The sequence below is a fragment of the Desulfovulcanus sp. genome (assembly GCF_982781345.1).
The window spans coordinates 1-57671 of record NZ_CEYAEZ010000007.1; the positions used below are offsets into that span (position 1 = coordinate 1).

At 41.6% G+C, this 57671-nt stretch carries 53 protein-coding genes (1 of these 53 running past the window's edge); 23 read left to right on the forward strand and 30 right to left on the reverse strand.

The window, feature by feature from the left end; genetic code table 11:
- Positions 1 to 136 precede the first annotated feature (136 nt).
- Positions 137 to 787: an endonuclease III domain-containing protein gene (locus AC3WVG_RS01985; protein WP_488796504.1), complete on the forward strand. Its 651-nt coding sequence runs from the start codon at positions 137 to 139 to the stop codon at positions 785 to 787.
- A 589-nt stretch (positions 788 to 1376) separates the two neighbouring features.
- A complete protein-coding gene (locus tag AC3WVG_RS01990; protein WP_488796505.1) occupies positions 1377 to 3851 on the forward strand; it encodes a CHASE4 domain-containing protein in 2475 nt (824 codons plus the stop codon).
- 88 nt (positions 3852 to 3939) lie between these two features.
- Here AC3WVG_RS01990 and rimI read toward each other — a convergent pair whose 3' ends face one another.
- Positions 3940 to 4395 carry a ribosomal protein S18-alanine N-acetyltransferase gene (gene rimI / locus AC3WVG_RS01995; protein WP_488796506.1) on the reverse strand — a complete coding sequence of 152 codons (456 nt, stop codon included), beginning with the start codon at positions 4393 to 4395 and terminating at the stop codon, positions 3940 to 3942.
- 281 nt (positions 4396 to 4676) lie between these two features.
- Between rimI and AC3WVG_RS02000 the strand changes: the two genes are divergently transcribed.
- Complete coding sequence (locus tag AC3WVG_RS02000) at positions 4677 to 5219, forward strand: NUDIX hydrolase (protein WP_488796507.1); 543 nt, start codon at positions 4677 to 4679, stop codon at positions 5217 to 5219.
- 73 nt (positions 5220 to 5292) lie between these two features.
- Here AC3WVG_RS02000 and AC3WVG_RS02005 read toward each other — a convergent pair whose 3' ends face one another.
- From AC3WVG_RS02005 to AC3WVG_RS02015, 3 genes are all read right to left on the reverse strand, one after another.
- Positions 5293 to 6318 carry a rod shape-determining protein gene (locus AC3WVG_RS02005; RefSeq protein ID WP_488796508.1) on the reverse strand — a complete coding sequence of 342 codons (1026 nt, stop codon included), beginning with the start codon at positions 6316 to 6318 and terminating at the stop codon, positions 5293 to 5295.
- 75 nt (positions 6319 to 6393) lie between these two features.
- On the reverse strand, positions 6394 to 7347 hold the full coding sequence (locus AC3WVG_RS02010) for a GAF domain-containing protein (protein WP_488796509.1): 954 nt from the start codon (positions 7345 to 7347) through the stop codon (positions 6394 to 6396).
- A gap of 6 nt (positions 7348 to 7353) precedes the next feature.
- Entirely contained in the window at positions 7354 to 7563 is a 210-nt protein-coding gene (locus AC3WVG_RS02015) for a DUF6485 family protein (RefSeq protein WP_488796510.1), read from the reverse strand.
- 226 nt (positions 7564 to 7789) lie between these two features.
- Here AC3WVG_RS02015 and AC3WVG_RS02020 point away from each other — a divergent pair, with 226 nt between their 5' ends.
- The 3 genes from AC3WVG_RS02020 to AC3WVG_RS02030 all read left to right on the forward strand — a co-directional run bounded on the left by AC3WVG_RS02020 (position 7790) and on the right by AC3WVG_RS02030 (position 11431).
- Positions 7790 to 9502: a hypothetical protein gene (locus AC3WVG_RS02020; protein WP_488796511.1), complete on the forward strand. Its 1713-nt coding sequence runs from the start codon at positions 7790 to 7792 to the stop codon at positions 9500 to 9502.
- A 79-nt stretch (positions 9503 to 9581) separates the two neighbouring features.
- On the forward strand, positions 9582 to 10661 hold the full coding sequence (gcvT, locus tag AC3WVG_RS02025) for a glycine cleavage system aminomethyltransferase GcvT (RefSeq protein ID WP_488796512.1): 1080 nt from the start codon (positions 9582 to 9584) through the stop codon (positions 10659 to 10661).
- A 35-nt stretch (positions 10662 to 10696) separates the two neighbouring features.
- Positions 10697 to 11431, forward strand: coding sequence for a 16S rRNA (uracil(1498)-N(3))-methyltransferase (locus AC3WVG_RS02030; protein ID WP_488796513.1), 735 nt, complete (start codon positions 10697 to 10699; stop codon positions 11429 to 11431).
- Positions 11432 to 11749: 318 nt separating this feature from the next.
- Here the strand turns inward: AC3WVG_RS02030 and AC3WVG_RS02035 are convergent, their stop codons facing one another.
- The 13 genes from AC3WVG_RS02035 to pyrG all read right to left on the reverse strand — a co-directional run bounded on the left by AC3WVG_RS02035 (position 11750) and on the right by pyrG (position 22279).
- A complete protein-coding gene (locus AC3WVG_RS02035; protein ID WP_488796514.1) occupies positions 11750 to 12385 on the reverse strand; it encodes a hypothetical protein in 636 nt (211 codons plus the stop codon).
- Positions 12386 to 12449: 64 nt separating this feature from the next.
- Complete coding sequence (locus tag AC3WVG_RS02040; RefSeq protein WP_252380556.1) at positions 12450 to 12914, reverse strand: PTS sugar transporter subunit IIB; 465 nt, start codon at positions 12912 to 12914, stop codon at positions 12450 to 12452.
- Positions 12915 to 13044: 130 nt separating this feature from the next.
- A complete protein-coding gene (locus tag AC3WVG_RS02045; protein WP_488796515.1) occupies positions 13045 to 13461 on the reverse strand; it encodes a PTS sugar transporter subunit IIA in 417 nt (138 codons plus the stop codon).
- A gap of 223 nt (positions 13462 to 13684) precedes the next feature.
- Complete coding sequence (gene rapZ / locus AC3WVG_RS02050) at positions 13685 to 14578, reverse strand: RNase adapter RapZ (RefSeq protein ID WP_488796516.1); 894 nt, start codon at positions 14576 to 14578, stop codon at positions 13685 to 13687.
- A 56-nt stretch (positions 14579 to 14634) separates the two neighbouring features.
- Complete coding sequence (locus tag AC3WVG_RS02055; protein WP_488796517.1) at positions 14635 to 15084, reverse strand: PTS sugar transporter subunit IIA; 450 nt, start codon at positions 15082 to 15084, stop codon at positions 14635 to 14637.
- Positions 15085 to 15088: 4 nt separating this feature from the next.
- The gene (gene hpf, locus AC3WVG_RS02060) at positions 15089 to 15634 is read right to left on the reverse strand and encodes a ribosome hibernation-promoting factor, HPF/YfiA family (protein ID WP_488796518.1); all 546 of its coding nucleotides are present in this window, start codon (positions 15632 to 15634) and stop codon (positions 15089 to 15091) included.
- A gap of 154 nt (positions 15635 to 15788) precedes the next feature.
- On the reverse strand, positions 15789 to 17240 hold the full coding sequence (gene rpoN / locus AC3WVG_RS02065; RefSeq protein WP_488796519.1) for an RNA polymerase factor sigma-54: 1452 nt from the start codon (positions 17238 to 17240) through the stop codon (positions 15789 to 15791).
- A 164-nt stretch (positions 17241 to 17404) separates the two neighbouring features.
- Positions 17405 to 18130, reverse strand: coding sequence for an LPS export ABC transporter ATP-binding protein (gene lptB / locus AC3WVG_RS02070; RefSeq protein WP_488796520.1), 726 nt, complete (start codon positions 18128 to 18130; stop codon positions 17405 to 17407).
- Positions 18130 to 18672, reverse strand: coding sequence for an LptA/OstA family protein (locus AC3WVG_RS02075; protein ID WP_488796521.1), 543 nt, complete (start codon positions 18670 to 18672; stop codon positions 18130 to 18132). The genes lptB and AC3WVG_RS02075 overlap by 1 nt, the downstream gene beginning before the upstream one ends.
- A complete protein-coding gene (gene lptC / locus AC3WVG_RS02080) occupies positions 18669 to 19238 on the reverse strand; it encodes an LPS export ABC transporter periplasmic protein LptC (RefSeq protein WP_488796522.1) in 570 nt (189 codons plus the stop codon). Before lptC ends, AC3WVG_RS02075 begins: the two co-directional genes overlap by 4 nt.
- On the reverse strand, positions 19239 to 19760 hold the full coding sequence (locus AC3WVG_RS02085) for a KdsC family phosphatase (protein ID WP_488796523.1): 522 nt from the start codon (positions 19758 to 19760) through the stop codon (positions 19239 to 19241). It abuts the gene before it with no gap.
- Positions 19750 to 20568 carry a 3-deoxy-8-phosphooctulonate synthase gene (gene kdsA / locus AC3WVG_RS02090; protein ID WP_488796524.1) on the reverse strand — a complete coding sequence of 273 codons (819 nt, stop codon included), beginning with the start codon at positions 20566 to 20568 and terminating at the stop codon, positions 19750 to 19752. The genes AC3WVG_RS02085 and kdsA overlap by 11 nt, the downstream gene beginning before the upstream one ends.
- Before the next feature lie 73 nt (positions 20569 to 20641).
- Complete coding sequence (gene pyrG / locus AC3WVG_RS02095; protein WP_488796525.1) at positions 20642 to 22279, reverse strand: CTP synthase; 1638 nt, start codon at positions 22277 to 22279, stop codon at positions 20642 to 20644.
- A 321-nt stretch (positions 22280 to 22600) separates the two neighbouring features.
- Between pyrG and AC3WVG_RS02100 the strand changes: the two genes are divergently transcribed.
- Both AC3WVG_RS02100 and AC3WVG_RS02105 read left to right on the forward strand, forming a co-directional pair.
- A complete protein-coding gene (locus AC3WVG_RS02100) occupies positions 22601 to 23272 on the forward strand; it encodes an adenylate kinase (RefSeq protein ID WP_488796526.1) in 672 nt (223 codons plus the stop codon).
- A gap of 597 nt (positions 23273 to 23869) precedes the next feature.
- Positions 23870 to 24193, forward strand: coding sequence for an Hpt domain-containing protein (locus AC3WVG_RS02105; protein ID WP_488796527.1), 324 nt, complete (start codon positions 23870 to 23872; stop codon positions 24191 to 24193).
- 295 nt (positions 24194 to 24488) lie between these two features.
- Here the strand turns inward: AC3WVG_RS02105 and AC3WVG_RS02110 are convergent, their stop codons facing one another.
- Together AC3WVG_RS02110 and AC3WVG_RS02115 are read right to left on the reverse strand one after the other, a co-directional pair.
- The gene (locus AC3WVG_RS02110; protein WP_488796528.1) at positions 24489 to 27125 is read right to left on the reverse strand and encodes a M16 family metallopeptidase; all 2637 of its coding nucleotides are present in this window, start codon (positions 27123 to 27125) and stop codon (positions 24489 to 24491) included.
- Positions 27126 to 27655: 530 nt separating this feature from the next.
- Positions 27656 to 28024 (reverse strand): PilZ domain-containing protein, encoded by a 369-nt coding sequence (locus AC3WVG_RS02115; RefSeq protein WP_488796529.1) that lies wholly within the window; start codon positions 28022 to 28024, stop codon positions 27656 to 27658.
- A 302-nt stretch (positions 28025 to 28326) separates the two neighbouring features.
- Here AC3WVG_RS02115 and AC3WVG_RS02120 point away from each other — a divergent pair, with 302 nt between their 5' ends.
- Together AC3WVG_RS02120 and AC3WVG_RS02125 are read left to right on the forward strand one after the other, a co-directional pair.
- Entirely contained in the window at positions 28327 to 29286 is a 960-nt protein-coding gene (locus tag AC3WVG_RS02120) for a hypothetical protein (RefSeq protein WP_488796530.1), read from the forward strand.
- A 1-nt stretch (position 29287) separates the two neighbouring features.
- Complete coding sequence (locus AC3WVG_RS02125; protein ID WP_488796531.1) at positions 29288 to 31966, forward strand: cytochrome ubiquinol oxidase subunit I; 2679 nt, start codon at positions 29288 to 29290, stop codon at positions 31964 to 31966.
- 284 nt (positions 31967 to 32250) lie between these two features.
- Here the strand turns inward: AC3WVG_RS02125 and AC3WVG_RS02130 are convergent, their stop codons facing one another.
- The 6 genes from AC3WVG_RS02130 to AC3WVG_RS02155 all read right to left on the reverse strand — a co-directional run bounded on the left by AC3WVG_RS02130 (position 32251) and on the right by AC3WVG_RS02155 (position 40729).
- Positions 32251 to 34686 carry a sensor domain-containing protein gene (locus tag AC3WVG_RS02130; RefSeq protein WP_488796532.1) on the reverse strand — a complete coding sequence of 812 codons (2436 nt, stop codon included), beginning with the start codon at positions 34684 to 34686 and terminating at the stop codon, positions 32251 to 32253.
- Positions 34687 to 34873: 187 nt separating this feature from the next.
- Positions 34874 to 35938: a nicotinate-nucleotide--dimethylbenzimidazole phosphoribosyltransferase gene (gene cobT, locus AC3WVG_RS02135; RefSeq protein ID WP_488796533.1), complete on the reverse strand. Its 1065-nt coding sequence runs from the start codon at positions 35936 to 35938 to the stop codon at positions 34874 to 34876.
- Between the two features lie 112 nt (positions 35939 to 36050).
- Positions 36051 to 37901: a UbiD family decarboxylase gene (locus AC3WVG_RS02140; protein WP_488796534.1), complete on the reverse strand. Its 1851-nt coding sequence runs from the start codon at positions 37899 to 37901 to the stop codon at positions 36051 to 36053.
- A 21-nt stretch (positions 37902 to 37922) separates the two neighbouring features.
- A complete protein-coding gene (locus AC3WVG_RS02145; protein WP_488796535.1) occupies positions 37923 to 38321 on the reverse strand; it encodes an FxsA family protein in 399 nt (132 codons plus the stop codon).
- Between the two features lie 78 nt (positions 38322 to 38399).
- Entirely contained in the window at positions 38400 to 39758 is a 1359-nt protein-coding gene (locus AC3WVG_RS02150; protein WP_488796536.1) for an MATE family efflux transporter, read from the reverse strand.
- Between the two features lie 11 nt (positions 39759 to 39769).
- Positions 39770 to 40729: a rhomboid family intramembrane serine protease gene (locus AC3WVG_RS02155; RefSeq protein ID WP_488796537.1), complete on the reverse strand. Its 960-nt coding sequence runs from the start codon at positions 40727 to 40729 to the stop codon at positions 39770 to 39772.
- A 132-nt stretch (positions 40730 to 40861) separates the two neighbouring features.
- Here AC3WVG_RS02155 and AC3WVG_RS02160 point away from each other — a divergent pair, with 132 nt between their 5' ends.
- Positions 40862 to 42022, forward strand: coding sequence for a hypothetical protein (locus AC3WVG_RS02160; protein ID WP_488796538.1), 1161 nt, complete (start codon positions 40862 to 40864; stop codon positions 42020 to 42022).
- Positions 42023 to 42080: 58 nt separating this feature from the next.
- Here the strand turns inward: AC3WVG_RS02160 and hemC are convergent, their stop codons facing one another.
- The 3 genes from hemC to AC3WVG_RS02175 form a co-directional block, all read right to left on the reverse strand.
- Positions 42081 to 43001 carry a hydroxymethylbilane synthase gene (gene hemC / locus AC3WVG_RS02165; RefSeq protein WP_488796539.1) on the reverse strand — a complete coding sequence of 307 codons (921 nt, stop codon included), beginning with the start codon at positions 42999 to 43001 and terminating at the stop codon, positions 42081 to 42083.
- Between the two features lie 52 nt (positions 43002 to 43053).
- Complete coding sequence (locus AC3WVG_RS02170; RefSeq protein ID WP_488796540.1) at positions 43054 to 43299, reverse strand: FmdB family zinc ribbon protein; 246 nt, start codon at positions 43297 to 43299, stop codon at positions 43054 to 43056.
- Between the two features lie 251 nt (positions 43300 to 43550).
- Complete coding sequence (locus AC3WVG_RS02175) at positions 43551 to 44171, reverse strand: D-sedoheptulose 7-phosphate isomerase (RefSeq protein ID WP_488796541.1); 621 nt, start codon at positions 44169 to 44171, stop codon at positions 43551 to 43553.
- 370 nt (positions 44172 to 44541) lie between these two features.
- On the opposite strand from AC3WVG_RS02175, the gene AC3WVG_RS02180 reads away from it, so the two are divergent.
- From AC3WVG_RS02180 to AC3WVG_RS02215, 8 genes are all read left to right on the forward strand, one after another.
- The gene (locus AC3WVG_RS02180) at positions 44542 to 45705 is read left to right on the forward strand and encodes an ABC transporter substrate-binding protein (protein ID WP_488796542.1); all 1164 of its coding nucleotides are present in this window, start codon (positions 44542 to 44544) and stop codon (positions 45703 to 45705) included.
- Positions 45706 to 45880: 175 nt separating this feature from the next.
- Positions 45881 to 46810: a branched-chain amino acid ABC transporter permease gene (locus AC3WVG_RS02185; protein ID WP_252381321.1), complete on the forward strand. Its 930-nt coding sequence runs from the start codon at positions 45881 to 45883 to the stop codon at positions 46808 to 46810.
- Positions 46811 to 46988: 178 nt separating this feature from the next.
- A complete protein-coding gene (locus AC3WVG_RS02190; protein ID WP_488796543.1) occupies positions 46989 to 48002 on the forward strand; it encodes a branched-chain amino acid ABC transporter permease in 1014 nt (337 codons plus the stop codon).
- Between the two features lie 13 nt (positions 48003 to 48015).
- Positions 48016 to 48783, forward strand: a complete 768-nt coding sequence (locus AC3WVG_RS02195) for an ABC transporter ATP-binding protein (protein WP_488796544.1) — start codon at positions 48016 to 48018, stop codon at positions 48781 to 48783.
- A complete protein-coding gene (locus AC3WVG_RS02200; protein ID WP_488796545.1) occupies positions 48783 to 49508 on the forward strand; it encodes an ABC transporter ATP-binding protein in 726 nt (241 codons plus the stop codon). Before AC3WVG_RS02195 ends, AC3WVG_RS02200 begins: the two co-directional genes overlap by 1 nt.
- 10 nt (positions 49509 to 49518) lie before the next feature.
- Entirely contained in the window at positions 49519 to 50049 is a 531-nt protein-coding gene (gene thrB, locus AC3WVG_RS02205; RefSeq protein WP_488796546.1) for a homoserine kinase, read from the forward strand.
- Positions 50034 to 50645 (forward strand): hypothetical protein, encoded by a 612-nt coding sequence (locus tag AC3WVG_RS02210; protein WP_488796547.1) that lies wholly within the window; start codon positions 50034 to 50036, stop codon positions 50643 to 50645. Before thrB ends, AC3WVG_RS02210 begins: the two co-directional genes overlap by 16 nt.
- A gap of 6 nt (positions 50646 to 50651) precedes the next feature.
- Positions 50652 to 51158: a hypothetical protein gene (locus AC3WVG_RS02215; protein WP_488796548.1), complete on the forward strand. Its 507-nt coding sequence runs from the start codon at positions 50652 to 50654 to the stop codon at positions 51156 to 51158.
- Between the two features lie 333 nt (positions 51159 to 51491).
- Here AC3WVG_RS02215 and AC3WVG_RS02220 read toward each other — a convergent pair whose 3' ends face one another.
- Complete coding sequence (locus AC3WVG_RS02220; RefSeq protein WP_488796549.1) at positions 51492 to 51983, reverse strand: hypothetical protein; 492 nt, start codon at positions 51981 to 51983, stop codon at positions 51492 to 51494.
- Positions 51984 to 52444: 461 nt separating this feature from the next.
- Here AC3WVG_RS02220 and AC3WVG_RS02225 point away from each other — a divergent pair, with 461 nt between their 5' ends.
- The 3 genes from AC3WVG_RS02225 (at position 52445) to AC3WVG_RS02235 (ending at position 56196) form a co-directional block, all read left to right on the forward strand.
- On the forward strand, positions 52445 to 52834 hold the full coding sequence (locus tag AC3WVG_RS02225; RefSeq protein ID WP_488796550.1) for a Ros/MucR family transcriptional regulator: 390 nt from the start codon (positions 52445 to 52447) through the stop codon (positions 52832 to 52834).
- Between the two features lie 120 nt (positions 52835 to 52954).
- Positions 52955 to 55222, forward strand: a complete 2268-nt coding sequence (topA, locus tag AC3WVG_RS02230) for a type I DNA topoisomerase (RefSeq protein ID WP_488796551.1) — start codon at positions 52955 to 52957, stop codon at positions 55220 to 55222.
- 125 nt (positions 55223 to 55347) lie between these two features.
- The gene (locus AC3WVG_RS02235) at positions 55348 to 56196 is read left to right on the forward strand and encodes a transposase (protein ID WP_488796552.1); all 849 of its coding nucleotides are present in this window, start codon (positions 55348 to 55350) and stop codon (positions 56194 to 56196) included.
- Between the two features lie 64 nt (positions 56197 to 56260).
- Here the strand turns inward: AC3WVG_RS02235 and AC3WVG_RS02240 are convergent, their stop codons facing one another.
- Entirely contained in the window at positions 56261 to 57127 is an 867-nt protein-coding gene (locus AC3WVG_RS02240) for a DUF2156 domain-containing protein (protein ID WP_488796553.1), read from the reverse strand.
- A 251-nt stretch (positions 57128 to 57378) separates the two neighbouring features.
- Between AC3WVG_RS02240 and AC3WVG_RS02245 the strand changes: the two genes are divergently transcribed.
- Positions 57379 to 57671, forward strand: partial view of a YitT family protein gene (locus AC3WVG_RS02245; RefSeq protein ID WP_488796554.1) — the 5' end (the start) only. Its footprint extends 571 nt past the window's final position; 293 of the gene's 864 nt are visible here — the first part of the coding sequence; the start codon lies at positions 57379 to 57381; the stop codon falls past the right edge of the window.

Genomic DNA, 57671 nt, shown 5'->3' on the forward strand with positions numbered 1-57671 from the left:
TCTTCGCCAAGATGTGTTACCCAACCCGTTTGTAATGCATTTCAAAAAATGCACTATTCAATTGTGTAGTAATTTGAGGATGTTAGTCGTGTCAGAAAGTTGAGTTAATACCTTTAAAACGAGACAAGCAGGATAAATGGACCGACAGACTCTTCTTTTAAATATCTTCAGCGCCTTGTCTAGCTCGCTTGGGCCAAGCTACTGGTGGCCGGGAGAGACCCCTTTTGAAGTAGCTGTGGGCGCAATTTTAACCCAAAACACTAATTGGCAAAATGTAGAAAAGGCTATTTTTAATCTAAAACAGGAAAATTTACTTACCCCCCACAAACTCTACACTCTATCCGAGCAAAAACTGGCCCAGCTAATCCGTCCGGCTGGCTACTTCCGAATCAAGACTAAAAGACTAAAAAATTTTCTCAGCTTCTTATATTATGAGTGTGATTTAAACTTCGACATGCTCAAAAAACAGGACATGCAGGAGCTGAGGCCAAAATTATTGCAGGTAAGTGGAATTGGCCCGGAAACCGCAGACAGCATCCTCCTATATGCTCTGGAGAAACCCTCTTTTGTGGTTGACGCCTACACCAGAAGAATGTTCAACCGTCACGGCCTAGTGGTGGAGGATGTAACTTATGAAGAATTGCGTTCGTTTTTTATGGATGTCCTACCCCCGGACGTACAACTTTATAACGAATTTCATGCCCTGATAGTACGCACAGCCAAAAAGTGGTGCCTGAAGAAAAAATCTCATTGTTCTGACTGCCCCCTGGCCCAATTTTTGGACTAGACAGCCACCAACTTCAATCTGCCCCATCCCATAACCGCCTTCCTCCTTTAATCTTTTTATACTCATAGAGCCCAGTCCGGGACAGCATGCCCTGTCTCTGACAGTCTGGCTAATATCACCCATGCGATAAGTTAAAAGACCATCCACCTGCTGGTCTTCAAAGATCCAGTACGCACGCTTGAAGCTTAAGGCACACCTTGTTGTATCTACTTTTGGACAGGAAGGGTTCTCTGTTGCGTTCAGAGCATTTTTGAAACGAGCTGGCACCTCTTAAATGAAAGACACATTTGTTAAAAACAACAAATACAAGGTGTTAGATATTTTCGCCTATTAATTCGAGTTGTAAAAATACAAGATTCGATATAAAATTTGTTTGCTATTTCTAGCTGTTATCCTCACAAGTAGCCCGGCGCACTTTGTCTTAGACACATACAATTCCGGACTTGTAAGGGTAACTCATCGTCCTGACATCTGGCCATTGATTTGTCTTCATAGCCACATTTGGCCTTCATAAGAATAGCACTGAGGATAATAAAATTTGAAACACGGTATGAGTACAAATTATCTAGAAAAATAATGTAATTCGCCTATGCATACGGTAAAAAAATGTATCCTGTTTCTAGTATCTCTTATTATGGTTTACGGCCTGGGAAACTATGCCCTTCAACACATTGTTATACTGCCAAAATTTTCATCTCTGGAGCTAAATCAAGCCAAAAAGGATGTCTCGCGCGTTACAGACGCAATCCGACGGGAAATTCATCATGTTGCCCAGATGGCCTCAGATTGGGCACAATGGGATGATACTTATCACTTTGTGCAAGACCGCAATGAAGCTTACATAAAATCAAACCTGGAGGAACAAGGTCTTTATGAGAGTACAGGAATTAACCTCATATATATCTGCAAACTTAACGGCCAGGTTGTATGGGGCAAAATATATATGCCGGATCAAGGTCTTATAAAGCTAAGGGAGTTCCCCGAGACCTTTCTTGATAAAAATTATTTCAAATCTGACAAATCAAAAAACGATCTTGAAGGAATTGTCCTTACCTCCAAAGGACCAATGCTGATTGGCTCCAAGCCTATTGTTAAAAGTTCAGGAGAGGGACCAATCAAGGGATTCCTTATTATGGGAAAGTTTTTAAATAAAAGTTTACTTGACTCTCTGAGGAAACAAACCTTGATTAATTTTTCTATTAAAGACTGCACTAAAGAAAATCTCAGCCAAGAAGACCAAGCCATACTAGCACGTCTTGCTCAGGGGAATTTTGTATCTCAGGCCCCAAAAGAGAACCTTTTATTGGCTTATGGTATGTTACCTGATCTAAGAGGACACCCGGGCCTTCTGATTAAAGCAGAACTTCCCCGTGACATAATGGCACAAGGTCGGGCAGCAGCCGGGTTAGTATCGCTTTCAGTCTCCGCGGCCGTTACCCTTGTAGGGACTACTCTCTTCTTATGGTTCATAAACTATGTGCTTGAAAATCGTCGACGGACAACCAAAATCGAAAAACTCGTAAACAAACGCACTGCTGACTTGAAAAATGCACATGCTCTCATGAAAAAATTAATAAATTCAATCCCTGACCTTATTTTTGCAAAGTCTAGAGACCTCAAGTATGTCTTGTGTAATGATGCTTTTATCAAGTTTACTGGATGCGACGAAAGTAAAATTTTTGGTGCTTCTGATCCAGACCTATTTCCCAATAATAAAAAGATAATCAATCTATTTAAAGAAAAGGATCAACAAGTTTTAGATACTGGTGTACCAGTAAGTTTTGAGGAATGGCTTTCATATCCTGACGGTCGCAAGGCTCTTTTTCATATAATTGTGTCCCCCTATTGTGATGGAGAAGATAATTTTCTCGGGCTAATCTACGTTGCCCACGATATTACTGAACAAAATAAGATAAAAGAAGAAACAGAAAAAATTCGTAGATTAGAGTCCCTTGGTGTCTTGGCTGGCGGAATTGCCCACGACTTTAATAATATTTTAACGGCGATACTCAGCAATATCGAACTCTCAAGGATGCATATCAGTCCAAAAGATAAAGCATACAACCTATTATCTGCGGCTGAAAGTGGATGCGCCCAAGCAAGGGCTTTGACCCAACAACTGCTTACCTTTTCAAAGGGGGGTGAACCCATCAAAGAAAGTGCTTCTATTGCGGATTTAATACAGGATTCGGCCAAATTTATACTCTCCGGAAGTAATATAAGCTGCGAGTTTGAGATACCAGATAATCTTTGGCCTGCTGAGGTTGATAAGGGCCAGATAAGCCAGGTAATCCAAAACCTTGTGTTCAATGCCAATCAAGCCATGCCGGAAGGAGGCCTCATAACCATAAGATGTGAAAATTTTATAAAGGATGCCAAAGCTCCTCAGCCCTTACCTCAAGGAAAATATATCAAGATAATGGTTCAAGACAATGGAATTGGTATCTCCCCAAAATACCTGCCCAGAATCTTTGACCCCTATTTTACTACGAAGGAGAAAGGGAGTGGTCTTGGCCTTGCCATATCACGTTCAATCATACAGAAGCATGGTGGCCATATTGAAGTGGAATCGGAGCTGAATATTGGTACAACATTCACAATTTATCTTCCTGCGTCTGACGAAAAGAGCTCTCCTCAGGCCGGGCCAAAAATCGTAAGTCATAATAAAGGTAATCCCAGAGTGCTGATCATGGATGATGAGGATGCCATAAGGGCAGTTTCCATGGAGAGCCTAACATTTTTAGGATATGATGCTGAATCTGCATGTGATGGAAAGCAAATGCTTGAGCTGTATAAGGCGGCCAAGCATAAAGGTCGTCCTTTTGACGCAGTTATTATGGACCTGACCATACCTGGAGGAATGGGAGGAAAAGAAGCGGTTGAAAAGCTACTGGAATTCGATCCTGAAGCAAAAGCTATTGCTTCCAGTGGATATGCAAATGATCCGGTAATGGCAAATTTTAGGAAATACGGTTTTAAGGGATTATTAGTAAAACCCTACAAACTGGAAGAAATAAGCAAAACCTTAAATGAAATAATCTTTTCGTCTAGAAAAAAGATATAATATGAAAAGCGAAGGTTTGTACGGATAGTACCAGCTCACGATTTTAATCGTGCGCATTGACACACTATATTAAAGGATAAATTTACCTTTAAATGCCTCTATTTGTGATTTCCAGAACCATTACCAAGGCATCTTCTCCATTATCAGGATAGTAATTTTTTCTTAGACCTGCCTTTATAAACCCAGCACGTTTATAAAGATTTAAGGCGGCCACATTTGATGGTCTGACTTCAAGAAATACTTTTTTGCCATTTTTTCGACGAAAAAAATTTAAGGCCGTACAAAGCAGTTTTGTCCCTAGCCCCTGCCTTCTTTTTTTAGGATGAACAGCCAAATTTAAAATCTCCATCTCTTCACCAACTAAAAAAAATGAAATATAGGCCAACAAACGACCGCCGGATTTAAGGCCAAAAACATAGAAGTGGTCCTGAGACAAACAAAGCCTGAACTGTTTTTCCGTCCAAGGCGTAGCAAAACAAAGACGTTCAAGAGCCACCAATTCGGCAAGATCTTTTGCAGTCAATTTTAAAATTTTTTCTTCCATTCGATCAATCAACTTGTTTAATTCACAGGTTTATTAAAGTTGTTTCAGAGACTACTTCATCTTAATTCCTTAGCATCAAACTCCTTCCACTCGCCCCCCTGCAAATATTTTTGAATTATCTCATTACATAAGATTAACATATTGATAATCATGGAGTTATGCCAACTGTAAAAAGGTATGAGTTCTAACTGCCAAGTATACACCGTTACTTGAAATTTTAGTCATTCCGCATTAAGCAATTATTTACTTTATACTTGTAACGAACACAGGATGTAACTTTTATGTTTTCTGCTTCTCAAAATAAAAACGAATTTATCCCGGGACAGGAACGAATAGAAGTTGTGGACAAAAACAACAACCCCATAGCTGTTCTGTCCCGAAATGAAGTCCACCGCCAGGGACTTTTTCATCGCTCTGTGCTGGTTCTGGTCTATAATCAGGAAGGCAAAGTCTTTTTACAAAAAAGGCATCGCGACAAAAATCTCTATCCTGGCAGATGGGATCTTTCTGCCACCGGTCACGTAAAGGCAGGAGAAGCAGCTGAAGATGCAGCCCTTAGAGAGCTCAAGGAGGAAGTGGGAATAGTACCACGACAACTAAAACTTATATACACCCTAAAAGGGACAAAAGAGACACACAACGAGTTTGTCTACTTGTTTTCCGCGGGAAAAATTTTAGACACTCCCAGCCCAGACCCTAGCGAGGTTGAGTACGGCCAATTTGTTGACGCTGAGGAACTTTCAACAATGGTCAAAGAGTTCCCTGAACTTTTAACCCCGGGAGTTGTCTATTTTTGGCAAAAAGGATTGATATTCCCCAGATAAAACCTGACTCATCAAACTATCACAGGGATAAGGTAAAAAAATAGAAAAAATTAACTTTTTTCTCCTATAAGCCTTAGTTAATATAGACTTGAGCATATTTTTTCTCATTCACCAGGGCTATGCCTGTACCTCTGACAACTGTGGTCAGGGGGTCTTCATCAATTCTCACTTTTATCTGCATTTCTTTAGCAATCAGTATATCTAGCCCTTTTAACAAGGCCCCGCCTCCGGCTAAAAGCAAGCCATTAGTAGCCACATCTGACACCAATTCCGGTGGTGTTTTTTCAAGTGCCCTGCGCACAGCCAAAACAATAGTGTTCACTGGTTCCTGGATCGCCTCTCGGATATGTCCATCTGTAATTTCTATGGACTTGGGATTACCATTAACCAGATTCTTCCCGGAAACTCTATAAGTTAAAGACTCTTGCAGGGGATAGGCTGAGCCTATTTTAATCTTTACATCTTCAGCCATGTTTTCCCCAATCAGGAGCTGAAATTGATCTTGTATATAACGCTGGATGGCCTCATTCATTTCATCGCCCGCCACACGAACAGACTCTGCATAGGCCACAGCAGAAAGAGAAATAACCGCGACTTCAGTAGTTCCTCCGCCAATATCAACGACCATATTGCCAACAGGTTGGTCAATAGGAAGCCCAGCCCCAATAGCCGCAGCCATTGGCTCCTCCACTAGCTTTACTTCTCTGGCCCCTGACTGCAGGCCGGACTCTATCACTGCTCTTTTTTCAACCTGAGTTATCCCCGTTGGCACACAAATTACAGCCTTTGGCTTAACAAGATTCAGGCCACTGATGACCTTGCGCATAAAGTAGGTGATCATAGTTTTTGTCACCTCAAAATCAGCGATGACACCATCTTTTAAAGGTCGTATAGCAGTAATACGCTGCGGAGTCCTCCCTAAAAATTCTTTGGCCTCTTTACCAACAGCCAAAATTTTTTCATCACGGCTGTCAATAGCCACTACAGATGGTTCATTGAGAACAATTCCGTCCTTAGGAGTATATAGTAGAGTGTTGGCCGTTCCCAGATCCATGGCCAGGCTTTTACCAAAAAAACCAAAAAATCTTTTTAAAAACATAAAATTTATCACCTTGAGTTGCTATTGATATCAATCGCTCTACTTCCCCACTCAACTACTAAACCACTCTACCAGTTAAACCATCTGGCTTAACCTACTTTTCAAATACAAATTTTCCAAAAACAAGGCCAGGTATTCAGCAACCATTTGAACAAAAATCTTCAGCTCTTCATTAATGGCAACAAGGTGCAAGTCAGCCAAGACTAGCACCCCCCTAGTCTTTTTATGAACAATTAGAGGTAAACAGATAATTGCTTTAAACTGACTGGTATTTACATCTTTACCCAATAAAGAAAGACCTTTCGGAGCAGTTTGATCGCCAGAAAATATAGCCGAACCATTTTTAAAGACCCAGCCCAGAAGCCCTGTATCAATACTAAACTTTCGCTCAGTACTTAAATCCCCTATCTTTTTATTCCAACCCTCCAGGAAAAAGCCCTTCCCGAGTTCATCCCGCACAACCAAAAAAGCATATTCAAACCCACTAGCCTCGGACAAGACGTTAAGCAACTTTTCCAAAAAATGTCTCCAACGGGGATATTTTTCTCTGAGCTCATAAACTATACTTAAAAAATGATAATAATTTTGTTTTCTTACATTTAAGTCTAATCGACTGAAATCGACTATTATAGACTCTATCAACTTGGCAAATTGATGTAAAATCTTTTGATCCTTTTCACTAAAGGAGTAAGTCTTCTTACTGTCCAGGCATAGGGCGCCCAATCCTCTGGATAAAGGACAGCCCATAAAGGCCTTGATTTTTGATTCCCCTTTGGTATCGTAATAACCTAAACACCCTGCATTCCTGTCAAATTTATTAATCAAAAGCGGTTTATTATTACGAATTATCCACCCCACCAAGCCTGTGCCCGGTTTAATCTTCGTGTGCAGACTAATATTATCGCCTAGACTGAAATAAGATGCCACGGCATAACGAGAGCCTGAACTTTTCAAAAAAAGAACAGCCGAGTAGGCATCAAAAACACTGCATATAATGCCTAATATGCTGTCCAGGCAATGATTTTTCATATAAAGCTATTTAAAATGGCGTTGGAAATAAAACTCCAAGCTTCGATTATATGTTTTCTCCTCTTCCTCAGTAAAGAAACAGGCCGGAAGCTCCCCGCGCTGACGGTGATAATGCAGACATTCACAACACAAACCATGTTTGGAGCAACCGGGGTAAGTACAGGTGCAATATTTAGCATTGATCTTCGCCCGCGGACATTTATCAATTTTTTGCATAACACACTTCCCCTTCTTTTAACTTTTCATTTCGCCAATTAATTCTATTTCTTTCTAAAGAATAGAGCCCTCGCGTGTCAACACCTTCTCTCTATTCATAACTGTTGATATTTTTTAAAAATAGTGTTAGTTTTAATTGCTTATTTATTAAGGATTTGAATGTGTTTCTTTTTTTAAAATATATTTTTATCATTTTTTAATAAACTGACAAATTAAAGGGCTATAAATGAACCCAAAATGGGAAGATTTTTTCCTCAATGTGAATGATATTCACTGGTCTGATCCCACAACTCCTCTTCCCAGATTTAAAGTTGATAATATTTTAACTTTAAAAAAATATCTCGATATCGTCCATATTAAATCCTGCCTCTTAAAACCATATATAGAAACTAAAGACTATCCATTGGTTGACCCCAGAGATCTCTTACCCTCATTTGAAACTGACTTATATGAATTCGAACATCTACCTGGTTTTAGCCTCGTGGCCTTTTCCAGAGCAATAGATTACTTTAACGAAATCTTTCAATTCGATATCATACATACCCTCTATGAAAAAAATATTATTGATCAGAATGACGCTTGCCCTTTACCAGAAACCATCCATTACAATAATCTAAACGCTTTTCTAAATAAATTACCCAAAAATTTACATGAACAGTTTAAATTTGATTTTTCCCAAAAAGATATAGCCGATTTAAAAAATTACGGACTACTTTTTAAATATATTTTGCAAATGGACCGAGGCCATGTCATGGCTCTGGATGCCAATAATAACTTTTACCTTGCTGGCATCTATGCTTCTTTCCCTTCCGATTTAGATACAGAACTAAAAAGATTTGGGTTAAGAATTAAAAAATTCAAAGCGAATGACAACGTAAAATATGAGCTAAACAGAAATTTTGTTTATCAATTTTTGATGGAATTATATGGATTTCCTATAGTCTCGGAGAGAAGAACATCCGCTGCCCTATTTGCACGAAGATTATTTAAATTAGGAGAAACTTTTCTCATTCGTGTCCTAGGGCAATCCGATAGAACAATCACCACCCTGTATGCCGACCCTAAAAATAAATTTTATCCCCGAGTAGAAAAAATTGCCTTGGTTAAAGTTGAGACGACCAAAAAAGATACTCTGACCTTTCTTAAAGAGAAAGGTTATTTTGTTGATCCGGAAAATAAAGTTGTCTTGATTCGTGTTATTTACCGTCAACACAAATATGACCCCAATAATGTTCGTGAAGACAGGGCACTCTCTGTTCTTCGCCAAGAACTAATCAACCCATATACGACAGAAATCTGCAGTTCAGTTAATATAATCAAAGATACTTACTCAATGACTCTGAAGCTCAATGATATAGTTAAAGGTGAATTTATTGGCAGGATTAAATACAAGCGAGAAATTGTAGAGAATACAGAAACACATGAAAAAAGACTCAAATTTTTATACGCTTGGCTAAACAAACATCAACGACGAATTATTGGATATTCTGATGAGTTTTACGCTAATGTGGTCAAGGTTTTAGATAACTATCTCTTAAACTCTGATCTTTTTGATAAATTTAATGAACATCATTCACTTTATCAAGAGGTCTGGGAAAAATATAGTTATATCCAGCAAGCCAGAAAAGTAAAAATACTCGAGGATCTTAAAAAGAGGAGATATAATAATCAACGCATAAATTACCTCCAAATGCTAGAGATGGTAAATAACATTCTCAATGAATTAAAATTTGAAGTTGTTAATTACTTTGACGAACTAATCTTTAGAACTATATTTATAGCTGAGAGCATATTAAATGATTCATACTTGTTAAAGAGATATATTAAGAAAAAAGACGAAGAATTATCAGAGTATGGTCAAAAAATAAAAAAATTATACGGGCGCTTGGTTGCACTGGTGGATGAATTAAAATCCATCCGCAAAACCAAACAAACATAAAGCTGAGGGATGGTCATGCCTACCCCTTTTACTCTACCTATTTGTCAGTATTCTTAGACTTATATCTCTGGAGGAACAAATGAACGATTTATTAACTACCCCTTTAAATCAATGGCACAAAGATAATAAAGCCAAAATGGTACCATTTGCAGGCTGGGAAATGCCAGTCCAATACTCCGGGATAATGGCCGAACATAAACACACCCGAGTATCTGCATCCATATTTGACATTTCCCATATGGGAGAATTTATTATCAGCGGCGATCAAGCAGAGCAAGCCTTAAGCAATATTTTGACTCATGATTTAAAAACATTGACTCCAGGTAAGTGTCGTTACGGCTTTATGCTCAATGAAAATGGCGGAGTTTTGGATGATCTCATTGTCTATCGCTTGGAAGAGCACAAGTTTATGCTCGTGGTCAATGGAGCCTGTATTGACTCTGACTTTGAGTGGATAAAGTCCCATCTGCCCCAAAATGTGGATATAACCAATCTCTCCCTTGATCTGGCAAAAATTGACCTTCAAGGCCCTAAGTCCATTGATGTTTTGGAAGAAACTATCCCGGGACAATGGCGCTCCCTTGGCTACTTTAATTTCCGCCAGGTTAGCTTTAATGGATATAACCTTATAGTCAGTCGAACCGGTTATACTGGTGAACTAGGCTATGAATTTTATCTGCCCTGGGACAAGGCTGAAAGCCTCTGGACTACACTTTTAGAAAATAAGCTGGTTCAACCGGCTGGTTTAGGAGCCAGAGATACATTGCGCCTGGAAGCAGGCCTGCCCCTTTATGGCCAGGATCTGGATCAGTATCATACACCAGTAGAAGCCGGGTATGGTTTTATGCTCAAATCCGAGGCCAACTATATTGGGCGAGACAAGGTAAATGATGTCAGAGAAAAACTTATCCCTCTAAAAATCCCTGGCCGCAGGAGTGCAAGGCATGGCGATGAGGTCTTTTATGCGGGAGAAAAGGTCGGTCAGGTAACTAGCGGTTCCTTTGCACCGTCTTTAGGCTTTTGCATCGCCCTAGCCTATGTTCATAAAGACTTTGCTGATAAAAATGAGTATATTATCAAAGGGGTTAGGACAGAACTTAACGCAGAGAAGACAGAACTCCCTTTTTACAAACAGGGAACAGCCAGAATTAAATTGTAGGGACTCAAAATTTTGAGCCCCTCAGCAAGACGTTAATGCACACATTCTTCCTTGCCCCCCAATACTGGAAACCCCCATATCTTCTAGAAGGACAGGAGGCCGTTCATCTAATCAAAGTCTTGCGCGCAAAACCGGGGACAACTATTAAAGTACTGGACGGTCAGGGTCGGCTCGGCTTATTCGAACTTGAGCAGGTTAAAAAAAGAAAGGCTTATTTACAGCCAGTTAAAATATGGTCTAAAGACAAGCCCAACAAAAAACTCTACCTGGCTATAGGCTGGACCAGGTCAACCCGCAGATCATGGATTTTGGAAAAAGCTGTGGAGCTCAAGGCCTGGAAAATAATCTTTTGGCCAGGAGAGTTCAGCCAGGGCCGGCCCGGGCAGACACCAAAGGAAAACTGGAGGAACAGGCTTATTGCCGCAGCCAAACAGTGCCAAAATCCCTGGCTGCCTGAAATTTTGAACCTATCCGGTCTTTCGGAATTAATCCATTACGCCCAAAATTTTAAACAAAAAATCGTTTTATGGGAAAAATGTCCCCCAGAAAACCTTATAACCGGTCAGGATATATGCAAAGAAGAAAAAAATCTGGTTGTTATAGGCCCTGAAGGGGGATTAAGCGCAACTGAAGTAAAAGAATTGGCCCAAAATGGATTTAAGACTTTTTCCCTGGGTACATCTATCCTACGCTGGGAAACAGCCGCTATCGTCTGTCTCAGTCTACATTATCTCGAACTTGAAAACTCGAACCCTCTCTCTGGTGTTTAGCCAAAATCTTTAAGAGGCTATGGCCAAACTCCATTTTGACTACCAGAGATTAGAAATCCTGGTTTCTTGAATGCATTGCAAAGGGCTGAGTAAACCATCTTGGCAAAGCTTGCGGATAAGCAGAGCATCGGGATGACCAAGCTAGATATCAGGGAGTATTTCCCATAACTATCGACAATAAAAAGAATAATCATTTATCCCAAAAGCCCCATTATGCTCTGCCCGCAAGCAAGCTATAGTGGGTCCAGGCATTTGCACCAGCATGAAAGAAATCAAGACTAACAAAACCATGAAAATTAAGTTGATAAAAAGGTTTGGCTACAAGCTCTTAAATATCAAATAAGCTCCAGCCGTAAGAACCCCGGTAAAAAATACCGCGTAAGCTCTGCGAATGCGAAGACTAAGAATCCCCCCAATGCTGGCAAAAATCCATAAGTAAGGCCAGGACAAAAAAGAACTCCTTGGCAAAATGGGGGTAATCTTTTCATAAACAAAAATAAGGAAGTGGATAGAAAGATAAGCAAAAACAATATTTATGATTAAAATCTGAAGGATAGACCCTGAAATTAATTTTCCCGGGCAAAATTTATTCTCATTCTGGTATCCTCGTCTGCAACGCTTTAGTAACTGGTTATAACTTTTATTCTGCCACTCCCTTTGTCGTCCTTCTAGCCAAGATCCAAACAAGGCCAAAGGTATAGTCAGAATCATAGCCAGAAAAATCTCTTCTATTAAATTAAGATTCAAAATATGAATCAAGGTTATACTTGCAAAAGTAGAAAATAAGGACTGTGGAGGGATAAAAGTCCCGGCTGGAAATAAATCAAGCCAAAACAGCTCAAAAAATATAGCCAGATTAAGACTTACAGACCACTCACCAGTAATGTAAGACCAAAAAAGCGCAGCAAACAGAGGCCGATCAACAAAACCAAAATTCAGAGCAAACCTAAACAAGGAAAAGATGGCAAAAAAAAACTCCCCAAAAAAACAATGTTATGAGTAGATAATAAAGATAGTTCTACCATTCACTCACCTGCACAGGTTTATGCGGTACGCAGCGAAAATCAAGTTTAACTCCCTTTTTGGTAAAAAACTTCAAGCAAGAGATATCTTCCTGGCTCAAGGCAATATGCGCACAGACCTGTTTCTTACCTGGTCCATAGTGGAGATTACCAACGTTTAAAGAGTCAAAATCTAGGCCTTTTTCATAGGCCATGCGGGCGTCTTCACAGGTAGCAAATAAAATAAAAACCGATCCTTCCTGGCTCTCAAACCTATTTTTCACGTAAGCTAAAGAATCCTCAATAGACGAAAAAATAATCTCCACTTCCTGTGGGATAGCCAATTTCACTATTTCTTGTCGCAAAGGATCTGCTGCCAAATCATCATTTACCACTATCATAACCCTGGCCTTAGTATATGGAAGCCAAGTTTCAATAACCTGACCATGTACCAGACGATTATCTATACGCACCCAAAGCATTTTCGTATAACAAAAAAGTTAAAAGGTAAAATATCAAAGAAGTAAAAAGGCCAAGAGGTGAAAAGTTGTGTCCGTGAAAGGTCACAAGATGTCAATAAAAGTTATTTTTTCTCTCTTAGTCTATCTTCTCTCAACCTTTTTGGTTACTCACAGGCCTTTTCAATACTTCTCCGGCAACAACAATCCCCTGTCTACCAGCTGATTTAACCTCAGCAGCCAATTTCTCCAAGGGAAGCTCCCTACTACTCAAAGCCTTTAAGAGCATAGGCAAATTGACCCCGGTAATGACTTCTAACTTTTTTACCCCCAAAAGAGATAGGCTTAAATTGGTCGGAGTGCCACCAAACATATCAGTTAAAATCAATATTCCCTTACCAGCATCCAAAGCCTGGACAGTGTCTTTTAACTCTTCAAGGATAACATCCATAGGTTTGGAGACGTCAATGCCAATACTTTTGCAGGCTTTCACGTCTCCTAAAATCATCTGGGCTGCTTCAATCAACCCAACACCAAAATCGCCATGCGTTACTAGAACGATTCCAATCATTGCTTTCCCTTATTTAGCTCGTAGCTGATATTTCAAAATTTCTTCCAGCTTTGAGCTTTTTATCCAACAACCAGCAGCAAAAAATAGGAAATCTGGAGGATAAGCCTTCTCATTACATCACTTTCACTTTCAACCCATCTTATCTTCCATTTTTTCTTGGTCTCCCCACTTCTTCTTCCGAGAGCGCTGTCACAACTCACATATCTTGACGCCTTTTCTGCCTTTAACCCAGCTCCAGATGCCGATGTTCAATCGACACCATAAAGCCCTTGTCTTCTAAAAACTTATATATTTCTTCTGTGACCGCCACAGAACGGTGTCTACCCCCGGTACAACCCATGGCCAAAGTTAGCCTGTATCGACCTTCCTGGGCATATAAGGGAACAACAAAGCCCAAAAATGACTTGAACTGATCCATAAAGAAAGGAGCCGGATCCCGTCGCAAAACAAACTCTGCCACGACCTGATCCTGCCCGGACAATGGACGCAGTTCTGGTTGAAAATAAGGATTGGGTAAAAAGCGGAGATCAAATACCATGTCTGCTTCCAAAGGTACACCATATTTGAATCCGAATGAGATCAGATGCACTCTCATTCCTGAACATGACTGCTCCAGACACTCCCACTTTTCCTGGATAACCCGCCTTAAATCGTGAATGGAATAACTGGAAGTATCAATAACAAGGTCAGCATCCTGGCGCAATGGTTCTAAAATGCTCTTTTCTTTTTTCAAAGCATCTTCCAGGCCTAGATTTTGCCCCGCCAGCGGATGAGGCCGTCTGGTAGTGGCATAGCGACGAACAAGAACCGGAATAGAGGCTTCTAAAAAAATTAGCATATGCGACTGCCAGGCAGGACAATCTTTTTGCAAGCTATCCCTGACCGTTGCCCACTGCTGGATAAAATCCTGCTGACGCAAATCCATGCCTAAAGCCAGCCCTCGGTAATCCTTGGGATTTTCTTTAACAAAGAGGTCGATTAATGATCGAACCAGGCTGACAGGCAGACCGTCAATACTAAAAAATCCGAGGTCTTCGAAAACCTTTAAAACAGTACTCTTCCCTGCCCCGGATAAACCGGTAATAATTATAATTGGAAAATTTCTATTTTTAGACAATGTGTTAATCTGGGTTCTGAGTTTTGAATTTCTGAACCTTAATCTCTACAAATAGATTAAACAGAACTTAAAAAACTCCATAGCTCCTGCTTGTCCCTTGCTCCTAAAAAAGACTCCTTAAAAGTGACGTCTTGAAGAAGTCTGGACACAAAAGCCAGAACCTTAAGATGCTTGCCTGCGCTCTTTTCCGGAGCAAGTAACATAAAAAAGATATGTACTGGCTTATGGTCTAGGGCATCAAAGTCAACCCCCTCAAGACTTCGACCGGCAACCAAAAGTACATCTTCGAGATTTTCCAGTTTGCCGTGGGGAATAGCAACCCCGTCTCCAATCCCCGTGGTGCCCAATTTCTCTCGGTCAAGTAAGACTTCATGTACGTGAGCTTTATCAATAAAAGTAAATTTGGCTGCCAATGGAGATATAAGTTCAGCCAGGACCTCAGATTTAGTCCTGGCTGTAAGGTTTGGAATGATTAAGTCCTCATCTAAGTAATGAACTAACTTCATTTCATTAAATCCCTGGATCTATTAGGCCAAAATCACCATTTTTCCGTCTATAAATAACATTTACTCTTTCTGTGTCTGCATTAAGAAAAACTAAAAAATCATAGTTTAAAGTATCCAGTTGCATTGCTGCTTCTTCAACTGACATTGGTTTTGGCTCATATTGATCTGTCTGAACAATAACAGGTTCTTTTTGACCGGATTCGCTCTGGCTGAAACTAATGACATCCATACGGACAGACTTTCCTTTTTTCTTTTTATATCTGTCCTTTTCTTTGTCCCTAATTTTTTTGACTTGAGCTTCAATTTTATCTACAATTAAATCTATACTTGAGTACATATCTTCGCTTTCTTCATTAGCAGAAATATGTAAATTTTTTCCAGTCAAAATTACTTCCGCAATATGCCTGAACTTTTCCACTTCCAGATTGACTTGCAATTCAGCATTTTCACTATCAATTATATATTTAGATATCTTTTCCAATCTTGTCCGGGCATATTTTTTTAAATGTTCAGAAGGTTCAAAATTTTTGAAATTAAACTTAATCTTCATAAATAGCCCCCCTTTTGGTGTTTATTGGGTTTATTATCCCGCTATGGCGGGGTCCAATCAAGTTATAAAAATAACCTTTTTTTTGTAGACACATCAATAAAGACAACCAACTACAAACTCCATAAAGCCCGTGTTATAAACACTACATAACTTACTAAAAAATTTTCTTCCGCCTCGAAGAGGAAGGGATATTTAAAGCTGCCCTATATTTGGCCACTGTCCGACGGGCAATATTGACATCAATTTCCTCTTTTAATTTTTTGGCAATAGCTTCATCGCTCAAAGGCTTTTTCGGATCTTCGGACTCAATTATCTTCTTAATCGCTGCTTTTATACTCTCAGACCCTACCTGACTACCATCATCTGTGGATAATCCACTGTTAAAGAAAAATTTTAGCTCAAAAATACCATGCGGAGTAGCTACATACTTATTCGTAGTAATCCTGCTTACTGTAGATTCATGCATATTAATATCTTCAGCCACATCTCTTAAAATAAGGGGCTTTAATTTACTTACTCCGTGCTCAAAAAAATCACGCTGAAAGCGAACAATGCTCTCCATAACCTTATACAAGGTACTCTGTCTTTGATGCAAACTCTTCATCAACCACATGGCTGAACGCATCTTTTCCTGCATATATTCTTCATCAGCGCTTATATTGCTCTTTTTCCTACCGCGACTTAAATTTAAATCTCCAGTATAATAGGGGCTCAACTGTAGTTTAGGCAGGCCTTCATCATTTAAAACAATTACAAAATCATCTTCATACTTATATACAAATACATCCGGACTAATATAAACTACATCTTCTCCACCATAACTCGATCCAGGATATGGATCCAAACGTTGTAACAAGTCCAGATATTCCTTCATCAACTCTTTACTGATCTTAAATTTCTTCAGTAAAGGAGCGAACCTTCTCTTTTCAATGTCTTCCAGATGATCTTTAACCAAACTAACTAATATTGGATCTGTTTCACCATACGCTTCCAACTGCACCAGCAGACATTCCTGTGGACTTCTTGCTGCTACCCCAACAGGATCAAATCGTTGAATTCGCCTCAGCACCTCTTCTACCTGTTTTATCTGCACACCTAGTGTCTCGGCTATTTCTTCAACAGAAGCGGCCAGATATCCCCTGGAATCAAGATTGCCAATTATTTCTTCCCCGATTTCCATTTCCTCTTCGGTAAAGTCAGACAAGTGCAATTGCCAGAGTAAGTGACCTTCCAGAGATGGCTTGGTAGCATATCTTGCTTCAAGAGACTGGACCTCTTCTGGAACCTCTACTTCCCTTGCCAGAGCTTGTTTGGAAGCGCTGGAAAATTGACCAAGATAGTCTTCCCAATCAGCGCTTTTAACCAACTCCTTTTCTTCCACATTGAGTTCAGACAGCTGGTCATTCTTTTTTAAAAGTTCACTGTCATCTTCCAAGGCAACCTCAGGATCTGCCTCTTCCAACATGGGATTCTCCAATAGTTCCTTCTGAACTACCTCGACAAGCTCCACTCTGGACAATTGCAACAATTTAATTGCTTGCTGCAATTGCGGTGTCATGACTAGCTGCTGAGAGAGCTTTAGTTGCTGTCTTAACTCAAGTGCCATAATATCGTGCGTAACCGATGGATGTTATTTGTTTATTTAAGTGAATAGTAGTGCAATACTCGTTTTCAAGTTCATATTTTCATACGCAAACTACGAATTGTTTACGTTCTGTTAATCTACCCAAGATAATAGTTAGTGTAAATGACAAAAAATCAACTTAAAACCTAAAGGCAAAAAGATTCTCCCAGATAGACTCTTCGGGCCCTTGAATCAGCAATAATTTCCTCTGGGGTTCCATTCAAAATTACCTGCCCGTCATAGACTAAATAAGCCCGATCACAAATACGCAATGTCTCACGGACATTGTGGTCTGAAATAAGCACACCAATGTTCTTTTTTTTCAAACGCAAAATTATTTTCTGAATATCATCAACAGCAATGGGATCTATGCCCGCAAATGGTTCATCAAGAAGCATAAATTTAGGATCCTGGATCAGGGCCCGGGCAATCTCTAATCTTCTTCTCTCTCCGCCAGATAAAAAAGAAGCCTTTTGACTTGCCAATTTCTGAATGCCCAATTCTTGCATTAGTTGCTGGGCCTTTTGTCCCTGTTCCCTAGTGCTTAGTGGAGTATATTCCAAAATAAGTTTCAAATTTTCCAATACAGTTAATTTTTTAAATACGGAACTTTCCTGAGGCAAGTAGCTAAGACCAAGTTTTGCTCTTTTTGGTAAAGACAAATTGGTTATTTCCTTATTGTCTACATATACATGCCCCTTGCTTGGAGCGATTATACCTACCAACATATAAAAAGTTGTGGTCTTGCCGGCTCCATTAGGTCCCAAAAGTCCTACCACCTCACCTTGCTTCAGGCTCAAAGAAATGCCCCGCACAACTTCGCGCATTCCGTACTGCTTATGCAAATCCAGAGCTCTCAATTCAACAGACATTAATGGCTCCCAACTTTCTTAGGGGGAGTAAAAAATATAGCCTGAACTCTTTGTTTGGAGTTACCTATGACTTCAGAGGTGTTATCTTTAAGGTTCAAAATGATAACTTGACCACAAATCTCGTTCTTTCCTTCTATAAGTCTTGGATTTCCTTCCATTTTGATCTCTTCTGTTTTTGGGTCATAAGTAATTCTGGCACATTCCCCCTTTTTATCCTGGCGTATAAAATGCACTCGGCCTTCGGCCACAATCTTGTCAATATCACCAGAATCCGGCCCGAACAGTTCCTGAGTTGAGCCTTGCACCTTAGACCCTGTCTCTTTTTTTGCCTTGAAATACACAAAAAGCTTATCCGCCCAGAGTTCAAAATCTTGCCGCCAGACATAGACATCGCCTTCAAAGATCACCTTGTTTGTCTTGCTTTGATAAATCATCTTATCTGAGGTAATTTTTGTGGGCGTCTCTTTTTTTATTTCCTTCGCCCATAATACAGAACTTAGACAAAGAAATATATATACAAGGCAAATAATTTGTTTTTTCATCTTCTCATAATCTCCTCTGCTTTTGCCTTTTGCCTTAAAACGACTGTCTTCACCCTGCCGGTAGCCTCAATGGTTTCCTCATCCAGATCAATAACTGCATTCTCAGCTCTAATGCTCATATCTCTTTTAACTAACTCAACTTTTCCCAGTAAAAATATTTTCCTAGACCTCCCACGATACTCGGCCCTTTCAGCCTTCACCGTCAAATCCTGATAAAAAATTGTAATTTGCGGCCAGAGCTCAGCTTGATCCTTCTGCTGATTAACCTTGCCCAGCGGTGCCAAAATACTTAGCTTTTTCCTATACTGCCCTAAATAATAGATTATTCTTGGTTCGTCTAAAAAAATTTCTTTATTCTTTTCACTATAAGTTCCTTTTTTGGCCTTTAATTCCCAAATGACCTGTCCATCTCTTCCCTGTTTGAGGACAATACCTTGCAGCGAAAGGTCAACTGCCAGATCATTTTTATTTTTTAGTCTATCGGGCGTAAAGCTAAACGGCCAGCGCCAGATAAAGAGCACCAGGAACAAGCCTATAAAAAAAAAGGGAATTATTTTTTTCAGCATCTATAGAGTCCAATTCTTCCACAAATCTTCCTTCTTGCCCTGACAGGTGAGCAAAAAATCAATGGCCTCACGCACAGCCCCATGACCTCCTGTGACAGTACTTATCCATTTGGCCAAGGCCTTGATTTCCGGTCTGGCATTATCCACAGCCATTGGCAAGCCAACCAATTGCATGGGCTTAGCATCCACCCAGTCATCGCCAAGAAAGGCCATCTGGCTATACTCAATCCCCTTCTTAAACTTTAGTTCCTCCAATTTAGGCAACTTATCCTGAAAACCAGGATAGTAATCAAGGATGCCTAGTTCTTTGACCCTGTGTTCTACAATAGGTGAGTCCAGGCCTGATATAACGGCTATATCCAAACCCGCAGCCTGAGCCAACTTAATACCTAAGCCATCTTGGACATTAAACCGTTTCATCACCTGACCGTGCATGTCATAGTAGAGTCCGCCATCAGTTAATACGCCGTCCACATCCAAAATGAGTAGTTTTACCTCTCTGGCCAAAGCTTCAGCCAACATAACAGCTCCTCCAAAGACTGAGTAATTTTTTAAATAAAAATAAGGCATTATCTAATGGCCAAGAATTTGGACCATCACACAGGGCATGGTCTGGGTCGGGATGTACTTCCATAAACACTCCATTGCACCCGGCAGCAACAGCAGCCCGGGCCAGAGCAGGAACAAATTCCCGTTGCCCTCCGGAACAACTGCCTTTGCCCCCGGGAAGCTGAACCGAGTGGGTTGCATCAAAAATTACTGGAAAGCCAAATTGTTGCATTATGGGCAGAGACCGAAAATCAACTACAAGATTATTATACCCGAAACTGGAGCCCCTTTCTGTAAGCCAGATTTTATCATTACCACTCTGTTTTATTTTCTCGACTACCTGCTCCATATCCCATGGGGCGACAAACTGACCTTTTTTTACATTAACAATCCTGTCCGTACGGGCTGCGGCCACAAGAAGATCGGTCTGCCGGCATAAAAAAGCTGGTATTTGAATGACATCCACTACTTCTGCCACCGGTTCAGCCTGATCAGGAGTATGGATATCTGTAAGTATGGGCAGACCTGTTTCGCCTTTTATTTTCATAAGCCAGTCAAGACCTGTCTCTAGCCCCGGGCCTCTGAAACTCTTGATGGATGTCCGGTTCGCCTTATCAAAAGAACTTTTAAAGACCACAGTTACGCCCAACTTCTGCGCTATCCTAGCCAACCTCAGACCAACCTTAAGAGCCAAGTCTAGACTCTCAAGAACACAGGGACCGGCTATGAAAAACAGCGACTGCCGGCTATTTTCAAATAGATTCGAGTTTATTGAGTTCATTGGGTTTGTCTTATAAGGGCAGGTCCCGCCCATGGCGCGATGCCTGCCCTTGAGTTTATTGAGTTTATTGAGTCTACGCACTCCTTTTCAGCAATGCAGCGCGGATAAACTCCCGGAATAGAGGGTGGGCATGCATGGGATTGGATTTAAATTCCGGATGAAATTGACAGCCCACAAACCAAGGATGGTCAGGAATCTCCACGATCTCCACCAGGGTCTCATCTGGAGAGAGACCACTGATAATCATCCCTCCTTGCTCAAACTCCTGAGCAAACTCTTTATTGAATTCATAGCGGTGTCGATGCCTTTCCATAATTTCAGGTACTTGATAGGCTTCGAAGGCCTTGGTCCCTGACTTTAACACGCAAGGGTAGGCCCCAAGACGCATGGTTCCGCCTTTTTCACTGTCTGCCTGCCTTTTCTGAACTGTTTTATTCCGAAAATCATACCATTCCTTCATCAAATAGATGACCGGATAGGGGGTAGTTGCATCAAACTCTTCAGAATTGGCCCCTTCAAGACCTAATACATTGCGAGCAAACTCAATAACTGCGCATTGCATACCCAGACAAATGCCAAAAAAAGGAATTTTGTTCTCACGAGCGAATTTGATAGCCAAAATTTTTCCCTCTACCCCTCTTGAGCCAAAACCGCCGGGCACCAATATACCGTCTACATCGTTAAGCCTTTCGGCAACATTCTCAGGAGTAAGTTCTTCAGCATTTATATACTTAAGATCCACAGCCCGATCATTCGCCACACCACCGTGAACCAAGGCTTCATGTAAGCTTTTGTATGACTCTTTCAAGTCCACATACTTGCCAACTATTCCAATGCACACTCTGCCCTTGGGATGACGGATCTTATACACCAACTCTTTCCACTTCTGCAGGTTAGGATTCTTAGCGGGCAAACGTAGGAGAATAGCTACTTTCTGATCAATGCCCTCTTCATATAACGCCAAAGGAACCTCATAAATATTTTCAACATCTATGGCCGTAAACACTGCATCTTGGTCAACGTTGCAAAACAGTGCGATCTTGGCCTTAATTTCGTCAGTTAAATCCACTTCAGACCGGCAAAGAATAATGTCCGGCTGGATACCAATACTTCTAAGTTCCTTGACACTGTGCTGGGTAGGTTTAGTCTTAAGCTCGCCGGCTGCACGAATATAAGGCACCAAGGTCAAGTGGATATATAAAACATTTTCTTTTCCAAGATCATTTCTTAACTGCCTGATGGCTTCTAAAAATGGTTGGCCCTCAATATCACCAACTGTTCCGCCAATCTCAATTATGGCCACGTCCTCATCATTTTGGGCCACACTCAAAATGGCACTCTTAATCTCGTCTGTAATATGGGGAATTACCTGAACAGTTCCTCCAAGGTAATCTCCGCGCCTTTCTTTAGTAATGACAGAATAGTAGATACTCCCGGAAGTAAAATTATTTATCTGACTAAAAGGCTGATCAAGATAACGCTCATAATGACCGAGATCCAAATCAGTCTCTGCTCCGTCATCAGTAACATAGACTTCGCCATGCTGAAATGGATTCATGGTCCCGGGGTCAACATTGATATAAGGATCTAATTTCTGGATGGTTACTTTAAGACCTCTGGCTTTCAGCAAAGCGCCCAGAGACGCTGCAGCCAAGCCTTTACCTAAAGAAGACAAAACACCACCAGTGACAAAAATAAACTTTGTTTTCATAATTACCTGCCTGCTACCTAAATTTTATAATCAATCTAACCAATTAGACAAATTAAACAAAACTCAAAAACATCATATCTTCCTTTATTAACCGAACCTTTGAGCATTGCCAAGTCAAATATCCTGCACGGCAAAATTATGGCCATCTATAACATATTGATATTAAAGACATTGTTCTTTCATTTAATTCTAACACGCCCATTATTCACTGCTTACTTCAAAGCCAAGTTTGACATGTCCGTGAATATTCTGACTCAACCATTGACAGAAAACAAAGCCCGAGATATAGTTTGTGAAATTTTTCATAAGGAGGGCAGGCAATTGAATATTTTGATTTTTGGACCAAACGGTAGTGGTAAGGGCACACAAGGCTCTTTGGTTAAAAAGAAATACAATCTGGCCCATATTGAATCCGGCGCAATTTTCAGAGAGCACATTGGTCAGGGCACAGAACTAGGTAAAAAGGCCAAAGAGTATATTGATCGGGGAGACTTGGTTCCTGATGAAATCACTATCCCAATGGTTCTGGAAACGCTAAAGGAAAAAGGCCAAGATGGATGGCTGCTGGACGGATTTCCCCGCAATATTGTCCAAGCGCAAAAATTGTGGGAGGCCCTGCAAGAGGCTGGAATGAAACTGGACTATGTTATTGAAATTCTGTTGCCCAGAGAGGTAGCCAAAAACAGAATCATGGGCCGACGTTTATGTGTAAATGACCCCAACCATCCCAACAACATCTACATTGATGCCATTAAACCTGACGGAGATAAATGCCGTGTTTGTGGCGGCGAATTGAAAACTCGTTCTGATGACCAGGATGAGGCAGCAATCAACAAAAGACACGACATCTATTATGATACAGAAACAGGCACCCTGGCAGCAGCTTACTTTTACAAAGATTTAGCTCCAAAAGCCGGGTTCAAATATATTGAATTAAACGGTGAAGGCACTATTGAAGATATCAAAAATACATTGCTGGCTCAATTGGATTAGTTAAATTAATTAGAAAGGGGGCAATTTAAGCCCCCTTTCAAACTTTCTATTCAACACCACTTTATAAACAATTTACCCAATACCGTATCCCCCAAAAGCGCTCAATATCTTGATTCCAAAACTTTCTAAATAAAAATCATTAAATCTTACTCCTGACTTTGTTTAACCTATTTCAATATTATCTTCTTCATTTTCAACTTACCTATTGTCTCCTTGTCCATCGCTCAACAACCTTAGCCAGTTCATCATTTTTCACCGACTTGGTAACGCAATCGTGAGTTTAAAATTCTTCTAGACAAAAGGCCGTGTGGACAACTTTTATTTTGTTTATTAAAAACAGGTAAATAGCGCAAATTCCCTGGTCCCATAACAACAGCACTTCCCCCTATTCCCCGCTCATTTTACTAACTGCGGAGGTTTTACCGTTTTTTACTATTATATTGATTTTTTTGAGGAATTTATGTATTTTTTATTAATAATAAAACGTTAACCAAAATGCTAACTTTATACACTCCGCCCTAAAACAACAAATCTTGAAGTGGTCATTTGGCTAATACCCCGCTACTAATTGCTAAAAAAATCAAATAAGGTATTGTTATGAGCACTTTAAAAGAACAAATTACCACTTATCTCGTGAATGAGTTTGATCTGGATTTAACTGACGCAGAGGCACTTTTTGCCATTGCTCAGGACACTGTACGGGAAAATTTAAAAGAATTAGAAGAATTTTTGGCTAATGGGGATAGTGCTGGTCTATCTAAAGCGGCCCACACTCTTAAGGGAGCACTCCTTAATGTCGGACAAAAAGAACAGGCCGAGTTAGCCAGAACCATCGAACTCCAGACAAAACAAGCCAATCTGGATGGGTTAAAAGATATTATTGTAAAATTAAAAGAAAAATTAGCAGACTTTTTCGAATAAAAAGCTCGAAAGTTAGTTGTTGACAATTTTCTATCAATATTTAGCCACTCAACACACTATAACTCCAGGAGTTAAGCTTGAGTACAAGAAGGGTCCGATCAACAGGAAAATTCTACAACCAGATTTTTTCCTTTGTTTCTGGGAAAAATGCTTTCTGCATACTTCCTCCAATTAGATCACTTCGAAGCTATTCCTGCTTGTTTTGAAGAAACATCAGGGGAGGCACTCGTTTAGAATAGCTTGAAGCTAGACAGTTCACCTTCTCAACTTCTCATCCTCCTTCTTCTTATCCTCATTAACTTCCATCTTGCGGCAGTACTCGCAAAAGATAGGCATTGTCCAATCTCAGATATTTACGGGCTAGCTTCTTAAGATCTTCTGGCTCTATTTTTTGGATTGCTTTTATCAATCTCTTGTTAAAGTCCACATCCAAACCTTTAACCAACAAAGAAGCAGCCTCTCGGCTACGAGAGCCCAAGCTTTGATGATTGCGGATATATTCACCTACATAAACATTTTTGGCCCTGTTAACTTCTTCTTCGGATAAGACCTTCTTTTGTAACATTTTTACAATATCTTGAAACCCCTGTTCGGCCTGGTCTATCTTTTCTGGATACGTGCCAATGTAAAATGCCAAAAACCCGGTCTGCGGGGTCTGCCATAAAATTGCGGTGACTGTATAACCCAGGCCTTGCTTGTCTCTTAACTCCCTAAACAATAGACCTCCCTGCCCGGCCAGGACCCTCTTGAGCACATTCAATCCCGGGCTATCCGGGTGTTCTAAACCTGGAACTGGAAAGATCTGCAGAATATGTGTCTGATTTCTATCCCTTAAAAAAAGATTCCTTTTTCTTTCTTGAGACCAACTAAACTCGGATTCTTTTTCCTCCTCCAAGACGGGGCTTTGTTTCAGGCGCAAGACAAAGTCATTTAAAGCTTTTTGATCGATCTGGCCACATATGGCCAAAACAAAAGGAGCTTTCTTTTGCTTTTCCCAAAATCTGGCTACATCATCCTTTGTAATTTTCTGTACCTCTTCAATTCTACCCAAGTGGAAGTAGCTATAAGCCCCCTTGGAAAATAAAAAGGGAAACACGTGCCTAAAAGCATATCCCAAGGGCTGATCTTCCTGCGCCTTAATTTCAGCTACTTGATCATCAATGGCCCGTCTTACTTCTTCGGCTTCAAACGCAGGTTCTAAAATGACATCTCCGAGTAACCTGTACAGGTCATGGCTAAAACGCAGAGGAAATTTGGCAGTTAAGACAAATTGCTCCCTCCCTGCGCTTGCGCTTAAATAAGCAGCCCTATCCGAGAGAAAGTCCTGGATCATCGGCGCAGTCATATTTTTAGTACCCCTAGTCAGACATTTGGCTGTAAGCTCAGCCAAGCCCTGCTCTTTGCTTCCCAACAAACTGTCTCCGCCAGGCCAGGCCATACTAACAGCGGTATAAGGCAGGGTCGGATCATTTATTAAAACCAGGGTTCGGCCTTGACCCAAATCCAAAATTTCCCTTTCTCTAGCTTCAATACCAGCAATTTCCTGTTTCACTTCATTTTTGCCAGGCCACTTTTTTAAATACCCGGCAAAAGTCTCCCCATCCAGTTTTACCGAATCAGGCAGAAGCAAGGATGCATAAAAACTTTCCGGCTTGAGGTATTTATCCAACACATCTCTCAGTTCTTTTTTGTCTACATGTCGCAACTGGTATAAATACTTTTCTTCGGCCTGGACACTGCCTTCAAAAAATTGAAAATAGCCCAGTTTTGAAGCAAGTCCGGACAGGGTTTCTTTAGATTGAAAAAGATCATCTTCCAAATTCAGCTTGGCCCGGTCAATTAGGTCCTGAGGCAAATCCTTAAGTTTTAAAGTAGAAATTTCCTGAATAAATTCCTCCCAAAACTGCTCTACTTTATCTGGATCGAGCATAACGTTAAAATAAAGCATGCCTGCCCGCTCCAGCATTAAGGCTGAACAAGAAATGTCATCCACAAGCTGAAGTTCGTACTTAAACTTTCTGTATAATTTAGAACTCATGTCCCCGCCCAAGACATAAGCCAGAACTTCCAAGGCTGGTCCATCCGCAGAGGAAAGACCTGGAATAGGTAGGGCCATATTTACATACACTTTTTTCCACGGACCATGCTCAACCTGGATATGCTCAGAAAAATTTAGCGTCTCCTGAACAGGCTTCACCCGGAATTCCTGGGTCAATTCAAGAGTTTCTTGGTTATTTAAGCCCCCAAATACCTTCTCGGTCTGAGCAATCACTTCATCTTTGTGCACATTGCCACAAACTACCAGAAGCATGGATCTCGGCTGGTAAAACTTGCGAATATAACTCTTCAAATCCTGCCCGGATAAATTCTTTACTGTTTGGGGATAACCTATAATAGGCCGAGCATAAGGCAAACCTGCCCACACCTTAGCCTGGATGAGTTTAAACAGTTTCTGGCCAGGATTATCCTCCCCCCTTTGCAGTTCAGCCAAAACTACATTTTTTTCCTGAGCTAGCTCTTTAGGATCAAAAACAGAACCAAAAACCATGTCCTGGACAATATCCAGGCCCAACTTCCAGTATTTATCCGGAAGATCTACCGTGTACACGGTATAATCAAAACTTGTGGCCGCATTGATGTACCCGCCCACACTTTCCACTTCCCTGGCGACCTGACCAGGTCCTCTCTTTTTGGTTCCTTTGAATACCATATGTTCTAAAAAGTGACTGATACCAGCCTGCTCCTCTGTCTCATAAGCTGACCCGGCACGGACATATAAACGAATGGCTACCAGAGGAAAACGCTGATCTTCTTCAACCAAAACGGTAAGGCCATTTGGCAAAACCACTACCTGCTCTGCTGCTACGACAAAAGGTGACTGTGCATTTAAAAGCATAAATAATAACCCCATAAAAATTATTTTTTTAACCACAGCTAAATCCCTCGCAAAATCAAATTTAAAGCTACCAAAATGTTCCAAACGAACTAAAAGATAAAATTTATCAATTCATACAACATGTTAGCGTATAAATTTTGTTTTACTCTTTAAGTAAACTTGTTTTATCTTTATTTTGTCCTTTTATAAACTATTTTTTTAGAGACTGTGGCCAAACCCCATTTTAACTCCCAGATTGAAAATCCTGGTTTCTTGAATGCATTGCAAAGGGCTGGGTAAGCCATCTTGACGAAGCTTGCGGAAACACAGAGCATCGGGGCGACAAAGCTAACTATCCGGGACTATTTGCCATAACTATCGACACTATCGACAATTAAAAGAAAACTCGTGTATCCAAAATACCCCATTATGCTCTGTCCGCAAGCAAGCTATATATAGATGGGTCCAGGCATTTGCACCAGCATGAAAGAAATCAGGGTTGAAAAAAATTATGAAAAATTGTCTTCTGAGTAGGGTTTACCCACAGACTATTTAACTTTATTCACTCCAAATCCCCCAAAAAAATACTATTCCTCCAAGTCCTTCAAATCAAAGGCAGGCGTAAGCATTTCCTCATCTACTTTATCTGCATCCTCAGAATAAAAACGCACCAGATTATGTAAATAATTAAAGGATGTTTCATCCATTTTGATAAAATCAACAGCCAACTCTTTTTTATCAGATCTGACAATTTTACCCTCTATCTCGATAACTGAGTCTAAACCCAAAAAAATTTTCAGTCGACACTTTTCATTGGGAACAAGGGCCGATTCTGCAGTTGCTAACAAGCCTTTAAGGCTAATATTCTTGGTTTTAAGCTCAAATTTTTGCCCCCCTTGAAAAATAAACACCGGCAATTCTACTTTAACCCTTAATCTTCTTCTTTTCTCAGCCATAACAAATTTCTCCAATTTTTTTCCAGCATTGACAACAAATCGAGATTTTCCTTATAAGTTAATTAAATTCCCTTTTGCAAGCACATAAACCCATAAACAACAAGGCTTCCCTCCTTGATTACTTTGCATAACCATTTTCATATCAAATGAAAAAAAACTTCCATCCAAATAAAACATTTTAACCCAGCCAAAGGAGTAATTTATGGACATTAGCGGACTTATCCCCATTCCTGACCCCATCCAGGTTCCCTGGGGGTGGTTCTATTTTTTCCTTACCAACTTTCATCATCCATCTAGTATTCATGAACGTTATGCTTGGTTCCGGGATCATCGCTTTAGTGAACAGCATAAAAGATGCCCAAAAAACGCCTCCCCTTGCCAAAGATATTTCCCTGAAGCTCCCTTATGCCATTGCCCTGACCATCAACTTTGGTGTAGCTCCCTTTCTCTTTCTCCAGGTCCTTTACGGCCATTTCATCTATGTTAGTTCAGTTCTTATGGCTATTTACTGGCTAAGTATTGTTGGTTTGCTCATCCTTCTTTATTACAGCGCCTATATCTATGACTTCAAATTTGATGTACTTAAAGGGACAAAAATATTTTTTATTGCTATCACCGTCATTCTAGCCTTAATTATCGCTTTTTTATTTACCAATAACATGACTTTGATGCTTGTACCAGCCAGATGGACAACCTATTTCCATAACCCTTCGGGAACAATCCTAAACCTTACCGAACCCACTCTCTGGCCCCGCTATCTTCACTTTGTCACAGCTTCCATTGCCGTAGGGGGACTATTTGTAGCCTTTATCTGGAGCCGAAAAAAAGACCATCCTCAAGCAAAACAAAACATAAATCAAGGCCTGCAGTGGTTTACTTATGCTACCATAGCCCAAATTTTAATAGGGTTCTGGTTTTTACTTAGCCTTCCGCAACACATCATGCTTAAATTTATGGGCGGTTCCACCCTTTATACCGGAATTTTCTTCCTAGCACTTGGCGCAGCTATTCTCACTCTGACCTTTGGATTTAAAAGAAAAATCCTGCCCGCAATAGTCAGCACCCTGCTAACCATCACTCTTATGGTCCTTATACGCAGTTTTGTACGCACCTCTTATTTAAAACCATATTTTAGCATGAACGCTCTCAAGGTAACTTTCCAATACTCTCCGTTAATAGTTTTCTTGATTGCCTTAAGTCTTGGCCTAGTAATAATTGTATACATGCTAAAAATAGCCAGACAGACCAAAAAGGAGGTCTAAGATGAACTATCCTGTGTGGGAGCTGACTACTTTAGGCGGCGGTTTTTTGATTGCATTGATATCCGTTATCCATGTCTATATTGCCCACTTTGCAGTTGGAGGCGGACTTTTCCTGGTTTTAACCGAAAGAAAAGCCTATGCAGAAAACTCTTCCGCCATGCTGGAATACACCAAAAAACACGCCAAATTTTTTCTCCTTTTGACTATGGTTGCGGGTGGTGTCACCGGTGTGGGCATTTGGTTCATCATCTCTCTTTTAAGCCCAGCAGGCACCTCCATTCTCATCCACAATTTTGTCTTCGCTTGGGCCACTGAATGGGTCTTTTTTCTGGCTGAAATCGTAGCCCTGTTCATCTATTTCTACACCTTTAACCGTCTTGACAAAGAAAAACATCTACTTATTGGCTGGCTCTACTTTGCTTTTGCCTGGCTCTCTCTTTTTGTCATCAACGGAGTCATTGATTTCATGCTCGCTCCGGGTAACTGGCTACACACCCACAATTTCTGGGACGGATTTTTCAACCCCCTGTTCTGGCCCTCTCTATTTTTCCGAACCTTTATCGCCTTTATCCTGGCTTCCTTATTCGGGCTGGTCACGGCTACTTTTTTAAAAGACAGCACTGCCCGACAAAAAATGGTTCGCTATTGTGTCAAATGGCTCCCCATACCATTTTTACTCATGCTTGTCTGCGCATACTGGTATTTTAACTCCATTCCTGATGCTCCCCGAGAGATTGTTCTCAACGTCTCTCCCGAACTCGCCCGTTATTTAAACTGGTTTCTCTATCTCACCCCAATTGTTTTCCTGGTAGCTCTCTTTCTGGCCATCAAGTTACCTGGATCAGTACAGAGAGTTGTCTCTTTGGCCCTTTTACTCATTGGTCTTATGTACATGGGGTCTTTTGAATTCATCAGGGAAGGCGCACGGCGGCCATTTGTCATCTATGACGTCCTTTACTCCAACTCCATTCTGAAAGCTAACGCCGAGGAAATAAATAAAAAAGGACTCATCAAAACAGCCAAATGGATAAAATACAAACAAATTACCCCGGAAAATGAATTGGTAGTTGGACAGAAAATATTTCAGCTCTTATGCGCATCCTGTCATTCCATCGGAGGGCCATTAAACGATATACTGCCCCTGACCAAAAAATTTAACTCTGTCTTTGGCATGGACTCGCAGCTAAATGGCTTGGGCAAAATAAATAATTATATGCCCCTATTTTTTGGTACACCTAAAGAACGCTGGGCCCTGGCCAAATATATCGTCGAGGGGTTGCATGGCGGCGAAGATAAGCAGCTTGCTCAAAAACCAAAAGAATTACCCTATGAGATCCCTCCTTATGATCAGGAAAAAGATGAATATGTGCTTCTGGCCTGGAACAACTTAGGTATGCACTGTATTTCTGATAGTGACCCTTATTGGATACTTCTACCGCCAGCCAATGACCTCTATGCCCAGCTCATCCGCAGAGGAGAGCTACCAGAGATAGTTACTGAGGGAGTTGAGTTGCGCTATCAAGTACAAGCAGGTTTTGAAAACCCATCCAAACATGTTCGCTTTTGGGAATTCTCCAAGTCTCTTTTGGGCAAAGAATTACCCCCTAATATTGGAGTCTCAGGGAACGGGTTAAGCGGAACCATGAAGTTGGAGGAAGATTTAGGGGCTTTTGTAGCTGACTTGGTACCAGTTGTTCCTTATCCTGACGATGGTTCTTTTAACCCCTATCCACTATTTACTATAGAGGCAGTCGACAAAAAAACAGGAGAAGTCCTGGCCACAACACGGATAGTCGCTCCAACCTCCACAGAAATGGGCTGTAAAAATTGCCATGGCGGTAAGTGGCGGGTAGCCGGGGTAGCTGGGTTTACTGCAGAAACCGCGCTCGATATCTTAAAAGTGCATGACCGAATCAATAAAACTAACCTGTTCGAAAAGGCCAAAAAGGGTCAACCAATGCTTTGTCAAAGCTGCCACCCCGATCCAGTCCTGGGCACCAAGGGTAAACCAGGCATTCCCAACTTCCCGGCAGCCATTCACGGTTGGCACGCTAATTATTTAACAGACCGGGGAACAGAAGCATGTTTTAACTGCCATCCTTCATCCCCGACTGGACCCACCCAGTGTTTGCGCGGAGTGCATAAACAGGTAGGCCTAGATTGCACCAGTTGTCACGGCTACCTGGAAGACCACGCCTTGAGTTTGCTTTTGCATGAACAAAAACAGGGGAAAAAAGTGGATAAGCTGATGCGTTACTTAAAACCACGCAAAGTAGCTACTGTGGAAGAGATTAACCCCAGGCTTCCCTGGCTCAATGAACCGGATTGCCTGAATTGCCATCAAGACTTTCAAAAACCAGCCAGCAAAAATGTTTCTGGATTTAATACCTGGACCAAGGATGCAAAAGAATTATACCGTCTTCGCACCGACCAGGTTGGTCTTATGTGTGAATCATGTCACGGGTCTACCCACGCCAACTATCCGGCCCAAAATGTCTTTGGCCGAAACCGAGATAATATTCCGCCTCTCCAGTATCAGGGCACTAATCTACCCATCGGGGCCAACAAGAATTGCAAACTCTGCCACACCATTGATATGGAAGATATGGAAGACGAAGCCCATCATGAAAACATGCTTAGAAACTTTAGAAATATGCAGTTAATAAGTACCGGCAAGTAAGTTCGTCTCTTACCTGTACTCTAGGTAAGCATAACCTTTCCCCTGTAATCCCGACAAGGCGGGATTACAGGGGATTCTTTTTACGTTAAGCGACATTCACACTCAATGAGTGAGATTGCCACGGGCAGCTTCGCTGCCCTCGCAATGACAATCTCGCTCCTGTCATTGCGAGCTTAAGCAAAGTGAAGCTAAGCAATCTCAAACTTTAAACTGCAAAAAAATCGCACAATTTAGGTGTAAAATTATTTTTCTGCAGGCATCAAGAACCAAAAGAACATCAAAAGTCACACTGAGAGAAATTTTGCTTCAAACTCCTCTGCAGGGATAGGAGGGCTGAAGAGGTAGCCCTGAACCTGGTCACATCCGAACTCTTCTAGCATACGTAATTGTTCCTCTGTTTCCACCCCTTCGGCTATAACCTTAAGTCCCAAGCTATGGCCTAAAAAAATGATGGTTTTTACAATGACCTGAGCATCTTCGCTGCTAGTAAACTCTTCGATGAAACTGCGATCTATCTTTAACAAGTCAAGAGGAAAGCGCTTTAAATAAGCCAGGGACGAGTATCCCGTGCCAAAATCGTCGACAGCAATCTTAAAACCAATCGCTTTGAGCTGATTCAAAATTTGGACACTTTTTTTCACGTCACGCATAATCATTGATTCAGTAAGTTCTAACTCCAAAAATTTAGGCGAAATGCCTTCTCGTTTCACTGCTTCGTGCACTTCTCTGGTAATATCGCCAAACCAAAAATGTTGCGCAGATAAATTCACAGCCACATGAAAATCATTTTGTCCCCTAGCCTGCCACCTTTTCAGCGTAGAACAGACATCATTAATAACCCACTGACCAATTTCATAAATGAGGCCAGTCTCTTCGGCCACTGGAATAAATTCATCAGGCGAGACAAGTCCTTGTATGGGATGTTGCCAACGAATCAAGGCCTCTGCACCAACAATTTTTCTGGTTTTAATCTCAACCTTGGGTTGGTAAAAAAGAACAAACTGATTTTTCTTCAAGGCATGCTGTAGTTCATTTTGTATGGAAAGCCTTCTTTGTACCTTTTTATGTAGCTTAGAAGAAAAAAAGTTATAGTTGTTTTTGCCCTCGGCCTTGGCCTGATACATGGCGGAATCAGCGTTTTGCATCAAAGTCACTTCATCTCGTCCATCATCTGGGTATATAGTAATCCCGATGCTGACAGTTATAAACAGTTCATAGCCACGAATACAGAAAGGCTCAGAAATAGCTTCTTTAATCTTTTGGGCGATAGAGGCTAAAATGGATGGCTCTCTTATGTCAGTTATAATCAAGCCAAACTCGTCACCGCCAAGCCTGGCGATTGTATCTGTCTCTCTGATTATTTTTTTTAAGCGTTGCCCAACAATTTTTAACATCTGGTCGCCAATAATATGCCCCAGGGAATCATTGATCAGCTTAAATCCATCCAGATCCAAATAAATGAGCCCGAATCTAGCCTGATTCCTCCTTGCACGAAGAATAGCTTGGCGTAAACGATCATTAAAAAGAAGCCGGTTAGGCAGCCCTGTCAAAAAATCATAATGAGCCAAAAGCTCCAACTTTTCTTCTGATTGCTTAATGGCAGTAAGGTCGGAAAAGATAGCCACAAAGTGGGTCAAGTTGCCCTGATCATCCTTAACTGCAGAGATAGATAACCATTTAGGATAGATTTCCCCATCCTTTCTGCGATCCCATACCTCTCCCTGCCAAAAGCCCTTGGTCAAAATATCCTGCCACATCTGCTTATAAAACTCTTCGTCGTGCCGATCTGACTTCATAATCCTCGGATTCTTTCCAATTACCTCATCCCTTGTATATCCTGTTATTTGGCAAAAGGCATCATTGACATGAAGAATTGTGCCCTCGGCATCAGTTATGACAATCCCTTCGCTTTTACTCTCAAAAACCTTGGCTGCTAAACGGAGCTGCTCTTCATTTTTTTTGCGCTCTGAAATATCTCGCACTGTAGCCAGGATACAGTCCTGATCTGATATATCTATCCTGCGCAAAAAGACCTCGACCGGGAAAACAACCCCGTCACCAGGCCTTTTGGCCTGCCATTCAAAGAGCATTTTTTTGCCTTTTATGACTTCCTGCCACATTCTTTTCAACTTTTCTTCACTGGCTCCAGGTGCTGAGTAATCTTTAGCTATGCTCAACTTCAAGGCCTCTTTCCTATCTACTCCATACATTTCAAGCATCCGGGCATTAACGTCCAGGATTCTTCCCTCAGCATCATGAATAAAAATGGCGTCATAAACACTGTCCAAGATTACTCTCAGTTTTTTTTCAGACTTCTCCAATGCCAGATGGGCTTTTTTTAGCTCGGTTATATCCTGGGCTATACTCAAAAGAAAAATTCCATTTTCTATCCTTAAAGGCTTTTTAACAGTCTGAAAATAACGTAGTTTGCCCTCCTTATCCTTTATATTAACCTCTTCTACTATCTCTTTGTTCTCTCTCAAAGCCAGGGTATCGCTTCTTTGGACCAAAGCCCTCATTTGGGGGTCCTCAATCAAGTCATAATCATTTTGGCCAATTAACTCATCTGGTCGTCGGCCAAAAACCCGAGCATAAGCCCTGTTGACCAATAACAAATAACCTTCTTTATCTTTGACAAAAATGGGCAATGGGCTGGTATCCAAGATGCTCTTCAGAAAAACACCTACTCCGAAAAAATTAGCGTCAAAATCTTTACCCATTTTCACTCCACGATACCCATGCAAAAAATAAAATCTTGCAGTTTTAGTAAAAAATTATCAGAGGTAACCAACTAAAATAGTCAAACATTTACTTGAGCTATAACACTATCTAAAAATCTGACATGGCTCGAACTTTAACTTTAAAGAAAGCTATATTATTGGGCTCACTGGCTTGCTAAACTATAGGCTAGATCTCTCTGGACACACCAGCATCTTCAAACGTAGCCATATCGTTAAAAATATTAGTTGCACATCTTAAAATAAAGATGGCCATAGCTGCAGCCGTCCCTTCTCCCAAGCGCATATCCAAATCCAAAATAGGTTTTGCTTGTAAAGCCCGCAAAATTTTTTGGTGGCCTTTTTCAGCTGAAACATGAGAAAAAAAGACATAATCAAGAACATGGGTATTCATTTTCCACGCTGCTACAAATGCTGCTGTAGAGATAAACCCATCCACAACTACTGGTATTTTATTTTTTGCTGCCCCCAAAATTAGACCTGCCAGGCAGGCTATTTCCAAGCCACCAAGAGCTGCCAAAATGCTTAAAGGGTTTCCGGATGCTATAGCCTGTTCGTTAACTTTGAGCCCTCTGGCAATAACTTTGGCCTTGTGTCTAATCCCTTCTCCATCCAGCCCGGTTCCTGCTCCGGTAATCTCATAGGGATCAAGCCCAAGATAGGCACAATAAAGGGCAGTAGAAGGCGTGGTGTTGCCAATGCCCATCTCGCCAGTACCAAGACACCTTATGCCTTCGGCTTTAGCCTGATCACTAAGTGTTATGCCCAGTTCAATGGCCTGGACGCACTCCTCTATTCTCATGGCTGGCCCTGCACTCAAATCCCTTGTTCCCTGGGCAATTTTTTTCTGGATGAAATTATCATGTTCAGAGTAACCGGGTCCTGCCGACCCCACATCAACCACTTTCAGATCCACCCCACAAGTCCTGGCCAAAACATTAATAGCCGCTCCGCCATTTAAAAAATTAATAACCATCTGCCGGGTTACTTCCTGAGGGAAAAGACTGACCCCGGCTCTGACCACGCCGTGGTCGCCAGCACAAGTATAAATGCGGGGAGGATCTACCTTGGGACTATTCCCGTCAGCAATAACAAACAACCTGGCAGCAAGCTCTTCCAACCGCCCCAAACTTCCTTTAGGTTTGGTCAAGTTATCCAGATGCTTCCAGGCCAAAGGAAATAAATCCTTGTTTGTAGGCTTTATTGCCTGCATGGTCTGGTCCAGTATTTTCATGCTTCCTCCCTATTAATTATATGTAAGTCTCTGGACTAAAGACGCAAGGCTAAAAACTATACCCTCCGTCCTGCTCAGTCCTATGTCCCCCCTTTTAACATCTAAAAACAAACTAAATAATACCATGTAGAGGACCGCCAGGCTCTCCCAACCTATCCACCTTTCTTTCTATCTCCGGGTCAGACGCAAGCGGCGGCGCGTGATAACTTTTCAATCGGGCATCAATAATTAGAGGACCTATACAGCCCCAATGCTTGCAGTGAATGAACTCGCCTGCACCATAAATATCCGTGGCCGGGTCAGAACGGGTAAAGACTATCCATAAAAAATTATCCCAGTTTGCTGCGGTAAACTCACTGTCATCTACTACCACCAGCAGAGGAAAATCTTTTAGGCTTTTGGTCTTTTCAAGAACCGCGCCCAATTCCTTCAATTTAGGATCCTGCGTATCTCTTTTCTGTTTATGTTTTGGGCCCTGCAAAACAACAATCCCTGGAGCAAAAAATTTAATCCGTCCAAAATCTGAGGGGAGATAAAGGCTGCTGCTATTATCTGGCAGTCGCAGACCCAATTCCCTTTTTTTTGGTCCACAAGCAGCGACAATCAATTTTGAGCCCTGATTTAGACTGATACCGGAGTAATCCAGGGTATCCATGGTTGTCCTGGTAATGAAATGAAGATCTCTTCCTAAATCAATGCGCTCCAAAACATGTTTAAAAAAATTGGGGATATGCTGCACACTCAACCCGGGGTCATCTTCCTGGGCAGCAATAAATACATATTTGGACAGAGAGGTCTGGGTCTGGCCCAATAATGACATGGCACAGGTTAAAAGCTCCTGGGGTTGCCTTTCCCGGGCATAGGGCACATAACTTTCCCGGCCAATGGCCAAAAGCAAAGGATGTACCCCCGCAGCATCCACGGCATGCACTTCTCTGACTCCGCTAAATACCGTGGGCACCAATTCTTTTGTCAACTCATGGATAAATGTACCAAAAATTGTATCTTCCTGGGGGGGACGACCCACAGTGGTAAAAGGCCAGATAGCCCCATGACGATGGTAAACCTTTTCCACTTTGAGCACAGGGAAGTCATGTTTCAGACTGTAATAACCCAGGTGGTCGCCGAAGGGACCTTCTGGCTTCTCCCCTCTTGGATCAATATGTCCGACAATACAAAAATCTGCCTGGGCCAAGATAGGGAGATGGTTAGGTCTTTTGATCAACTCTATTCTATGCCCAGCCAGCACCCCGGCAAAAAGAATTTCAGCCACCCCTTCAGGCAAAGGCATAATGGCTGCCAAGGTCATGGCCGGTGGTCCGCCTACAAAAATATTCACCTTTAAAGGTATGCCTTGTTTTAAGGCCTGTTGATGGTGAACGCCAATCCCTCGATGTATCTGATAATGCAGCCCGACTTCCACGTCCTGCTCGTATTCATTGCCACCAAGTTGCACGCGGTACATACCCAGGTTGGAGCAGGCTATACCTGGTTTCTCCGGACTCTCAGTATAAACCTGGGGTAGGGTTATGTAGGCTCCTCCATCCATGGGCCAGGATTTAAGCTGGGGCAGATGGCTGATTTTAGTTTCACTCTCAAGCACCGGCCCAGTTTTCACCCATTTGGGCAGAGTATGAAAAAGAGCTTTGGGTACGTCGAACAGTTGCCATGGTCTTTTTAAAAGTTCCCAGGGACTTATTTTGAGCTTAATGAGCTTATCTATGGCCTTTAAACTGTCCTCGAAGATAAATCTTATCCGATCCATGGTCCCGAAAATATTTCCGGCCATGGGAAAGGCACACCCCTTCACCCGGGTAAACAAAAGGGCCGGTCCCTTAGCCCTGAATACGCGTCGCTGTATAGCGCCAATCTCCAGGTTGGCATCCACTTCCTGGTCAATGCGAATCAGCTCGCCCCTTTCTTCCAGGGCCTGTAAACACTGACTTAAATTTCTAAAGCCCATCTATTTCCCCCTGTAAACCATCTACCATTTGCGATAGTAAATATGGACATCCCCCTTATCAATCCACTGGGAAATTTTTTTATATAGCCAAATTTTAAATCTTTTACGTGTAGGCGGAAAAAGAATAAGTAATCCAAGCATATCTGTAATTAAACCCGGTGTGAGAAGAACCAGCCCAGCAATCAAAATTAACAATGCATCCACTAACTCCTCGGCCGGCAACATATTTTGACTCAGGCTTTGTCTTATCCTGTACATTGTATGCAATCCTTGTTGCTTGGCCAAATAAGCTCCAACGATGGCAGTTAAAATGACTAGAACAATTGTTGGCCCTGCCCCAATAATAGAACCGACCTTGATTAGAATATACAGTTCTAGCATTGGAACTAAAGCAAAAAGCAAGAAAAACTTAATAAACATTACATCATACCTAAATCTTTTTAAAGTTTATTGTCAAACCAATGTATCTTTGATGCCTCGAAATAAAGACCAAGTCCTTTACTTACGCATGGCAAACCTGGGCCAATCCTTAAATTGATAAAAATAAAGCATAAGTCCTGCTTGAAAAACCATGGACAAAAACATTGCCAACCACACTCCTGTAGCCTGTTCAAGATAAATATGTCCAAGGAAATAGGCCAATGGAATGCGCACTAACCAGGCAGAAGTGCCCATGACAACCATTTGATAAATAGTTGCCCCGGCCCCGGTCAAAGCCCCGCCTAAAATTATAGCCGGCAACAAAAACGGTATGGCGGCCATATTGTATTTCAAATAGTTGATGGCCTCCATCTTAACCTGTGGATCAGGGGCAATAAAACTGGCAATGGGTTCTATCGCCAACCACAACAAGATAGTCATAAAACTTACCAAAGTAAGTCCCAAAAACATGACCCGATAGCCAATCTTTTTGGCCCCGGCCACATCCTTAGCCCCCAGATAGTGGCCCACCAAAATGGAGGCTGTAAAATTAAAGGCAAAACCTGGTAAAAATAAAAATGACTCCACCCTGATCCCTGCGCTCATACCGGCCAAAGCAACTACACTGCCCTTGGGCAACGAAGCAACAATTCCATACAGGACCATATAGGCTGAGTGCCAGACAATTTGCATAAGGCCTGCTGGCCAGGCTACCTTAAACAAATAGGGCCAAGCCTTTTTTGTCCAGCGCCAGGGAGCAAAACTCTGCCGTACCAACATTTTGGCACGTATGAGGAGAGAAAGGTTAAAAATAGTCCCGCACATAATAGAGGCAAAGGTACTCCAGGCAAGGCCTTTATAACCAAGTTTTGGCAACCCCCACAGTCCTAAGCCCAGGCCAAAATCACCTAAGGTATTGACAATGGTGACAATTATCATGGCATAAAAAGGGCACATGACTTTTTTTTGAGCCCGAAAAAAGGCATTGCTGATAATAAAAAGATAGTAGGCTGGTAAAATATAGAGGTAAACTTGGAGTAAATAGCTGGCAATGGGCGAGATACTCTCTGGTATTTGCAACAAATCCAAAAACACATCCTTGGTCATATAACCAGCCCCTAGAATAACCACTCCCAAGACAATACCTACTTCTAAACCAAGGCCGATATAACGCTGGGCTCTCCTTCTCAGACCAGCACCCAAAGACTGACTAATGGCCGCCACACTACCATTGGCCACGGCAATGGCCACAACAAGAAAGAAAAATAGGGCTTGAGTGATCAGCCCCATACAGGCTTGGACTTCCCGACCGAGCCTTCCGGCCACCCACACATCCACAAAACCAATCAAAAAATGAAAGAACATCATCAACACCTGGGGCCAGGCAAGCTCCCAGATGGTTCTATATGGCGTTTTGGTTTGATTTTTTTCCTGCAATGACTCCGTCCTTAAATTGAGTGATTAAGTATGGTGGTAGCCCACGCCCACAAGACAATGGCTAAGACAGACAAAAACAAAATTATTTCAGTGAATTTCTTCTTGGGATCAAAAAAAATCAATTTATGCAGAATAACCCCTAAAAACAAGCCCGAAACCAAACCAAAAAAATGTGCTCCCAGATCAACTTTTGGCCCTCCACCTCCAAGTAAAGCCAACAGACTCAGGCCGTAGAAAATACACTTAAACCAACTACCACCCCCTCTTGTTTCTGTTAAAAGATTGGTGGCCAAAATGCCGGCCGCCCCAAAAACCGCTGTGGAAAAACCTATGCTCAAGTGTCTAGGACCTAAAACAAAAACATTTATCAAATTGCCTATGGCACCGGAAAGAATTATGGTCATCCAGCCCAAGCCCAGCCCCCACCTGGCACAAACCCCAACGACAAATGGCGCTCCAAATACTACATTGGACAAGACATGTGCTGGATCGCTGTGCAATGTAAGACCGGTTATTACACGCCACCATTGACCTGCACGAATTTTTTCTCCGTCAACACCACCCAAAATTACCCAATTCTCCAAAGTCAACCGAAAAATATTTTGTTCGATTAAAGTATAAAATAGCAATAAAAAAGATATAACAAGTAAATTGAACCAGGCTTTTTTATTGTCATTTAAATCGGGACTTTCCATTGTCATTTTTTGTCTTTCTTGAAACACTTCCTCCTCATACTCTTCTATCTCACGAACAGCTCTCGCAACTACTTCGTTGGGCACCAAAAATTCACCTTTTTTGCCCCAATGATAGTCAATACCCAACGCCAAAAGTACCAACTCCCACTCAGCTTTAAATTCAACTTGCATTTTATCCCGAATCAGGCCTGCCATGTCAGTATATCCCTTTTGCATACTTATGTCGTCTTTTGATTCGTTAGGCTTAGGATTAAACGTTTTTTTGGCTCTGTCCATTGATGCCTTACATGGTTTTTGCCCAAAGAATTGGATTTGATTAAAAACCTCTTGCCCTCTTGACTGTTTCTGCTTAAGTTGACTCAGATATGTTTTTGCATATCACAATTTTTTAGTGAATTATGAGGCACTGTGTTAAAACGTATATTTACCTTTTGTCTATTTGTCTTTTTTTTAGCTGAATCTCATCTTGGACACGCCCAACCATTACCTGAGCCAATAAATCTAAATCTATCTTATTTGCTCTCCCTGAGCAAAAACCCCAGTCAGCCTCTTGTTCATAAGACCATTGAGTCCGTCTTAAACTTTATTCTTCACAACCCAAACTCATCCTTTACCCTTCCCCAACGAGCCAATATGACAGGGGCTTTTTATCAATTCACCCTTAAGTCTGACTTAAAAAAGATATTAGCTTATGGGTTTAACCCCCAGCTACCATCCAACATTCTGCGTCCATCATCTATTCGCCTTGCCTATTGGAAAAAAATTTCTAGCAGCGACGGACTGGAGCTAGCTAGCTTATGGAGCCAGGTAGACAGTCTAAGTAAACCCATTATCTTTTCCGGGGTGGAATACGAAGAAAATACTCCGGACCTGTTTTCAGGTGGATACTATGGTTACGATCTGGACAGAGTCATTATCCTTATGCCCTTTGCCCAGACAAGAGTTCTTATTTCCATCTCCAGACAAAAAAATAAGTCAAAAGTTGGCCAGAAAGGGGAAATCATTGGCCCGGACGAAAACTGGAACTATTTTTATTCAGAAAAGCTAGGCTTAACCAAAGCTGGTTTAGGCTGGGTTGATTCATATATTTACAAGTCAGCCTCAATAGGGATTTACATTCAAACTGGGCCAAACAAAACAAAATGCGCCTTTTTCAACTGGTTAAAAGCAGGATGGATGAACATAAATTTTGTACAACCAGAGCATATTCTGGCTGGATTAAAAAGATTTGCTCAAGGGATAAAAACCATTATTCACTCGCCAAATTTGCCCCCCGTGCAGAATTTAATAAAATTTAACAAACAAATCAGGCAGAAAACTACAGATGAGTTACGGCAAGAATTAGCTGCTTATTTTCAACAACTGGCCATAATTAGTCCCTGCACATCTCTGTTAAACAGTAAAGACATACAAAAAGAGTTTAGAAGTGGCCTTTATCTACAAAAAATAAACCGTCATCATTTAGAAGCTGTCCTCAATCTTGAATATCTAAAATTATGTCTAGGTAAAAAAACTTGCCTCGACTTGAAGGCCCAGTTAAACACTGTATCCAAAACCAATTTAAACTAACTATCAACAAAAAAGCCCCGCTAATGCAGGGCTCCTTCTAATAAATGTTTACTTAACTTTAAGCATAAAGTTCTTCAAGAATCTCTCTCGCCCCGGCCTTTAAAACTTCCCGGGCAAGCTCATGCCCCAACTGCCACGCATTCTCTGGTTTACCTGTCTTTTCTTGTCTGACCATTCTCTCACCCTTAAGATCAGCTACCAGGCCGGTTATATGTAATTGGTCATCTCCGTAGCGGGCATAACAGGCAATGGGCACCTGACAGCCTCCATCGAGGCCGTGTAGAAAAGCCCTTTCCGCCTGGACGCAAAATCTGGTAGGAGCGTGATCCATAAAACCCAAAAGTTCATCCAAGTCCTGACGATCTTCAGCATATTCAATGCCCAAAGCTCCTTGCGCCACCGCCGGCAAAAAACTGGGAGGAGCAAGTTCAAATTCATAATCTACTGTCAGGTCCAACCGACGCATGCCAGCCTTGGCCACAACAATGGCATCAAACTGCCCTTCCTTTAATTTTCTTACCCGTGTATCCAGATTTCCCCGCAGGGAGACCACCTCCAGATCCGGTCTTAACTGCAAAAGCTGCGCCTGCCTGCGCAGACTGGATGTGCCTACTCTAGCCTTCTCAGGTAACTCCATTAAATTTTTATACTTACAGGACAAGAGCAGATCCTCTGGGCTTTCACGCTCAGGAATAATGCCTAGTTTAAGCCCCGCAGGAAGCTCTGTGGGCACATCTTTCATACTATGAACAGCAATATCCGCCCGGCCATCCATAAGCGCTTCTTCAATTTCTTTGACAAAAAGCCCTTTCCCTCCCACCTTGGCCAGGGGGACATCCAATATTTTATCCCCTTTGGTTTTAATTTTTAGCAACCTCACCTCAAGCTCAGGGTAGCGGGACATAAGCTGTCCAGCTATATGCTCAGCCTGCCACAAAGCCAATTTACTACCTCTAGTAGCAATAATAATTCTATTCATTGTCTTTTCCACTGATTACTTGCAACTTGCGTTTCCTGGAATTTGTCTCCTATCAACCACAGGAGGAACAATTACCACCGGAACAACTGGCGCAGCCAGCCTTGCCTCTGGTTGTAATGGCATTAGAAGAAGGCTTGCCCAAAACAATGGGGCCGCCAGTCCGAAACTTACAGGCAGACATCAATTTTTGGGTATCCTGAGATCCACAGTCAGGGCACTGAACCTGCTCATTTTCTTTAAAAACCAGTTCTTCAAACTCTCTTTTACACTTATTGCAAAGAAATTCATATATAGGCATATCTTATCCTCCTAATACTCTTGGATTATCCCCCTAGTCGGGACAGCATAAAATTTTGCAGTTTATATTTTCAGAGTCTGTGGCCAAACCCCATTTTGACCACAGACTCTTCAATCATTTTAAGTTATACACAGGCTCTTATACAAATTTTCGAGACGCCACTTTTACACGCATCACTTCCGAGCGTGCATGTGCCGTTTCTACTGCTTTTTTTATCCGCTCTTCACCTTTCTCAACGTCCGCTTTAGGGCTTATTCATCACTCACTAGATACTTCTCCAATTCAGAGACAGCTTCGAACAAATAGTAATCTACCAGGCGGCACAATAGATGCCCGGCAGCAATGTGTACCTCTTGAATTATAGGTGTATTTTTATCCGGGACACTTAAAACATAATCACAATAATCGGCCATTTCGCCCCCATTTTTCCCACTCAAACCCACAGTAATCATATCCAACTCTCTGGCTTGACTCAAGGCCTTATTCACATTGTGGCTGTTGCCCGAAGTAGAAATCCCTACCAGGACATCTCCAGCCTGACCCAAAGCTTTGACCTGTTTAGCAAATACTTCGTTAAAACTATAATCATTACTCACTGCAGTTAGGACAGAAGTATCGGTTGTCAAGGCCAGAGCCGGGAGGGGAGGCCTTTCCATTAAAAAACGGTTGACAAACTCCGCAGCCAAATGCTGGGCATCTGCTGCACTTCCGCCATTGCCACAAAAAAGTATTTTGCCTCCCCGGGCCAGACTAACAGCCAAGATCCTGGCAACTTCGACCAAAACCTGTGCATTATCTTTAAAAAACTTCTCCCGGACAAGAACACCTTTTTGCGCATGCTCGCTGATAATAGTCAGTGCCTGATCAGGCATAACTTACTCCTTATTGACATTATTTTTAAAACTTAATTTAGTGATTTTTATTTGAGTCTTACAAATAATTAAATAAAAGGACATTTTGAACCAGCCTTCATCAATGGACGAGATTGCCACGGGCAGCTGCGCTGCCATTCATTGCGGGGAGCGAGCCTGAGAGAAACGACGAAGCAATCTCAAACATTAAACGGCAAACAAATCGTATCAAATAGACTATAGTAAAAATTAATGAAAGACAAACCCATAAACTCTCTTACTTTTTATACTCAAAAAACAAATCCATCAAACCAATTTTCGGATAATTTTTCTCTTTTATTTTACATCTTTTTTTATTATGGCTCGGAAAAACTTTTTAAGGAGGTTGACGATGAGGAAATTGCTCTTCGCCACTGTTGTTTCCTGCTTTGTGTTGTTGGTTTCTGGATTCGCCTTTGGGAAAACAATTAAAATTGGCTTTAACATCCCCCTGACGGGTGATATCCCCAAGGTAGGCGAATCCTCCAAGTTCGCTGCAGAAATGCTGAAAGAGGATATCAATAGTCAAGGTGGACTCGAAGTCGGCGGCGAAAAATACAAATTGGAATTCATTTATGAAGATAATGAATCCAAAGCCGAGTCCGCTGTTGCTGCAGCATTAAAACTGATTGAGAGAGATCAGGTACTGGCCATTGTCGGACCAAACTCAAGTAAACAGGCTGTACCAGCTGGTCAAGTCTGTAATGACAACCGGACTCCAATGATTTCTCCCTGGTCCACCAATCCCGATACAACCAAGGACCGTCCCTGGGTATTCAGGGCTGCCTTTTTAGATCCATTCCAGGGACCAGTGGCTGTTGACTTCGCCATGAAACAGTTCAAAGCCAAGACTGCTGCTGTTCTTTTTGCCCTTGCCAATGATTACAGCAAAGGTCTCGCAGAAATTTTTAAGGAAGACTTTGAAAAGAAAAACGGTCCTGGCTCTGTAGTCGCTTTTGAAAGCTACGGCGATAAGGATCAGGATTTCAGTGCCCAGTTGACAAAAATCATTGCTGCAAAACCAGACTTTATTTTTCTGCCAAACAACTATAATGAGGTTGCCCTGATCGTAAAACAGGCCCACGATCTCGGCTGGAATGGACCTTTTATGGGATCTGACGCCTGGGGTTCTGCTGAGCTCATGACCTTGTGTGGTGACGATTGTAAAGGACACTACTTTTCAACTCACTATGCTGCTGCTGGAGCTACCGGGGCCACAAAAGAGTTTATTGACAGGTATAAAGCCAAATATGGTTACACCCCAGATGATGTAGCCGCTCTGACATGGGATGCAACCCGTATTGTTCTCCAGGCCATTCAGGAAGCTGGTCACCTCACCGGTCGCGTAAGAAAAGATCGTAAGATCATCCGCGATGCCATGGCTAGCATTAAAGAATTTGATGGCATCACTGGCAAAATGAAGTTCGATGACCAGGGTGACCCCATCAAATGTGCCGTTGTGGTTCGTATTGATGAAAATGGTGAGTTCGTCTTCACCAAATCTGTATGCCCATAACAAACTAACTAGACAAAGCGTGAGGGTTTCCTTCGCGCTTTGTCTTTTTATGCTTTTAGAATTTTTATTTCCTGCGCGGGATAATATGCGCAGGAAATAATTTTTATCGACATGAACTGCAAATTTTCAATCATAAAACACAGAACTCAAAACACATGACCAATGAGGTAATCTGGTGTTCGAAAGTATTATACAAAACATTTTCAATGCCTTACAATGGGGCAGTTATTATTCATTAATAGCTTTGGGTTATTGCCTGGTTTATGGAGTACTCCTACTCATTAATTTTGCCCATGGCGATATTTTCATGGTTGGTGCTTATATTGCTTTTTTTGTGGCCACTTTCTTCCTGGGCCAATATTCATTTGGTCTGCCACTGGCCCTGCCCAAATGGGCAGTCCTGGCACTGACCATCCCACTAACCATGGTCCTCACTGCCTGTGTGGGCGTGTTCATTGAAAGAGTCGCTTATCGCCCTTTACGCCGAAAAGGAGCCAACCGGCTGTACGTAGTCATCACCGCACTCATGTGCGGATTGATTCTGGAAAACGGCAACCTGGCCCTTTTAGGCGCCAGTCGACGCAAATTTCCCGAACTCATTGACAAGGTAGTCTACACGTTCGGTTCCATCAGTGTAACCAACCTAAAAATTGCCGTAATAATTTCTGCCTTTCTGGTATTTGGTCTTTTGCATTTTATCGTTACCAAAACAAAAATCGGAATGGCCATGCGGGCCATCTCCTATGATAAATTTGCTGTCCCCTTAATGGGGATACCCATAGATACCATTATTGTCTTTACTTTTATTCTAGGTTCTTCCATGGCTGGTTTAGCTGGTTTGTTATTCGCAATGTCCTACCCCATTTTAGATCCATACATGGGAGCCATTATAGGCTGGAAAGCCTTTATTGCCGCTGTTGTCGGAGGAATCGGTGATATACGGGGAGCCTTTGTCGGCGGATACATCCTCGGATTTGTGGAAATTCTGGTTGTGGCCTTTTTCCCATCTACATTCAGGGATTTAATAGCCTTTAGTATACTGCTGCTAATTCTCTCTATTAAGCCCACAGGGCTGTTCGGCGTAGCAAAAACAACAAAAATTTAGGAGTCTGAAGTAAAGACTCTGGTATTGGCTTTAAAAAATCTGTAAAACAGATGCGTATCCCAAAAAATCAGTTAGTCTTATTTTGGCAATAGAATAGAATATAATCTATTAAAACAACTTAAAACCCGCTGCAATTTCGCCCATGGGCGTGATTGCAGGAACATCACAAAGGATAAGTATGCGAAGATTTACAGTTCCTTTGACTTTGCTTCTTTTGTTCGGCCTACTTGTTGGCCTATCCTACTATGAATTAATAGATTTATATACCCAATCTGTTTTAATGTTTATGGGTATAAATATTATTTATTCCAGCAGCTTAAACTTAGTAAATGGATATATGGGAGAATTCTCTTGTGGCCATGCTGGATTCATGGCTGTCGGGGCCTATGTGGCTTCTGTATTAAGCGTTCTCCTATTCGCTCAAGACAGGGTCTTTGGCCCGCCATTACTTTCACCTGAATACGCCATTTTAGGTTTTCCTTTAATTTTAGTCGTCGCATTTATAATAGCTGCACTGGCTGGGCTTTTGGTAGCAATTCCCTCCTTTAAAACCAGAGGTGACTACCTGGCCATCATCACCATAGCGGCCAACTATATAATTATCACCACCATCATCAACCTGGACAGCATTGGTGGAGCCAGAGGATTTATGGGGATGAAAAATACTATTTTTGCCATGGAAGATGTGGTTTTCCTTCCCTGGATGATCATCTGGGTCTTTATTTTTACCGTTCTGTCAATCTGGATGATCCGCCGCTTTGTTTCATCCACTCTGGGCAAAGGGATAGTTGCTATTCATCAAGATGAAGTGGCTGCTGAAATAATGAGTGTGAATACCAACAAAATGAAGTTGATAGCCTTTATGATTTCTTCAGGTCTGGCCGGCGTGGCCGGGGCACTGTTCGCCCATGTCCTGGGCTATGTAAATCCAAGCTCTTTTGGCATACTCAAGTCAACTGAAGCCCTAGTCATGGTCTATCTCGGAGGAATGGGTTCATTATCCGGCTCAGTCCTTTCGGCAATTGCTTTCACTCTTCTTCTGGAACTTTTACGCCCTTTGCAAATCATCAAGTGGATAGTTGTCCCTCTTCTCCTCATTATCCTCATGCAATTCCGTCCTGAAGGAATAATGGGCAACAAAGAGCTATCAGACATTTTTCCAGGTCTTAGAAAATTATATAAGTTCAAATAGGTTGGAGAACATTATGTCCTTATTGGAAATACATGGCCTAACCCAATATTTTGGGGGATTATGCGCTCTTTCAGACTTTAACATCCGCTTTGAAGGCGGTGAATTAATGGGGCTCATTGGACCTAACGGAGCAGGTAAAACCACTGTCTTCAATCTGGTCAGCGGATTTTATAAACCGACAAAAGGAAAAATTATATTCAAAGGAAAAAATATTGCCGGGCTAAAACCGCATCAGGTTACAGCATTAGGTATTGCCAGAACCTTTCAAAACATCCGCCTCTGGCATGAAATGACAGTTTTAGACAATATCCGTATCTCTCAACATTATAATCTCGGTTATAGTTTATTTGACTCTATTCTGCGCACCAGAAGATACAGGGAAAATGAAAAGCGCATCCTGGATACAGCAATGGATATCCTGGAAGCACTTGATTTGAAAAAATATATCCATGAAAAGCCTAAAAACCTGCCTTATGGGATGCAAAGAAAAGTGGAAATTGCAAGAGCTCTGTCTATCAAACCAAATCTCTTGCTTTTAGACGAGCCAGCTGCAGGTTTGAACTCTGCTGATGTCAAGGACCTGATCCGGCTGATTAAGTGGATCCATGAAGAATTTAAGATCACCATCTGGATGATTGAACACCAGATGACAGTGGTCATGACCCTCTGCTCCTGGCTAAAGGTAATCGACTTTGGGGCCACTATTGCCGAAGGCACCCCAGAGGAAATCCAGAACAATCCACAAGTAATCAAAGCCTATTTGGGAGATGAGACAATCTAATGTTACTCGAAGTTAAAGATCTACACGTCAAATATGGAAATATTGAGGCCTTGCATGGTATTTCTTTTCATGTAAATGAAGGAGAAATTGTGACCCTCATCGGAGCTAATGGTGCAGGCAAAACTACCACCTTGCACACCATTACTCGCGTTCCCCCGCCTGAAGGACCAAAAGTGACCAAAGGGGATATCTTATACAAGGGCGAATCAATCCTCAAAACAGAACCTCATGATGTGGTTCATAAATTAAAAATTGCGCTGGCTCCGGAGGGCAGACATATTTTTGGAAACTTGACCGTGGAAGAAAATTTGGTCCTGGCAACTTATGCTCGTAAAAATGACCCAAACATCAAAAATGATTTCAAACGGGTCTATGATCTGTTTCCCCGGCTCTATGAGCGGCGCAAGCAGCGTAGTGAGTCACTAAGCGGAGGTGAGCAGCAAATGCTCGCTGTGGGTCGTGCCCTGATGACAGGAGCTAACTTTATTCTCCTTGATGAACCATCTATGGGTCTGGCACCTCTTTTAATGTACGATATGTTCAGGGCATTAAAGGAACTAAACAAACAGGGCATGACCATTTTGCTTATTGAACAAAATGCCCGGGTGGCATTGAACTTTGCCCATAGGGGTTATGTCCTTGATACCGGTGAAATAGTTATGCAGGGCACTTCTCAGGAATTAATGGAAAACCCAGATATCAAAAAGGCTTATCTGGGAGGCTAGACCATTTTTCATGAATTCAAAATCGTCCTTTTATGTCCAGAAAAAGCCATGTATCTCCTTGATTGGCATGGCTGGTTCAGGAAAATCAACCCTGGGTAGGCTACTCAGCCAAAGTTTATCCTGGGCACATGTTGACACAGACAGGCTCCTGGAAGCATGGTGGGGAACAAATCTACAATCCATTCGCGACCATCTGGGGCTTAAGGGATTCCTACAGGCCGAAGAAAAGATAGTTTTAGACCTCAGACTCAACCGGTGTGTTATCTCTACCGGCGGAAGTGTAGTTTACAGCGCACCAGCCATGGACTACTTAAAAAGTCTGGGCCCCATCATCTATCTGCATTCGGAGCTGCAAACCATACTTGAACGGGTCCAAAATCTCTCCACCCGTGGCCTAGCCATGGACAAAGGACAAACTCTGGAAGACATTTACATGCAAAGAAAACCGCTATATGAACAATATGCTGACTTTGTAGTCAGTACCGACCAGAATTCGCCTCAAAAATGTGTACAACTAATTGAACAATGGCTAAAAAAATAAAAAAGATTCTGCCTAAAATCGCCTTCAATAGATTAGAACAACTCTATGCTCAAATGGAGGAAGTTTATAATAAATGCGCTGAAAAGATTGGCCTTACTTGCCAGGAATGTCCGGATAACTGCTGTTCTAGCTTTTTTCAACATCACACCTATCTAGAATGGGCCTATTTCTGGAAAGGGTTGAACTCCTGTCCTCAAGACCTGAAGGATCGAATTATTGCGCGGGCCAAGAACTATGTCCAAAGAGCCAAAGAAAATCTCAACCAGGGCATAAGACCAAACATTATGTGCCCCGTTAATGAAGCTGGCCTATGCGTCCTGTATAAATATCGACTTATGATCTGTCGGATGCATGGCGTACCCAATTCTTTGACCAGACCTGACAAACAAAGGCTCACTTTTCCTGGTTGTTACCGTTGCCAGGAATTGTGTAGTTCTTTGCAAGACTATCCGGTTTTGGACCGAACAAACTTCTACACACAATTAGCTCACTTGGAAATGGCTTTTGTCGGGCCTAAGATCAAAAACATGCCTAAAGTAAATTTAACGCTGGCCGAGATGATTATGCTCGGGCCGCCAAAACTTGTCGCAAGGTAAGCTAAGATGAGAAAATATCTTTTAGCTTTACTCCCTCTACTGTTCTTCCTCGGTTGTACGCATTTGAGCGTAAAACACCTGAACAAAAACCTCTGGTCATTAAATACAAGCCAAACCTTGGACATGCGTTTTTGGACATTTGAGTATGAGACCTTATTTATAGACAACTCCTATAATATCAGAGGGGTTGCCTATCCCAAAAAAGAAGTTATTCCCGCATGGGCAGAGTGGATTCAAGACCTATGGCTCTCTGCCTATTTAAGTGATATAAATGGACATGTGGTGGCCAAAGCTCTTAAAGTCTATCTGCCTCGCAAGTTAGATTACATCAAAGGAGTACAATTCGAGTTTCAGCTCCAGCCGGAGAAACTCCCCTCGGCAGGCCCCTTATTCGTCACTTTTGGCTATAGTATGCAACTAACCCCCCACCAGTTTGACAAAATAACTGACCGCCCCCTGACAGGAGAAAAGACTAGAGTCTTTTATGCCAGCCAGGGGGCGCTAACAAGGTAGTTTTATTAAAGAGCCTGTGGCCGGCCGAACCCTATTTTAACCGCTGATTGAAAGTCTTGGTTTCTGAAATGCATTACAAACGGCTTGGGTAAGCCATCTTGGCGAAGTTTACGGAAAAACAGAGCATCGGGGTGAATGGGCTAAATGTTTTGAGAGATTGACCATAACTATCGATAATAAAAAAATATTTGTTTACCCAAAATATCCCATTATGCTCTATCCGCAAGCAAACCTTAGATAGGTCCAAGCCTTTGTACCAGCATGAAAGAAACCAAGACTAGAATAAACCATGGAAATTAAGTTGATAAAGAGGTTCGACCACAGGCTCTAAACCTAATTTAGCTTATTTGAGCCGACATTTTGCATCCCATTAACTTTTAAAGACATAATTATCTTCTGAGCATTTTCTGTTTTCTTCCACTCATCATAGATTTCCAACCATTTATCAAAATCAAGCACCTTCTTATCCAACTGGTCTTCATGTAAGGAAACCCAAATATTAAAGCCATGAATTTCAGTATTAAATTCCAAGCTATCCAAAACTCTGGGAATAAACCCTAGCTCGTATTTAATACCATCGAAGATTTGCTGGATATATTGAACAATAATCTGTTGTGAAAGCTGCGGAGATATCACCTTACCATTTAACTCTTCGGCCAATCTAGCCAACTGACCGTATTTCTCCTTTAATTTCTGAAGTTGCTCGGGACTTAAAAAAATAACCAAATCTTCTCCATCTTGATGAACAAAATAAAACCTCAGCCAATGTTCGAATTTAAAAGGTTTTGAGACCTCTTTTACTGCACTTTGAATCTTGTTCTCCATAAGTATCTCCTTATCTTTTAGTTACCCCTGCTAAGGATAAAGTTATCGACTTTACAGTTGCCAGGCAACAAAAAAAAACCAATTATAATTAAATAGGTTACACATAAATCAGCCTCTATCCATATTGCTATAGACCAACATCCTATTTTTTAAAAAAAATACCTTTTTTAAAATAATATTAAATAGTAACAATCATAAAAAAAATAGGCACGCTTTTTATAGAAAGCAAACATATTTTTAATGAGGTCAAAAATAAATCTTCGAGCCTTAAAGAGATATGAAAAAATAGCATATCTTTACATTTTTTTACAAATATGTTTATAGAAAAAAGGTTCTAAACAATAATCAAAACTTGACAGATTTTCTTTTCTTATTGACAAAAAAAAACTCTGTGTTTAATAAAGTGATATTGCTCGCATATCTTTTTTTTTAAATTAATAAAACATTGGAGGTAAGTACAAATGGAAGAGTATTTAAAACAAGCACTAGAAATTGTTAAAGCTCAGGCAAGTGTACGTAATATGACCGAAGACGAAATAACTTCTATGGTTAGAACACTTGCCGAAGGTATCCGAAACGTGGCTGAAGGAGAACAAAAACAAGAAGCCACAAAACCCCCAGTTGACCCAAAGAAAGCCATTCGTGAAAAAAGCATTGTCTGTCTGGAATGTGGAAAATCCTTTAAAGTATTGACCAAAAAACACCTTGCTTCTCACGAACTAACCCCAGAAGAATACAAAGAAAAATGGGGTTATAAAAAGAACACTTCTTTGGTTGCCAAAGGTTTGGCTAGAGAAAGAAGAAAAAAAATGCAAGACATGAGGCTATGGGAAAAGAGAAAAAAGAAATAGATTAATTAAACCACAAGCCAATTTTGTTACAAAAAAGTGAGGCCATTAGCCTCACTTTTTTGTTTTTGATCATTTTTCTACTTGCAAAATACCACACCATCTGGATATAGCCGCCCTATTATGAGTAAAGATTTAATTATTGTTGAGTCTCCGGCAAAGGTAAAGACCATCAAAAAATTTCTGGGACAAGACTATCTGGTTGAAGCATCAGTAGGTCATGTACGCGACTTACCCACAAAAAGACTGGGAGTAGATGAAAAAAATAATTTCCAACCCCAGTATGAAATTATTCCTGGCAAGAAAAAAATCGTCAATAAATTGCGTGCTACAGCTTCTCAGGCAAACCAGGTATTTCTTGCTCCGGACCCGGACCGGGAAGGTGAGGCCATAGCTTGGCATATAGCTGAGCTTATCAAAGATAAAAATCCCAATTACAACCGGATTCAATTCAACGAAATCACTGCCAGGGCAGTAAAGGAAGCCCTGAAACACCCCCGGCCCTTGAACGAAAACCTGTTTAACTCCCAGCAGGCACGGCGCATTCTGGATCGCCTGGTCGGGTATAAGATTTCCCCTATCTTATGGAAAAAGGTCAAAAGAGGTTTATCAGCTGGTCGAGTCCAGTCTGTGGCGTTACGCCTTATTGTAGACAGAGAAAGGGAACGGCATAAATTTGTTCCCGAGGAATATTGGCTGTTCAAAGTCAGATTAGAGGCAGAAAAAAATACGGAGCCTTCAGCGGACCAAGGGAAAGACTTTGTAGCTGAACTCTGGAAGATCAACAAGAAAAAGGCCCACATTCCTTCCGCCCAAAAAGCACAAGAGCTTGAACAGGAAGTTCGTAAGTCATCGTTTGTAATTTTAGAGCTCACGGAAAAAGAAAGGAAAAAAGAACCAAAGCCTCCTTTTATTACTTCCACACTGCAACAGGAAGCCAGCACCCGGCTAAATTTTTCAGCTAAAAAGACCATGACCGTTGCTCAGAGACTGTATGAAGGTGTTGACCTGGGAGATATGGGTACCACAGCTCTGATTACTTATATGCGCACAGATTCTGTACGCATTGCTAAAGAAGCCCAGGAAGCAGCTAGAGCCTGGATCCTGGAAAACCTGGGGCAGAAGTTCTGCCCGCCAAAGCCAAGAAATTTTAAAACCAAGGCTGCGGCGCAGGATGCACACGAGGCTATCCGCCCAGTGGATCCCAGCCTCACCCCGGACATGGTCAAAACCTATCTTCCGGCCGATCACTTTCGTCTTTATAGACTCATCTGGCAACGCTTTATGGCCTCGCAAATGGCTGCGGCCAAGTTCTGGGATACAGTGGTGACCATTAAAGCCGGAAGTACTCTCTGGCGCGCCAAAGGTCAGAGACAAATTTTCCCGGGTTTTTTAAAGATTTATTATGCTCATGGCGAAAATCAGACCGACAAAGAATTACCTGAACTGAAAGAAGGCCAAGTTTTAAATCTCTTGGAACTTTCCAAAGAACAAAAGTTTACCCAACCTCCATCCCGCTTTACAGAGGCTTCCCTGGTGCGTAAACTGGAAGAATTGGGCATTGGCCGTCCTTCAACTTATGCCACCATCATTTCGACCCTTACAGACCGAGATTACGTAACCAGGCAGGAAAAGCAATTTGTTCCCACTGAACTAGGTAATGTAGTGTGCGATCTCCTTGTCAAACATTTCCCCAAACTCATGGATGCAAGCTTTACTGCAGCTATGGAGAAAGACCTGGATACCATTGCCATGGGAGATAAGAATTGGGTCGATGTTTTACAGAAATTTGCTCAAGAATTTTACCCTACGCTGGAAAAAGCCCAAAAAGAAATGGCTGAAGTTAAGGCTGGCAAAGAAACTGATATAAAATGCAGCAAATGTGGCCAGACCATGCTTATTCGTTTTGGTCGAAACGGAACCTTTCTGGCCTGTTCTGGATATCCGGAGTGTAAAAATACAGCCAATTTTACACGGGATGAATCAGGCAAAATTCAAATTATCCCTTCAGAGCCCATAGAATTAAAGAAAGCAGGAACCTGTCCAAAATGTGGCCGCGACTTGGTGGAAAAAAAAGCGCGTATAGGCAGCCGGTTCATTGCCTGTACAGGTTATCCAGAATGCAATTATACAAAGCCATTTTCCACCCATGTTCCATGTCCTGCCCCCGGCTGTCCGGGAGAATTAGTGGAAAGAAGTTCTCGACGCGGAAAAGTCTTTTACGGATGCGACCAATATCCCGGATGCACTTATGCTGTTTGGAATTTTCCTGTGGAGAGAGAGTGTCCTAAATGCGGCTCAAAAATTCTGGTCAAAAAAACAACCAAAGCCAGAGGAGAGCATCTTGCCTGTCCGGAAAAAGGATGCCGGTACTGGGAAAAGATTGAATAGAAAGATGAGAAGATTAGAAAGAACAAAAAAGGGAGGTGCAAAAATTCAGCAACCATTCTACTCACTTTTTAACATGAACTTAACTTCCAAGCTGCCCAAATCCTATATTCCTAAACATATAAATTATGTACCTTTATGATTACGAAAAAATAATCAAAACCAGAGCTGCAGCGCAAAAATTTCTACTCAAGTTTTGCTGGAAAAACTATCAACGCTTTTGTCCACGCTGCCGCTGTCGGAAGCTGTATAAACTTTCCAGCGGCAAAAGACGTTGTTCCAGGTGTGGCTATACTTTCCATGACTTCAGCCGCAGATTTATCAATTATGGTCAACTTTCTCCCCGGCAATGGTTGAGATTTTTAAAACTCTTTGAACTGGAGGTAGCCACGGATGTTATGGCCAAACAGCTAGATGTTAGCTATAATACTGTTCGTAAGGCCCTGACAGTCCTTCGTCTGGCAATCCTAGCCCATTCCCTGGATGGACCGCAGATTATTGCTTCCCTATCCCTGCTTTCTCTTTTAAAAAACAAACCGCCTGCCAGAAGGATCAGTCCGATTTTGGGTATCTTGGAGCGGTCAGACCAGGTCTTTGTGGACTTTTTACCAGATTTAAGCCTAGAGACAGTAATTCACTTTAAACTTAATTTTCACCTACAAACTAAAAATATCGGGCACATTGTCTATTCTGACCGCTATAAAGAATACTTAAGCCTCTTATTTTACGATGACGGGATTTCTGCCCAATACGGTTTAAAACACAATGGCAAATCTCTCGCCATTGATGGCAACAAAAATTTCTGGGCCTTTGCCAAGCCTAGGCTCAAACGGTTCAAAACCATGAATCCCCAACGCTTTTTACTATACTTTAAAGAACTAGAATTTCGCTATAACCACCGCAACAGCGATGCCTTTACTACTCTAGCCAGTTATCTGTGTGCCTTGATCCCTAATGACACATTAAATAACTCATAGCCTTTTTAATTATCAGACAAGCCAGTCAACCTAATCCCGCCGGAGGCGGAACAATCAACAAATATCATTTCCAAATAACTTCATATTTCTTTAAATAGCCTACCGGATGATAGGATTCTTTGGCCTTACGCAGTCCAAGCTCACCCAGGTCCTGTTCTCTGTTTACATACTTATATCCGGAAGCAGAATTTTTTAAAAATAGCTGGTTTATGGCCTGATAAACCCCTTTATAATTGGGACATCCCTTTTCAAAATGGATAACCAGGGTGTCTGGTTCCAACTCCTCAGCCACTGTGTAGGCAATCATTTTCTGATCGACTAAAAGTCCAGCTCCAAATAAACCTTTTATCTTATCAAAATCGTGAAAAATCCTTATGATGACCTTATTCTCTGCATCTAACGCAGGCGAATTGAAACACTCTTTCCACAGGCACCATTCAGTCTGTAAGGCAAGGGCATGTTCAATATATGTTTGTTCAAGTTCAACATAAGTAAAATCATATTTTTTTACAAACTGATTCAATAGATTTTTCTTTTTATGAAATTTGTTCCCCTTTAGCTCTATAAGTTCCTGAACAAGATAAAGGTAATCCCAATGGTCCCTGGACTCTTGCACCATGATCCCAGGCAGTTGCTCAAGCCAGATTTGCTTTAACTTCTCAGGGACACGGATAAAGCGAATAGGTTTCTTGATACGACTATAAATTTTTCTCCAATCCAGGTCCCAATCGCCAACAGGAGCCCAAAAAACTTCTTCCGGTCTGGTTTGTTTGAGCCAGACCAAATCATAAGCAAAAGACCATTTTATACCATATTCTTCTGCCCATCCCCAAATATTGGCCAGACTATAGTCTGATGCCTTTTGTGTACATTGACAAAAGAAATTATTATATTCATCCTGTCTTGAAAGCGCTATGTTAACAAAATTCATAATTTTGTGATTCGTGAATTCCCTTAAAAATTTCGATATATTAACTAATTGCAATCTGCACCTGCAGACCCAAACTATATAGCCTTAGGTGACTCTTTTTCGCTGGTCAACCAAATATGGATTATTTTTTTGACGGAAAAATCATTGCTCTTCAAAGGGACAAATTCGTTTTGTCGAAGGCCGAGAACACAAATCGAAAACAGGGCACCTAAGCCAGAGTATCTGGTTTGGATGCCTGGAGACGAGTTGAAGTGAAAAAAAGTATTCGCGATTTTACTTTTTCTATTCCATGGAACCTTGGGCTCCTGACTCTGGCGGCCTTTCTTATTGCCACATCCATTAAGGCCATTGCCCTGGACCATCAGTTTATATGCGGCGGAATTTCGGGCTTAAGCCTTCTTTTTTATTACTCCACACATAAACTAAGTCCAAGTATCTGGTTTTTTCTCTTAAACATACCCGTATTTGTCCTCGGACTCATTTTTGTCAGCCGAAGATTTTTTCTTTATAGTCTCTTTGGAATGCTGGCCATGACTTTTTTTCT

Excerpts from the sequence above, each read along its gene's own strand:
- AC3WVG_RS01985 (WP_488796504.1), top strand. The coding sequence starts at position 137 with ATGGACCGACAGACTCTTCTTTTAAATATCTTCAGCGCCTTGTCTAGC.
- AC3WVG_RS01990 (WP_488796505.1), top strand. The coding sequence starts at position 1,377 with ATGCATACGGTAAAAAAATGTATCCTGTTTCTAGTATCTCTTATTATG.
- rimI (WP_488796506.1), bottom strand. The coding sequence starts at position 4,395 with ATGGAAGAAAAAATTTTAAAATTGACTGCAAAAGATCTTGCCGAATTG.
- AC3WVG_RS02000 (WP_488796507.1), top strand. The coding sequence starts at position 4,677 with ATGTTTTCTGCTTCTCAAAATAAAAACGAATTTATCCCGGGACAGGAA.
- AC3WVG_RS02005 (WP_488796508.1), bottom strand. The coding sequence starts at position 6,318 with ATGTTTTTAAAAAGATTTTTTGGTTTTTTTGGTAAAAGCCTGGCCATG.
- AC3WVG_RS02010 (WP_488796509.1), bottom strand. The coding sequence starts at position 7,347 with ATGAAAAATCATTGCCTGGACAGCATATTAGGCATTATATGCAGTGTT.
- AC3WVG_RS02015 (WP_488796510.1), bottom strand. The coding sequence starts at position 7,563 with ATGCAAAAAATTGATAAATGTCCGCGGGCGAAGATCAATGCTAAATAT.
- AC3WVG_RS02020 (WP_488796511.1), top strand. The coding sequence starts at position 7,790 with ATGAACCCAAAATGGGAAGATTTTTTCCTCAATGTGAATGATATTCAC.
- gcvT (WP_488796512.1), top strand. The coding sequence starts at position 9,582 with ATGAACGATTTATTAACTACCCCTTTAAATCAATGGCACAAAGATAAT.
- AC3WVG_RS02030 (WP_488796513.1), top strand. The coding sequence starts at position 10,697 with ATGCACACATTCTTCCTTGCCCCCCAATACTGGAAACCCCCATATCTT.
- AC3WVG_RS02040 (WP_252380556.1), bottom strand. The coding sequence starts at position 12,914 with ATGCTTTGGGTGCGTATAGATAATCGTCTGGTACATGGTCAGGTTATT.
- AC3WVG_RS02045 (WP_488796515.1), bottom strand. The coding sequence starts at position 13,461 with ATGATTGGAATCGTTCTAGTAACGCATGGCGATTTTGGTGTTGGGTTG.
- AC3WVG_RS02055 (WP_488796517.1), bottom strand. The coding sequence starts at position 15,084 with ATGAAGTTAGTTCATTACTTAGATGAGGACTTAATCATTCCAAACCTT.
- hpf (WP_488796518.1), bottom strand. The coding sequence starts at position 15,634 with ATGAAGATTAAGTTTAATTTCAAAAATTTTGAACCTTCTGAACATTTA.
- rpoN (WP_488796519.1), bottom strand. The coding sequence starts at position 17,240 with ATGGCACTTGAGTTAAGACAGCAACTAAAGCTCTCTCAGCAGCTAGTC.
- lptB (WP_488796520.1), bottom strand. The coding sequence starts at position 18,130 with ATGTCTGTTGAATTGAGAGCTCTGGATTTGCATAAGCAGTACGGAATG.
- AC3WVG_RS02075 (WP_488796521.1), bottom strand. The coding sequence starts at position 18,672 with ATGAAAAAACAAATTATTTGCCTTGTATATATATTTCTTTGTCTAAGT.
- lptC (WP_488796522.1), bottom strand. The coding sequence starts at position 19,238 with ATGCTGAAAAAAATAATTCCCTTTTTTTTTATAGGCTTGTTCCTGGTG.
- AC3WVG_RS02085 (WP_488796523.1), bottom strand. The coding sequence starts at position 19,760 with ATGTTGGCTGAAGCTTTGGCCAGAGAGGTAAAACTACTCATTTTGGAT.
- kdsA (WP_488796524.1), bottom strand. The coding sequence starts at position 20,568 with ATGAACTCAATAAACTCGAATCTATTTGAAAATAGCCGGCAGTCGCTG.
- pyrG (WP_488796525.1), bottom strand. The coding sequence starts at position 22,279 with ATGAAAACAAAGTTTATTTTTGTCACTGGTGGTGTTTTGTCTTCTTTA.
- AC3WVG_RS02105 (WP_488796527.1), top strand. The coding sequence starts at position 23,870 with ATGAGCACTTTAAAAGAACAAATTACCACTTATCTCGTGAATGAGTTT.
- AC3WVG_RS02115 (WP_488796529.1), bottom strand. The coding sequence starts at position 28,024 with ATGGCTGAGAAAAGAAGAAGATTAAGGGTTAAAGTAGAATTGCCGGTG.
- AC3WVG_RS02120 (WP_488796530.1), top strand. The coding sequence starts at position 28,327 with ATGAACGTTATGCTTGGTTCCGGGATCATCGCTTTAGTGAACAGCATA.
- AC3WVG_RS02125 (WP_488796531.1), top strand. The coding sequence starts at position 29,288 with ATGAACTATCCTGTGTGGGAGCTGACTACTTTAGGCGGCGGTTTTTTG.
- AC3WVG_RS02130 (WP_488796532.1), bottom strand. The coding sequence starts at position 34,686 with ATGGGTAAAGATTTTGACGCTAATTTTTTCGGAGTAGGTGTTTTTCTG.
- cobT (WP_488796533.1), bottom strand. The coding sequence starts at position 35,938 with ATGAAAATACTGGACCAGACCATGCAGGCAATAAAGCCTACAAACAAG.
- AC3WVG_RS02140 (WP_488796534.1), bottom strand. The coding sequence starts at position 37,901 with ATGGGCTTTAGAAATTTAAGTCAGTGTTTACAGGCCCTGGAAGAAAGG.
- AC3WVG_RS02145 (WP_488796535.1), bottom strand. The coding sequence starts at position 38,321 with ATGTTTATTAAGTTTTTCTTGCTTTTTGCTTTAGTTCCAATGCTAGAA.
- AC3WVG_RS02155 (WP_488796537.1), bottom strand. The coding sequence starts at position 40,729 with ATGGACAGAGCCAAAAAAACGTTTAATCCTAAGCCTAACGAATCAAAA.
- hemC (WP_488796539.1), bottom strand. The coding sequence starts at position 43,001 with ATGAATAGAATTATTATTGCTACTAGAGGTAGTAAATTGGCTTTGTGG.
- AC3WVG_RS02170 (WP_488796540.1), bottom strand. The coding sequence starts at position 43,299 with ATGCCTATATATGAATTTCTTTGCAATAAGTGTAAAAGAGAGTTTGAA.
- AC3WVG_RS02175 (WP_488796541.1), bottom strand. The coding sequence starts at position 44,171 with ATGCCTGATCAGGCACTGACTATTATCAGCGAGCATGCGCAAAAAGGT.
- AC3WVG_RS02180 (WP_488796542.1), top strand. The coding sequence starts at position 44,542 with ATGAGGAAATTGCTCTTCGCCACTGTTGTTTCCTGCTTTGTGTTGTTG.
- AC3WVG_RS02190 (WP_488796543.1), top strand. The coding sequence starts at position 46,989 with ATGCGAAGATTTACAGTTCCTTTGACTTTGCTTCTTTTGTTCGGCCTA.
- AC3WVG_RS02195 (WP_488796544.1), top strand. The coding sequence starts at position 48,016 with ATGTCCTTATTGGAAATACATGGCCTAACCCAATATTTTGGGGGATTA.
- AC3WVG_RS02200 (WP_488796545.1), top strand. The coding sequence starts at position 48,783 with ATGTTACTCGAAGTTAAAGATCTACACGTCAAATATGGAAATATTGAG.
- thrB (WP_488796546.1), top strand. The coding sequence starts at position 49,519 with ATGAATTCAAAATCGTCCTTTTATGTCCAGAAAAAGCCATGTATCTCC.
- AC3WVG_RS02210 (WP_488796547.1), top strand. The coding sequence starts at position 50,034 with ATGGCTAAAAAAATAAAAAAGATTCTGCCTAAAATCGCCTTCAATAGA.
- AC3WVG_RS02215 (WP_488796548.1), top strand. The coding sequence starts at position 50,652 with ATGAGAAAATATCTTTTAGCTTTACTCCCTCTACTGTTCTTCCTCGGT.
- AC3WVG_RS02220 (WP_488796549.1), bottom strand. The coding sequence starts at position 51,983 with ATGGAGAACAAGATTCAAAGTGCAGTAAAAGAGGTCTCAAAACCTTTT.
- AC3WVG_RS02225 (WP_488796550.1), top strand. The coding sequence starts at position 52,445 with ATGGAAGAGTATTTAAAACAAGCACTAGAAATTGTTAAAGCTCAGGCA.
- topA (WP_488796551.1), top strand. The coding sequence starts at position 52,955 with ATGAGTAAAGATTTAATTATTGTTGAGTCTCCGGCAAAGGTAAAGACC.
- AC3WVG_RS02235 (WP_488796552.1), top strand. The coding sequence starts at position 55,348 with ATGTACCTTTATGATTACGAAAAAATAATCAAAACCAGAGCTGCAGCG.
- AC3WVG_RS02240 (WP_488796553.1), bottom strand. The coding sequence starts at position 57,127 with ATGAATTTTGTTAACATAGCGCTTTCAAGACAGGATGAATATAATAAT.